This is a genomic window from Modicisalibacter sp. (genome assembly GCF_055145905.1).
This window is the reverse complement of the sequence record NZ_JBSREH010000041.1, coordinates 55895-111383: the sequence shown is the minus strand read 5'-3', so window position 1 is coordinate 111383 and position 55489 is coordinate 55895. Positions and strand designations below refer to the sequence as shown.

Below are 55489 nucleotides of genomic sequence, written 5' to 3'. Positions count from 1 at the left end.
CACTGCGGGCCACAGCGTCGGGGGCCTATTCGGTCTTGCTCCGGGTGGGGTTTACCGTGCCACGCACTGTTGCCAGGCGCGCGGTGCGCTCTTACCGCACCCTTTCACCCTTGCCGGCAGCTTGCGCTGCTTAGGCGGTCTACTCTCTGCTGCACTTTCCGTCGGCTCGCGCCGCCCAGGCGTTACCTGGCACCCTGCCCTATGGAGCCCGGACTTTCCTCCCCCGGAACGCGAACGTTCCGGCGGCGACTGTCTGGCCAGCTCCCAAGCGCGCAAGAATAGCAGCGTGCCGCGCCCCCCTCAACCGTCGGCCTTGAGCGACAAGGCCTCGTCATACCAGCCCTTTTTGCGCCCGCCCAGCACTCGCGCCACCACCGCCGCGGCCTGCTTGACCCCGACCCCCTCGGCAAGCATGGCCCCGATCAGCTCGCGCCCGCGTTCCCTTTCGGGATCGCGGTCCACCTCCGGCGCCCCCTCGAGCATCAGCACGAACTCGCCGCGGGCCTGGTTGGGATCGGCCTCCAGCGTGGCCAGCAGGTCGGCGGGCGCGCCGGCCAGGAAGGTCTCGAAGGTCTTGGTCAGCTCGCGGGCCAGCACCAGGTGGCGCTCGCCCAGCACCGCATCCAGGTCGGCCAGGGTCTCGCGGATGCGATGCGGCGACTCGTAGAACACCAGCGTTTCCCGGCGCTCCGCCAGGGCCTCGATGGCCGAGCGCCGCGCCCCGCCCCTGGCCGGCAGGAAACCGGCGAACAGGAAGCGGTCGGTGGCCACGCCCGAGGCCGACAGCGCGGCGACCAGCGCGCAGGCTCCCGGCACCGGCACCACACGCAGGCCGCGCTCGCGCAGGGTCCGGACCAGCAGAAAGCCCGGATCGGAAATCAGTGGCGTGCCCGCATCGCTGATCAGCGCCACGTCCTCGCCCGCCTCCAGGCGCGCCGTCAGCGAGGCGATGCGCTGGGCCTCGTTGTGCTCATGCAGTGAGACCAGGGGCGCCTCGATTCCCAGATGGCGTAACAGGCGGGCGGAGTGGCGCGTGTCCTCGGCGGCGATCAGGGCCACGGAGGCCAGCACGTCCCGCGCTCTCGGCGAGAGGTCCGCGAGGTTACCAATCGGGGTGGCCACCACGTACAATGTGCCTTTGATAGACTCGGTCATGGGTCGTTATCCGAACGTCGATGTCATGGTCATGAGCCAGGAAGGCGCGCATGGCTGACGACGCCAGCGGCAGGTCGACGCCGGGCCGGACTTCGCCAGACACAAGGAATCGAGACGCTATGGACAAATCGCTGCGACGCCTGTGCGGTGTCGGCCTGGTCGCCCTGCTGCTGTCGGCTTGCGCCGGCCAGTCACCGATCACCGGCAAGCCGGCCGGCGGGGCGGATCCCGCCGAACTGTTGAACCAGGCCCAGCGTCAGAGCGGTGCCGACGCCGCCAGGACCCGGCTCCGGGCTGCCGACATCCTAGCACGCCAGGGCGAAACGGCGCAGGCGCTGCAGGTCACGCGAACACTCGATGCCACCCAGCTTCCTCCGCCGGCTCGCCGCGACTGGGCCCTGCTGCAGTCGCGTCTGGGCATCACCCAGGAAGACGGCCGCAGCGTGCTCCAGGCTACCGATGTGCTCGACAGCGACATCCCGCTGTCACGCGACCAGGCGCTCACCCTGCGCTACCGCCGCGGCCAGGCGCAGGGCATGGTCGGCGAACCGCAGGCCGCCGTGGAGACCCTGATCGCCCTGCAGCGCGACGACGCCCCCTTCTCGCTCAACGACGACATCTGGCGCCAGCTGACCCGCCTGCGCGGTTCGGCCCTGCAGGACCTGACGCCCCGGGACAGCCTGACCCGTGGCTGGGTGGACCTGCTGACCCTGCAGCGCCGCAACAGCGGCGACATCGCCAGGCTATTCGCCCGCATCGACCAGTGGCGCTCGCGCTACCCGAATCATCCGGCCGCCCGTCGTCTGCCCGGTGACCTGCAGGCCCTGCGCGACCTGCGAGGCCGCGACGTGCGGCATGTCGCCGTCTTCCTCCCCGGATCCGGCCCGCTCGCCGGGGTCGCCAAGGCGATCCGTCAGGGCATCGAGACCCGCCACATGAAGGCACTCGACCAGGGCGAGCAGACGCCTCAGCTGCACTTCTACGACACCAGCCGCAGCGATCTCGAAACACTCTACGCCCAGGCCGCAATGGCCGGCGCCCAGGTGGTGCTGGGGCCGCTGGACAAGGATAAGGTCTCGCAGCTCGAGAAAAGCGGCGCCGTCCCCCTGCCTACCCTGGCGCTCAACTACGGCGTAGCGGACGCCAACCAGGCCGACGACCTCTTCGAGTACGGCCTGTCCGCCGAGGATGAGGCACGCCAGACGGCCCATCGTGCCAGCCTCGACGGCCACAAGATTGCCGGCATGCTGGTGCCCGATAACGACTGGGGCGCCCGCGTCGGTAGCGCCTTCCGTGACGCCTGGCAGCAGGAGGGCGGCCGGGTCGCCGCCGAGGTGCGCTACGACCCGCAGGGCTCGGTGTCCAATGCCGTGCAGAAGCTGCTCGACACCCGGAACCAGCACCCACAGCGCCATCTTGATGCGCTCTTTCTGCTGGCCCTGCCGCCCTACGCGCGCCAGGTACCGCCGATGCTGGAGTTCTACTACGCCGCCGACCTGCCCATCTACGCCACCTCGCATCTTTACGAGGGGCGCCCCCAGCCACGCCAGGATCATGACCTGAACGGCGTGCAGTTCGTGGAGATCCCCTGGCAGATCCCCGAGGCCGCGGTGGGCGGCGCCGATGCTCTGCCCTACCACGCCAGCTACCAGGCCCTGCACGACGGCAGCGACCCCGCCCTGTTCAAGCTGGAAGCGATGGGTGTGGATGCCTTCGAATTGGCGCGTCGCCTGCCGCTGCTGCAGGCGGCCCCGGGCGTCGAGGTGTTCGGCGCGACGGGCATGCTCAGCGCCTCGCAGGACGGGCGCATCCACCGCGAACTGCCCTGGGCCATGTTCGTCGACGGCGTGCCGCAGCCGCCGCTGGCCGTGCTCGACCCCAAAGACGCCGGCAACCTCACGCTCGGCACGGGCGATGACCCCGCCGGCGCGCCGGACGGCGAACCGAGCCCCGATACCGCTCCGGCTGACCATGTGGCGCCCTGAGCGTTCACGCGAACACACGCGGGCACGCGGCGCGCGTCTCGAGCGCGCCGCGGAAGGCTGGCTGCAGGCCCGCGGACTCGTGCCGGTGGCCCGCAACCAGCACGCCAAGGGCGGCGAGCTCGATCTGGTCATGCGGGACGGCGAGGTACTGGTGTTCGTCGAGGTACGCCATCGCGCCGATGCCCGACACGGCCATCCGCTCGAGACGATCACCGCCGGCAAGCAGCGTCGCCTGATCCAGGCGGCGCGTTTTTATCTCCAGCGCCACGGATTATCATGTCCGTGCCGCTTCGATGTGGTGGGTATCATCGGGACTCCGCCCGAGCTGGAGTACACCTGGATACGCGCGGCCTTCGAAGCGTTCTGACCGCTACCGGACCTCTGACACGACATGGATTTTCAATCGCGCATTCTCGGCCACTTCAACGCCAGCATCGACACCAAGACGTACGCCAGCGAAGTCCTGCCGCCCTTCATCGAGGTCGCCAGCCAGATGATGGTCCAGTGCCTGGTCAACGAGGGCAAGATCCTTGCCTGCGGCAACGGCGGCAGCGCGGGCGACAGTCAGCACTTTTCCTCGGAACTGCTCAACCGCTTCGAGCGCGAGCGCCCGAGCCTGCCGGCACTGGCATTGACCACCGATACCTCCACGCTGACCTCGATCGCCAACGACTACAGCTACAACGAGGTGTTTTCCAAGCAGGTGCGCGCACTCGGCCAGCCCGGCGACATCCTGCTGGCCATCTCCACCAGCGGCAACTCGGCCAATGTCGTGCAGGCCATCCAGGCGGCCCACGACCGCGACATGGCTATCGTGGCGCTCACCGGGCGCGACGGGGGCAACATGGCGTCACTGCTGGGCCAGGATGACTGCGAGATTCGTGTGCCGGCCACTTCCACGGCACGCATCCAGGAAGTCCACCTGCTGGTCATCCACTGCCTGTGCGACCTGATCGACGAACAACTTTTCGGCAGCAGCGAGTAATTACCATGAAGAAGACAAAAGCGCTTACCCCGGCTCTTCTAGCACTGGCTCTGGGCCTCGGTGGCTGCAGCGTGGTCAACGAAGTGGCCACGCCCGCCCCGCAGGGCGAGGACTACAGCACGCGCACCCCCGGCATGAAGGTCGAGGACGAGAACATCGAGTCCAAGATACATGACGCCATGGCGCGGACCGACGCCCGCCTGAGCGATGCGCGCATCGGGGTGAACAGCTACAACGGCGTGGTGCTGCTGTTCGGCCAGGTACCCAGCCAGGAACTCAAGGACAAGGCCGAAAGCATCGCCCGCGATACCCGCCAGGTACGCAAGGTCTACAACGAACTGACCGTGGCCGCCAACCTGCCCCTGGGCCAACGGCTGAAGGATGACTGGCTCGAAACCCGCGCCCAGGCCGAGATGGCCGCCAACAAGGGCATCGATTCACGCCATGTGGAGGTGATCGCGGAAAACGCCACTCTGTACCTGATGGGCATGGTGACTCGCGACGAAGCCCAGCGCATCGTCAACGAGGTCTCGAACATCAGTGGCGTGCAGCGCATCGTCAAGATTTTCGACTACCTGAACTAAGCCCGGCCACAAACGACACCGCCGCGACCCGAAGGCCGCGGCAGTGTCTTGATGGACTCGAGGTGCGCGCTCGTTACTTGATCACACGCAGCGAGGGGCGCCCCTTCTTGCGCCCGTCGTCGGACGCCGTCTCGTCCTCGTCTTCCGAAGACGCTTCCGATTCACTTCGCCCCTCGACACTTTCCAGTGTCGGGCGTGACTCCCGGGACAACGCTTCCGGCTCGCCCGTCTCGTCGGCGTCCTCTGCGCCGGGCATCACCGGCTCGTGACCGAACACCATGCCGACCCCGTTCTCGCGGGCATAGAGGGCGATCAGGGCCTCGCAGGGCACGATGACCTGCATCGGCTGACCGCCGAAACGGGCGTTGAAAGTGATGGCATCATTCGCCATGTGAAGCTCGCGTACCGCGCTCGGCGCGACGTTGAGCACGATCTGCCCGTTCTGGACGAATTGCGACGGCACCTGGACCCCGTCGTGCTCGGCATCGACGACGATGTAGGGCGTATGATCGTTGTCCAGCAACCACTCGTACAGGGCGCGGGCCAGATAGGGACGGCTAGACTGCATGCACAGACCCTCCGATGACACGGCCGCCGTGCGGCGACCGCCATGATATGAATTCAGGTGCGCATCTCGCGCTCGGTCTCGGTCAGCGATGCCTTGAAGGCCTCCCGCGAGAACAGGCGCTCCATGTAGCCCATCAACGGCTTGACCTGCTTTTCCGGCAACTCGATGCCCAGTGCCGGCAGCCGCCAGAGGAGCGGCGCCATGCAGCAGTCCACCAGCGAGAACTCCTCGCTCATGAAGTACGGCATGTCCTCGAAGATGGGGGAGATCCCGACGATGCTCTCGCGCAGCTCCTTGCGCGCACGATCGGCTTCCTTCTTGCCGCTGGTGATAATGGTCTCGACCAGCGGGCACCACTCCCGCTCGACACGATGCATCCACAGCCGGCTCTGGGCACGCGCCACCGGATAGACGGGAAGCAGCGGCGGATGCGGGAAACGCTCGTCGAGATACTCCATCATGACCTTGGACTCGTAGAGCACCAGGTCCCGATCCAGGAGCGTCGGCACGCTGTTATAGGGGTTGAGATCCGCCAGCTCGGCAGGACGGTTGTCCTCGCCGACTTCGATGATGTCGACGGCGACACCCTTCTCGGCCAGCACAATACGCACCCGATGACTGTAATGATCATCGCTGCCGGAATAGAAGGTCATGGACGACCGCTTGGCCACTACACCCATGTAACAGTTCCTCGCATCAGTTCGAGCGGTGCATGATAACACGAGAAGCCCGGCGCAAGGGCAGCCTGATCAACCCCGCACGCCCCGGATCAACCCGTCGGCCGGCTCGCGCACGGCACAATCGAAAACGCCCGGGCCACTGGCCCGGGCGTGTGTGCGGTCGCAATGCCGCGTCGTCTTAACGCTTGGAGAACTGCGGGCGACGACGTGCCTTGCGCAGACCCACTTTCTTGCGCTCGACTTCGCGCGCGTCACGAGTCACGTAGCCGGCTTCGCGCAGCGGCTTGCGGAACTCTTCATTGTAGCTGATCAGCGCGCGGGTCAGGCCGTGACGGATCGCGCCGGCCTGTGCGGAGCCGCCGCCACCGGTGACGGTGATGTAGGCATCGAACTGCTCGCCGGTCTGGGTCAGCTCGAACGGCTGGCGCACGACCATCTGGGCGGTCACGCGGCCGAAGTATTCACCCAGCTCGCGGTTGTTGACGGTGATCTTGCCGGTGCCCGGCTTGAGGAACACACGGGCCGTGGAGGTCTTGCGACGGCCGGTACCGTAATACTGCTGTGACATGGCGAAATATCCTTTAGATGTTCAGTTCTTGCGGCTGCTGCGCGGCATGCGGATGCTCGGCGCCGGCATAGACCTTGAGCTTGGAATACATGGCACGACCCAGCGGCCCCTTCGGCAGCATGCCCTTGACGGCCGCTTCGATGACCCGCTCCGGCGCGTGGTCGATCATCTGCTCGAAGTTCATGGAACGCAGACCGCCCGGATAGCCGGTATGACGGTAGTAGTTCTTCGCCTGGGCCTTGTTGCCGGTCACGCGGACCTTCTCGGCGTTGACCACGACAATGTAGTCGCCGGTGTCGACGTGCGGCGTGTATTCGGGCTTGTGCTTGCCACGCAGGCGGCGAGCGATTTCGGTGGCCAGGCGGCCGAGTGTCTTGTCCGCAGCGTCGACGACATACCAGTCGCGCTTGACGGACTGCGGCTTAGCACTGAACGTCTTCATGGATTGAATCACCAATTGATGTATTGGGTCCCACGCCGTCGGCGTTCGACCATCCCTATTTTTCTTGGTTGCCGTCTCGCAAAGGAGCCGACAACGGTCGAGCGAGCGAGCATTGTACATGCTCCGCCCGCCCAGGTTAAGAGGCGTGTCACGGTTTGTGGGGCAGCGCCAGGTACTCCCGCGACTGCATTTCCTGCAGCCGGGAGAGAGTCCGCTCGAACTCGAAGGCCAGACTGCCCTCCGGGTAGAGCGACGCCACCGGCACGGCCGCCGACATCAGCAGCTTGACGCCACGATCGTAGAACTCGTCGACCAGGTTGATGAAACGCCGGGCCTGGTCGTCACTGGCCCGGCCCATCTGCGGCACGTTGGCCACCAGCACGGTATGGAACTCGCGCGCCAGCTCGATATAGTCGTTCTGGCTGCGCGGCCCGTCGCACAGCGTCTCGAACTCGAACCACACCACGTCCTCGTGCAGTCGCTGGGCCGTCAATACGCGGTGATTGACCTCGATGGGCACCTCGGCCTCACCGTCCGCACCCGCCACGTCGCGGAAGTTGCGCGCCAGCTGACGGTCCGCCGCCTCGCCCAGCGGTGAATGAAACAGGGTGACGTGCTCGAGCGCCCGCAGGCGGTAGTCGACCCCGGAATCGACGTTGACCACCTCGCAGTGGCGCTTGACCAGATCGATGGCAGGCAGGAAGCGCGCCCGCTGCAGTCCATCCTTGTAAAGGTCGTCGGGCACGATGTTGGAGGTCGCGACCAACACTACCCCCTGGGCGAACAGCGCCTCGAGCAGATTGGCCAGAATCATCGCGTCGGTGATGTCCTTGACGAAGAACTCGTCGAAGCAGATCACCCGGGCTTCCGCGGCGAACTTGGCGGCGATCAGCGTCAGCGGGTTCTTCTCGCCCTTGTAGTGTTCGAGCTCGTTGTGCACCCGCTGCATGAAGCGATGGAAATGGGTGCGCATCTTGTCGGGAAAGGGCAGCGCCTCGTAGAAGGTATCGACCAGATAGGTCTTGCCGCGACCCACCCCGCCCCAGAAGTAGAGCCCCTGCACATCGGGCAGCGCCGGGCGGTCGGGGGCGCTTTCGCGCTTGCCGAACAGGCGGGCGACACGCGACTTGAGGCCGACGTCGTTGCCGCCCGGCGTCAGCTCGCGCCGCGGCGTGGCGACCAGGTCGTCATAGAGGCGCTGCAGATGGGCGACGGCGCGCTCCTGGGCGGCATCATGCTGAAAGCCCTCGCGCTGCAGGTCGCTGCGATAGCGTTCGATGGGCGTGCGCGCGGCGGCCTGGCGGTCACCGGCGGAAGATGGCGTGGTGGACGAGGTCATTGTCGTCGAACGGTCCTCGGCTGCGGTCAGTGAGCCCGACATTATACGCGCCGACGCCGAATCGACCATGGGCGACGCCATGCGTTGACCCGTGCGCAACCCTGCCCCGTATAATAAGTCCGTCCGGGCGCCGCGAGGCCGGGGCCGGGCCGCCACCCTCTCCGGCGTGGCAACTGCGAGCAATCAAGGGGAACGACGTGTATCAGAGCAACATCGATTGGATCCTGGCCATCGCCGGCTTCCTGGCCGGCCTGGGCGTCGGCGCGCTGGGCTACCACCTGCTCAACGCCAATGTCGCCCGCAACCAGAAGACCCGCCAGCGGCTGGCGGAAAGTGAACTGGAGTTGAGCCAGATGCGCGGCCACCTCAACGACCATCTGTCCCGCGCCGCCGACCTGGTGACGAACATCCAGCGCCAGAGCCAGGAACTCGAACGCCAACTGGCCCGCAGCGCCGAGCAGTTGAGCGATGACCCGAAGCTCAAGCGCCGCCTCGGCGGTACCCGTGCAGAAGAAGACACCGACGGCGAGGCCGCAGCGTCAGCGACGCCGCGCGATTACGCGGACGGCAGCCACGGCACCCTGTCCGAGGATTTCGGCCTGCAGCGCGACGACACCACGCGCGACAGCGAAACGCCGGTCCGCTACTGAGCGCACCGGATAGCGCCCGCTCTCCTCTTCCGGCGCCCGCCCGGTCGCCGCGACTTCCCGGCCCGGCAGGCGCCGAGCACGGCCTCAGGCCGGGTTGTCGATATCCACGAAACGATGCTCGACACCCAACTCGGCGGCCAGCCACTCGCCCAGCGCCTGCACCCCGTAACGCTCGGTGGCGTGATGACCGGCGGCGAAATAGCTGATACCCATTTCCCGCGCCATGTGGGTAGTGCGCTCGGAAATCTCGCCCGAGATGAAGGCGTCGGCCCCCGCCTCGCAGGCCTGAGCGATCATGTCCTGCGCCCCGCCGGTGCACCAGGCGACGCGCCGGATCGGCCGCTCGTGACCGGCCACCGTCATCGGCTCGCGCCCCAGTCGCCGCGCCAGATGCGCCCCCATCGCCGGTGTATCCAGCGCCTGCTCGGGCTCGCCCAGCCAGACCAGCCCTTCGCCCAGCGCCCCATCGGCACAGCCCTCGACCCGGAATCCCAGACGCTCGGCCAGGCGCGCGTTGTTGCCCAGCTCGGCATGCGCATCCAGCGGTAGATGGTAGGCCAGCAGATTGATGTCATGAGTCAGCAGCGTCGCCAGGCGCCGGCGCTTCATACCGGTCACCGCCACCGGCTCGTTCTTCCAGAAGTAGCCATGATGTACCAGCACCAGATCGGCCTGCCAGGCCACCGCCTCGTCCAGCAGGGCCTGGCAGGCGGTGACACCGCTGAGCACGCGGCCCACCGACTCGCGCCCGGCCACCTGCAGGCCGTTCTCGGTATAATCCTTGAAGCGTTCGGGCGCCAGCAGTCGGGTACAGGCGTCCACCACGCGATCACGTGCAACCATCACTCCTCCAGCATTCGATTCACGGCAGTGTTACAATCCGCCCATTGTAATGGCTGCCTCCACCGGCTTCGAGACACCCGGTGCGCGCCCCCGCATCCAAGGATTTTTCATGCGCCGCTTCGTGATGCCCCTGCTCTGGCCCGTGATCACCGGAATCCTGCTGGCCGTGGTACTGCTGGACCAGTTCCCGCAGCTGCTCGGCAAGCCCGACGCCATCACCGCCCCCGAGGCGACCTCCTCGCCCGCCGCAACGGCAACACCCGCCGCCGACACCCCGGCACGGGCCGCGCCCCAGCTGCGCGATGCCGCACCCATGAAGCGCGATGAAGGGCCGGTCAGCTACTCCACCGCCGTCGCCGAGGCCGCGCCGGCGGTAGTCAACGTCTACTCGTCACGGGTGGTCCAGCGCGAACAGCATCCACTGATGTCCGACCCCTTCTTCCGGCAGTTCTTCGGCAAGGACATGCCGCGCCGCCAGCGCCTGCTGTCCAGCCTGGGCTCGGGGGTGATCGTCAGCGATGAAGGCTATGTCCTGACCAACAATCACGTGATCCAGGGCGCCGACCAGATTCAGGTGGCCCTGCGCGACGGTCGCGAGACCCTGGCCACGCTGGTCGGCACCGACCCCGACAGCGATCTGGCCGTATTGAAGATCGACCTCAAGAAGCTGCCGGTGATTCGCTTGGCCGACTCCGAGAAGATCGCCGTGGGCGATGTCAGCCTGGCCATCGGCAACCCGTTCGGAGTCGGCCAGACGGTCACCATGGGCATCATCAGTGCCACCGGGCGCAACCACCTGGGGCTGTCCGCCTACGAGGACTTCATCCAGACCGACGCGGCGATCAACCCCGGCAATTCCGGAGGCGCGCTGGTCAATGCCCGAGGCGCCCTGGTCGGCATCAACACGGCGATCTTCTCACGCTCGGGTGGCTCGCAGGGCATCGGCTTCGCCATTCCCACCAACCTGGCGCGCGAGATTCTCCGCCAGATCATCACCCACGGCCGAGTGATTCGCGGCTGGCTGGGCATCGAGGCCCAGGAGATCACACCCAACCTGGCAACCTCGTTCGGCCTCAAGGCCGCTCAGGGGGTAGTGATTTCCAGCGTGCTGCCCAACGGGCCGGGCGACAAGGCCGGGCTGCAACCCGGTGACGTGATGACCGCCATCGATGGCAAGCCGATTCTCGACCCTCGCGTGGCCATGGCCGACATCGCCGAGATCAAGCCCGGCACCCAATTGCCGGTGACGATCATCCGCGGCGGCGAACGCCGCACGGTCACGATCGAGGTGGGAGAGCGCCCGATCCCCAGCCAGAAGGGCCAGGCGGGCTGATGCGAAGAGCGCCGCCGGCTCGGCAGCCGGCGGCGGGTGACGCCTAGTCAGTGTCGGGGATGCGGCTCTCGGCGGAGCGAGCATGGGCGGTGAGCGACTCGCCACGCGCCAGCACGGAGGCAGTCTGCCCCAGACTGGCCGCCCCTTCGGCGGAACAGTGGATCAGCGACGAGCGCTTCTGGAAGTCGTAGACTCCCAGCGGCGACGAGAAGCGCGCCGTGCCCGAGGTGGGCAGCACGTGGTTGGGCCCGGCACAGTAGTCGCCCAGGGCTTCCGCCGTGTAGCGGCCCATGAAGATGGCACCGGCATGGCGCACCTGCGCCAGCAGGGCGTCCGGCTCGGCCACCGACAGCTCGAGATGTTCCGGGGCAATGCGGTTGGTCAGCGCCAGCGCCTCGTCGCGGTCACGGCAGCGAATCAGCGCGCCGCGGGCCTGCAGCGACTGGCGGATGATCGCTTCGCGCTCCAGGGTGGGCAGCAGCCGCTCGATCGCCGCCTCGACGGCATCCAGATGGGCGTCATCCCAGCTCACCAGAATCGCCTGAGCATCCTCGTCGTGCTCGGCTTGCGAGAACAGGTCCATGGCCAGCCACTCGGGATCGGTTCCGCCATCCGAGACGACGAGAATCTCCGACGGACCGGCGATCATGTCGATACCCACCTGACCGAATACCGCTCGCTTGGCGGTAGCCACGTAGATGTTGCCGGGCCCGACGATCTTGTCGACCCGCGGCACGCTCTCGGTGCCGTAGGCCAGCGCCGCCACCGCCTGGGCGCCGCCCACGGTGAAGACCTTGTCGACCCCCGCCAGGTGCGCCGCGGCCAGCACCAGCTCGTTGAGCACCCCGTCCGGCGTGGGCACCACCATGATGATCTCGCTCACTCCGGCGACATGCGCCGGGATCGCGTTCATCAGCACCGACGACGGATAGGCCGCCTTGCCACCGGGCACATAGATACCGGCGCGATCCAGCGGCGTGATCTTCTGCCCCAGCACGGTGCCATCCGCCTCGGTGTACTGCCAGGACTCGGGCTTCTGATGCTGGTGATACAAGCGGATGCGCTCGGCGGCATGGCGCAGCGCTTCCCGCTGCGCCTCGGGCAGGCCTTCGTAGGCTGCGGCCAGGCGCTCGGCGGACAGCGTCAGCGACGCCATGTCCGCGACCGAGAGCCGGTCGAAGCGCGCGGTCAGCTCGACCAGCGCTGCATCGCCGCGGCTGCGGACATCCTGAAGGATTCCCGCGACACGCGACTGGACCTCCGCGTCGGACACCCCCTCCCAGTCCAGCAGCCCATCCAGACGCGCCTCGAAATCCGCCTCGCGGGTATCGAGCCGGGGCATGGTGAAATTCGCTGTGGCACGCTCGGCCATCGGTGACACTCCTCTTTCTCTCGCTCGGCGCAAGCCGTTCGTCAGTCGCGCACCGGTGCGCCGCGACGTGTGGCGACCGCATCGCGCAACCGTTCGATCAGCGGCTTCAGGCGTGCATGCTTCATGGTCATCGACGCCTTGTTGACCACCAGGCGCGTGCTGATGTCGGCGATCAGCTCACGGGGCTCCATGCCGTTGGCACGCAGCGTGTTGCCCGTGTCGACGATGTCGACGATCTCGTCGGCCAGATTCATCAGGGGCGCCAGCTCCATGGCCCCGTACAGCTTGATGACCTCGGCCTGAATGCCCTGCTCGGCATAGTAGCGTCGCGCCAAGTTGACGAACTTGGTCGCCACACGACGCCGTGCATGCACCGGCTCCGCCCCGGTGATGCCGGCCGTCATCAGCCGGCAGCCGGCGATCTCCAGATCCAGGGGCTCGTACAGCCCCTCGGCGCCGTGCTCGAGCAGCACATCCTTGCCCGCCACGCCGAGATCGGCGGCGCCCATCTGCACATAGGTGGGCACGTCCGTGGCACGAATCACCACCAGCTTGACGTCGTCCAGATTGGTATCGAACAGCAGCTTGCGGCTCTTGCCCAGATCCTCGGCCGGCTCGATGCCGGCGTCGGCCAGCAGCGGCAGGGTTTCCTCGAGTATGCGCCCCTTCGACAGGGCCAGAATCAATTGCTTCGACATTGCGACAACCGCGGTTGATGGGGGTGACGCTTCCGCCCCGGCGCGGGCCGGGGCGGCGTCTCAGTGCCCGGGAACGCGACGGATCCGGGCCCCCAGTAGTTGAAGTTTTTCCTCGATGCACTCGTAGCCACGGTCGATGTGATAGATGCGATCGACCAGCGTCTCGCCCTCGGCCACCATCGCCGCCACCACCAGGCTGGCCGAGGCCCGCAGGTCAGTGGCCATGACCGGCGCACCGGACAGCGTGCCGACGCCGGTGACCACCGCCGTGTTGCCCTCCAGCGCGATGTCGGCGCCCATCCGCTTGAGCTCCTGCACGTGCATGAAGCGGTTCTCGAAGATCGTCTCGACGACCCGCCCCGTGCCCTCGGCGACGCAGTTCAGGGCCACGAACTGGGCCTGCATGTCGGTGGGGAACGCCGGGTAGGGTGCGGTCCGCACGCTCACCGCCCGCGGGCGGCGCCCACGCATGTCGAGCTCGATCCAGTCGTCGGCATGACGCACCATGGCGCCGGCCTCCTCGAGCTTGGCGAGCACGGCCTCGAGGATATCGGCACGCGTATTGCGGACCCGCACATGCCCGCAGGTCGCGGCCGCCGCCACCAGAAAGGTGCCGGTCTCGATGCGGTCGGGCATCACATCGTAGTGACAGCCATGCAGCCGCGCGACGCCCTCGACGGTGATGGTGTCGGTGCCGTGGCCGCGAATCCTCGCGCCCATGGCGATCAGGCATTCGGCCAGATCGACCACTTCCGGCTCGCGGGCGGCGTTTTCCAGCACTGTGACGCCGTCGGCCAGCGTGGCCGCCATCAGCAGGTTCTCGGTGCCGGTCACGGTGACGGTGTCGAAGAAGATGGTGGCGCCCTTGAGGCGCCCCTGGGTGCGCGCCCGGATGTAGCCGCCCTCGACCCGAATGTCGGCACCCATCGCCTTGAGCCCCTGGATATGCAGGTCGACCGGACGCGTGCCGATCGCGCAGCCGCCCGGCAGGGACACGTCGGCCGCACCGAAGTGCGCCAGCAGCGGACCGAGTACCAGGATCGAGGCACGCATCTTCTTGACCAGTTCATAGGGCGCATGACTGTCGCGCACCTGAGAGCCATCCAGCTGGATGGTCATCTTCTCGCCCATCACCGGCTCGACCCCCATGTGGCCGAGCAGCTCCAGCGTGGTGGTGATGTCCTGGAGATGCGGCAGGTTGCCGATGGTGACGGGCTCGTCGGCGAGCAGCGTGGCGGCCAGGATCGGCAAGGCCGAGTTCTTGGCCCCGCTCGCCCAGACCTCGCCCTCGAGCGGCCCGTTACCGGTGATGATCAGCTTGTCCATGTGGCGGTATCACTCGGCCCGGGCGTTTTCGGGCGCCGACTGCCACTGTGTCGGCGTATAGGTCTTGATGCTCACGGCATGCAGGGCGCCACTGGCGATCTCGTCGGAGAGCGCCGAGTAGATCAGCTGCTGACGCTTGACCGGCGACAGCCCCTCGAACACGTCGCCGACGGCGATGACCTGGAAATTGCAGCCTTCTCCCTGAATGAAGAAGTCACATTCATCGATGCGGGCTTCGAGCAAAGCCTTGACGTCACTGGGTTGCATGGGTCGCGGCGACTCCTATCGGCAATGAAGCACCCGCCGGACCGGCCGGCGGGTCATGAATCTCGTGAATCGCCCATGGTAATGAAAAGCGCCCCGAATGGCGATGGCGCCGGTCCGCTCCCCGACCTACTCGACGGTCTCGAGCCGAGGCAGCAGGGTTTCGAGCCCGGCCATGGCGGTCAGTCGGGCCAAGGGCGCTGACAGGCACACGCCCGCCACCTCGAGCTGCCGCCGCCGGGCACAGCGCAGCCATTCCAGCATCACGCTGAGCGCGGCGCTGCTGGCACGGTTGACGCCGGAGAGGTCGAAGCGGACCCGGGCACCGGCGGCCTGGCCGTCGAGCCATTCCCGGCCGTGAGCGGCCAGCGCCGCCGCCACGTCGAAGTCCGCCTCGCCGCTGGCCAGCAGCGTCATGTCACGCACCTCGAGCCGCGCCCCGGCCTGCTCGAGCAACAGGGTCACCCTTGGCTCCCCTTTTCCAGCTCGTCGGTACCGACCTCCGGCGCCCAGTTGCTGATCACTGCGTCGTAGTCGCGATTCCGGTCACGCATCGCCTGATCGAACTGGTTGCGGAAGGTCAGCCCCAGGTTGATGCCGTTGACGATCACGTTGACCACCTTCCACTGGCCGTCGTTGGTGCGCCGAAGGGTGTAGTTGACCGGGTAGACCTTGCCGTCGTCGGCCACCACTTCCATGTCGACGCTGGATTGATCCTCGTAGCGCCCGGTCGTACTGCCGACCACCCGCAGGTCACGGTAATCGAAGGTCACCAATCCCTTGGCGTAGGTGTCGACCAGTGTCTGGCGGAAGGTCCTGGCGAAGCGCGACCGTTGCTCGGGCGAGGCGTTGCGGAAATAACGCCCCATCACGCTGGCGGCGATATAGTGAAAGTCCGCCACATCCTGCAGGCTACCGTCGACCAGTGCCTCGAGTTCATCGGTGTGCTGGGCATAGTAGTCCTTGCGCCCTTCAAGCTTGCCCATCAGCTGATTGATGCTGTCGCGGATCATCTGCTCGGGGTTCTGGGCCTCGGCCAGAGCGGCCTGCCCGGTCACCAGGCTGCCCGCCAGCAGCAGCACGGCCAACCAACCAAAGGACGTCAGACGCCTTGCGATCGTTTTCATCGATAACCTCCCGGGACTCAGTTCTTCACCATGTTCGAGACAAACTGCTGAATCAGCTCTTCCAGTACCAGCGCCTGCTGGGTATCGCGGATGGTGTCGCCATCCTTGAGGGTGTCCGGAGCACCGCCCAGCGACAGGCCGACATACTGTTCGCCGAGCAGGCCGGCGGTCAGGATCGCCGCGGTGCTGTCACGGGGCAGCTGCCCTTCCAGCTTGCTGTCGATGGCCATGGTGACCCGGGCGTCGTACCACTTCGGATCCAGTTCGATGCCCGTGACCTGGCCGACCTGCACGCCCGCCACGGTCACCTTGGAACGCACCTTGAGGCCGCCGATGTTGGCAAAGTTGGCATTGAGGGTGAAGGTGTCGCCCCCCACGCCGTTGCCCAGGCCACTGACGCGCAGCCCCAGGAACACCAGTCCCAGAATGCCGGCCAGCATGAACAGGCCGACGCCAAACTCCATGATCTTGCTGCGCTTCATCCGATCTCTCCAAACATCATCGCCGTCAGCACGAAATCCAGCCCCAGAATCGCCAGCGAGGAATACACCACCGTGCGCGTGGTCGCCCGCGATATGCCCTCCGAGGTGGGAATCAGGTCGTAGCCCTGGAACACGGCGATCCAGGTCACCACCATGGCGAACACCAGACTCTTGACCAGCCCGTTGCCGATATCGGCGACGAAGCCCACACTACCCTGCATGTTGCTCCAGTAGGAGCCCTCGAAGACCCCCAGCCACTCGACACCCACCAGATAGCCACCCCAGATGCCCACCACGCTGAAGCCGATGGTCAACAGCGGCAGCGACACGAAGCCAGCCCACAGCCGCGGGGCGATCACCCGTCGCAGCGGATCGACGCCGATCATCTCCATGCTGGTCAGCTGCTCGGTGGCCTTCATCAGGCCGATCTCGGCGGTCAGCGCGGACCCGGCCCGGCCGGCGAACAGCAGCGCCGAGACCACCGGCGCCAGCTCGCGCAGCAGCGACAGCGCCACCATCTGCCCCAACGCATCCTCGGCGCCGAAGTCGACCAGGATGGTGTAACCCTGCAGGGCCAGCACCATGCCGATGAATAGCCCCGACACCAGCACGATGGCCAGCGACATGACGCCGACGAAGTGCATCTGTCGCAGCCACAGGCGAATACCCTCGCGGGACGGAATGCCCAGGCACGACAGCATCAGGAACAGCCCGGCCCGCCCCAGAGCGTCGATCATGTCCAGCGTGCCGCGCCCCAGTGCCACCACCTGGCGCACCGGCGGACGCCGCGAGGCGCCGCGGCGACGTGCGTGTTCATCGCTCACGATGACGCCCTCCCGGTCATGATGTCGGTGAAATAGTCCGGGGCCGGATAGTGAAAGGGCACCGGCCCGTCCGGCTCGCCGTGGATGAATTGGCGCACACGATCGTCATCGTCGACATCCAGTGTCGCGGGCGTGCCGTGGGCCATCACCCGGCCGTCGGAAATCACGTAGACGTAGTCAGCGATCGACAGGGTTTCCTTGATATCGTGCGACACCACCACTGCCGTCAGCCCCAGCGCCTGGTTGACGGTCTTGATCAACTGCACGAGCACCCCCATCGAGATCGGGTCCTGGCCGACAAAGGGCTCATCGTAGAGGATCAGCTCGGGGTCCAGCGCGATCGCCCGGGCCAGCGCCACCCGACGCAGCATGCCACCGGACAGCTCGGAAGGCATCAGGGCCCGCGCGCCGCGCAGCCCCACGGCCTCGAGCTTCATCAGCACGATGTCGCGGATCATCGCTTCCGGCAGGTCGGTGTGCACCCGCAGTGGAAAGGCCACGTTTTCGTAGACCGACAGGTCGGAAAACAGCGCGCCGCTCTGAAAGAGCATGCCCATGCGCCGGCGCAACCGGAACAACGCGCGGCGCGGCAGCCGATGAACGTCCTCGCCGGCGATGCGCACCCGCCCCGCATCCGGGTAGAGCTGGCCGCCGATCAGCTTGAGCAGCGTGGTCTTGCCGGTGCCGCTGGGCCCCATGATGGCCGTGATCTTGCCCCGGGGGACCTGCAGATCGAGACCGCGAAAGATTTCCTTCTCGCCGCGTGAGAAATGCAGGCCTTCCACATCGACGAGCAACGAGTCATTCATCAGCACAACCTAATGGTAATGGCCGAAAATTATCGAACATTGTATCCTAACTAATATTACCGCCGCCATCCCTCTCGGACGACGCTTGCAAGCCCCACGCGCAACCCGTTTAATGGGCGACCGTTCACCCGCACCCCCTTGAATCGAACATCCACCGCTTCGACCGGCACCGACGATTACGCCATGACCACCGATCCCCAGTTCGCCTTTCGTGACAGCGCACGTCGCACCCTGCACATCGAACAGCAGGCCATCGCCGCGCTCGAAGGCAAGCTCTCGGACGACTTCGACACGGCCTGTCGCCTGATGCTGGCCTGCGAGGGGCGTGTCGTGGTCACCGGCATGGGCAAGTCCGGCCATGTCGCCCGCAAGATCGCCGCCACTCTGGCCAGCACCGGCACGCCGGCCTTCTTCGTGCACCCCGGTGAGGCCAGCCACGGCGACCTGGGCATGATCACCTCGCGTGACGTGGTGCTCGCCCTGTCGAACTCCGGCGAAACGGACGAGGTCACGGCCCTGCTGCCGCTGCTCAAGCGCATGGGCGCTCCATTGATCAGCATGACCGGTCGGCCGGGCTCCACGCTGGCCCGCTACGCCCAGGCGCATCTCGATGCCGGCGTGACTCGCGAGGCCTGCCCCCTGGACCTCGCCCCCACCGCCTCGACCACCGCCGCCCTGGCCTTGGGCGACGCCCTGGCCGTGGCCCTGCTCGAGGCGCGCGGCTTCACCGCCGAGGATTTCGCCCTGTCGCATCCCGGCGGCACCCTCGGCCGTCGCCTGCTGCTCAAGGTCGAGGACCTGATGCACACCGGCGAGCGACTGCCCTGCGTGGCGCTCGGCAGCCCGCTGCGTGACGCCCTGCTGGAAATCACCCGCAAGGGGCTGGGCTTCACCTGTGTGATCGACGCCGACGGCCGGCTCTGCGGCGTCTTCACCGACGGTGACCTGCGCCGCACCCTCGACCAGCACACCAACCTTCATGACCTGCGCGTCGAGGCGGTGATGACCCGGGGTGGCAAGCGGACTCACGGCCACGTGCTGGCCGCCGAGGCCGTCAAGCTCATGGAAGACAATCGCATCACCGCCCTGGCGGTGGTCGACGCCGACGAGCGACCGGTCGGCGCCCTGCACATGCACGATTTGCTGGCCAGCGGCGTGATCTGAACCGAACCGGCCCATCACGTCCACCGACACGAGGAGAACGCCATGGCTCTCGACCCGCGCCTCAACCATCCCCGGCTCGTGGAATGCGCTCGGCACGTCCGACTGCTGGCCCTCGACGTGGATGGCGTGATGACCGACGGGCGGCTGCACTTCCAGTCCGACGGCCAAGAGATCAAGAGCTTCAACACCCAGGACGGTCAGGGCATCAAGCTGCTGCGCCAGGCAGGCATCGAGGTCGCTCTGATCACCGGACGCACATCGCCCATGGTCAGCCGTCGCGCCGCCGCCCTGGGCATCGAGCACGTCTTCCAGGGCAACGACGCCAAGCTCGACCTGCTGCGCCAGCTGCTCGACACGCTGGGACTGACCTGGCAGCAGGCGGCCTACTGCGGCGACGACCTGCCCGACCTGGCGCCCATTCAGCGCGCCGGTCTCGGCATCAGCGTGCCCAACGCGCCGGACTACATTCGCCGCCACGCCGACTGGGTCACCGCTCGCTCCGGCGGGAACGGCGCGGTGCGCGAGATCTGCGACGGCCTGCTCGAGCTTCAGGGGCACTGGGCCTCGGTGCTCGATACCTATCTCCACGGGCAGGGCTGACGCCATGACCCTGTCGCGCCGGCGCCTTTCCACCCTGCTGCTGGGCCTGCTACTGCTCGGCCTGGGCGGCGTGCTGACGCTCATCGACCAACGCGACGTGGGCCTGCCCGGCCCGGTTCCGACGGGCGAGACCGGGGAACCGGACTACTATCTGGAAAACGCCCGCCTCACTCGCTTCGACGCCACGGGCCGAGCCTATCAGTACCTGACCACGCCGCGCATCGAGCACACCCCCGGGGACGACGTCACCCGCCTGGAGACCCCGCGGGCCCGCCTGGACGACAAGCAGGGTCGCACCTGGCTTGCCACCGCCGACAAGGGTAGGCTGGAGGCTGGCGGCAACCCGCTGGTACTCATCGGCCATGCCAGGCTCCGGGCGCCGGAAGAAGGCTGGCAGGCAACCAGTGATGTGCTCCATTACGATGCCGATACCTACCACGCCTGGAGCGACAGTCGCGCCACGCTGCGCCAGTATCGCCAACGGGTCAGCGGCGATCGGCTCGACGCCTGGATCGACACCGGCCGCATGCGCCTGAACGGCGACGTTCAAGGCTTTCATCCGCCGATCAGCCCACAGGGAGGAACCTGATGCGCCCCTATCTTGCCGGCCTCGGCCTGACCGCACTGGCCTTGTTCGCCCCCGGCGTCTCGGCCCTGGAGAGCGATGCCCGCCAGCCCATCAACGTGGCGGCGGACCGCCTTGACCTCGATGACCGTGCCGGTACCGCCGTCTACACCGGCGACGTCAACCTGACCCAGGGCAGCATGGTGCTCGAGGCCGAACGCGTCGAGATCGCGCGCAACGACCAGGGCGAGGTGACCCGGGTCACCGCCACCGGCGACACGCAGCGCGCCTATCTGGAACAGCGCCCGGCCCCCGACGACCAACTGGTGAAGGGCTGGGGCGACACCGTCATCTATCATGCCGCCGAACGCCGGGTCGAACTGATCGGCAACGCCGAGCTTCACCAGGCCCGCGACACCTTCAACGGCGCCTATGTCGAGTACTATCTCGACAGCCGCAAGGTCCAGGCCCGCTCCAAGGCGCAGGGCAGCGACGGCCAGCGGGTCCGCATGACCCTGACCCCCAAGTCGTCGCCGTGAACCCGCCGTCCTGAGGATGACCATGAAGACCCTTGTCGCCCGCCATCTCGCCAAGAGCTACAAGAACCGCCGCGTGGTCCAGGACATCAGCCTGACCATCGGCCAGGGCAGCATCGTCGGCCTGCTCGGCCCCAACGGGGCGGGCAAGACCACCTCGTTCTACATGATCGTCGGTCTGGTGCGCGCCGACGCCGGCGAGGTGACCATCGACGATCTGGACCTGAGCCGCGCCCCCATGCACCAGCGCGCCCGCGCCGGGATCGGCTACCTGCCCCAGGAGGCCTCGATCTTCCGCAAGCTCTCGGTGGCCGACAACATCATGGCCATCCTCGAGACTCGCCGGGATCTCGACAAGGCGGGGCGCAGGAAACTCCTCGAGCAACTGCTCGAGGAGTTCCATATCGATCACATTCGCGACAACACGGGCATGAGCCTGTCCGGCGGCGAGCGCCGCCGCGTGGAAATCGCTCGCTCGCTGGCCACCGAACCGGCCTTCATCCTGCTCGATGAACCCTTTGCCGGCGTCGACCCCATCTCGGTGGGCGAGATAAAGAGCATCATCCGCCAGCTGCGCGACCGCGGCATCGGCATCCTCATCACCGACCACAACGTCCGCGAGACGCTGGACATCTGCGACAAGGCCTACATCGTCGGCGACGGCCAGATCATCGCCGAAGGTAGCGCCGAGGCGATCCTGGCCAGCGAGAAGGTACGCGAAGTCTACCTGGGCCACGAATTCCGGCTCTGACCCTCCTTCCGACGAAACCCTCGACCGTTACGGCGCTTCGTGGCACGGTTATTGCTTAACTACTTGCAAGCCGTGAGGGGGCGGGATACGGTATCCCCGAATCCGTCAGCGAAGTAGGCACGTCATGGCTATGAAACCCACGTTGCAGCTCCGGGTCGGCACGCAGCTGACCATGACGCCCCAGCTGCAGCAGGCCATCCAGTTGCTGCAGCTGTCGACGCTGGACCTCCGCCAGGAAATTCAGCAGGCGCTCGAGTCCAACCCCATGCTCGAGATGGAGGAGGAGTTCGGCGAGACCGCCGTCAGCGATGCGGCCGAGGACGACTGGAACCAGGACATCCCGGATGAGCTGGCCGTCGACAGCGACTGGTCCGACACCTATCAGGACATGGCTTCCGGCAGTCGCAGCGACGAGGGGCCGGATCTCGAACGCAATGCCGCCGGGGAAAGCCTTCAGGACCACCTCACCTGGCAGCTCGCCATGGCCGACCTGAACGAGCGCGAACGCATCATCGCCGAAACCCTGATCGACGCCGTCGACGCCGACGGCTACCTGGCCGCCCCCCTAGACAGTCTCGTCGACGGGCTGCGCGCCCAGGGCCTCGAGGGGCTGCGCGCCCCAGAGGTGGAAGCGGTACTGATGCGCCTTCAGCAGTTCGAGCCCACCGGCGCCCTGGCCCGCGACCTGCGCGAATGCCTGCTTTTACAGCTCGGCGTCCTGCCCGACGACACGCCCCTGCTCCCTCAGGCCCGGCGACTGGTGCGGCAGTTCCTCGAGGCCCTGGCCGGCGACGACCGCAAGCTGCTCAAGCGCCGGCTGCGGCTCGATGACGACCAGCTCGACAGCGTGATCGCGCTGATCCGTACCCTCGATCCGCGTCCCGGCCAGGCCTTCGACGCCACCGGCAACGACTACGTGATTCCCGATCTGGTGGCACGCCACTCGCACGAAGGCTGGCGCATCGAGCTCAACCCCGAAGCCCTGCCCCGCCTGCGCATCCAGCCCGACTATGCCGCCCTGATTCGCCGCGCCGACAAGAGCGACGACAACACTTTCATGAAGCAGCACCTGCAGGAGGCGCGCTGGCTGATCAAGAGCCTCTCCAGCCGCAACGACACCCTGCTCAAGGTCGGGCGCGAGATCATGACCCGGCAACTGGACTTCCTCGACCACGGCGAGGAATCCATGAAGCCCCTGATCCTGGCCGACATCGCACAGGCGGTGGAAATGCACGAATCCACCATCTCGCGGGTGACCACCCAGAAGTTCATCCACACGCCACGCGGCGTCTTCGAGCTCAAGTACTTCTTCTCGAGCCATGTCGGCGGCGAGGGCGATGCGCATTCCAGCACCGCGATCCGCGCCCGGCTCAAGAAGCTGATCGGCGAGGAACCGCCCCGCAAGCCGCTCTCCGACAGCAAGCTGGTCGACCTGCTCGCCGCGGACGGCATCAAGGTGGCTCGCCGCACCGTCGCCAAGTATCGCGAGGCCATGGGGATCCCTTCCTCCAGCGAGCGCAAGCGACTAGCCTGAAGGGGCGCAGAAGCGTCCTGATCGACAGGGTCCGAACCATCTTCACGTCGGCCCTCTCACAGGGGTTTGCTAAGCTGCAAAAAGGGTTACAATCGAGCCACCACTCGCCGGAACAGGAGCGTGTCCATGCAAGCGAATATCACCGGCCATCATGTCGAACTGACAGATGCATTGCGTGACTACGTCAACGAGAAACTGACGCGTCTCGAGCGTCATTACGACAACATCACGACCGTTCAGGTAACCCTCTCGGTCGAGAAGGAACGCCACCAGGCTGCCTGCACCCTTCACGCCGCCGGTGCCGACTTGCATGCCGAAGCCGAGAATGGCGACATGTACGCCGCCATCGACGCTCTGGCCGACAAGCTCGATCGCCAGCTCGTCAAGCACAAGGAAAAGGCCCAGGCCCGCGCGCAAGGCGCCGGGGCCCGCTGACTCCGCCCATCATGACACTGGAAGCCATCCTGCCCCCCGAGCGCACGCTCTTCGCGGTGCCCGGGGGGAGCAAGAAGCGCGTGCTGGAATTCTTCAGCACCTTCATCGCGCAGAACACGCCGAGCCTGGACAGCCAGGAAGTCTTCAGCCGCCTGATCGGCCGCGAGCGGCTGGGCAGCACCGGGATCGGCAACGGCGTGGCGATCCCCCATGCGCGCAACCCTCACTGCAAGGCGCCGATCGCCGGCTTCCTCAAGCTGCAGGAACCCATCGACTTCGATGCCGTCGACGGCGAGCCGGTCGACCTGATCTTCGTGCTGCTGGTGCCCGAGGAAGCGGACGACACTCACCTCGCCCTGCTGGGCCAGGTGGCCGGCATCATGAACGACGCCGACATCCGCAGCCGTCTGCGTCACAGCGAAAGTCAGCGCGAGCTCTACGAGACCCTGCTCGACGCCATTCGCCGCCAGGAAGGCACATCCGGCGAGACGCTCGGCTAGTCGCGCTTCTCGTTCCACCGCCACCAGGAGAGCCGCCGCGATGCAGCTCGTGATCATCAGCGGTCGTTCCGGGTCCGGCAAGTCGATCGCCCTCCAGGCCCTCGAGGACCTGGGCTTCTATGCCATCGACAACCTGCCGGCCATGCTCCTCGACCCCCTGATCGATGAACTCCGACAGGACGACACCCGCCGCTCCAATATTGCCGTGAGCATCGATGCCCGCAACGTGCCCACCGCCCTCGAACGCTTTCCCGGGCTGCTGGAAACGCTGCGCGCCCGCGGCCTCGACTGCCAGGTGGTCTACCTGACCTCCGAGGACAAGATCCTGCTCGAGCGCTACTCGGCCACGCGGCGGCGCCACCCGCTGACCCGGGACAGCGAGATGACCCTCGCGGAAGCCGTCGAATCCGAGGAACAGGCACTGTCGGGCATCCGCGACCTCGCCGACCTCGTCATCGACACCTCGCAGCTGTCGGTGCACGAGCTGCGCGGGCGCATCGCCGAGCAGGTCGCCCATCACCGCAGCGGCCAGCTGACCCTGACCTTCGAGTCCTTCGGCTTCAAGCGCGGCGTGCCGCTCGACGCCGATATCGTCTTCGATGCCCGCTGCCTGCCCAACCCCTACTGGGACCCGCGGCTGCGCCAGTTCAACGGCCGCGACCCGGAAATCGTCGACTTCCTCGAAGGCTACCCGGAAGTCACCGCCATGCATGACGACATCCGCGCCTGGCTGGAGCGCTGGCTGCCGGCCTACCAAGCCAGCAACCGCAGCTACCTGACCGTGGCCGTCGGCTGCACCGGCGGCCAGCACCGCTCGGTCTATCTCACCGAGCGCCTCGCCGCAGTCTTCGCCGAACACTATCAGGTGCGGCTACGCCATCGGGAGCTGGGCATCAACACCGCCGTGGGGGCGTCCCGTGCCGAGCCGTGAACTGACCCTGACCAACAAGCGCGGCCTGCACGCCCGCGCCGCCACCAAGCTCGTCCAGTGCTGTCAGGGCTACGAAGCGCGGATCATCGTCCATCATCAGACCCGCTGCGGCGATGCCGCCAACATCATGTCGCTGCTGATGCTCGCCGCCCCCTGCGGCACCTGCCTGACCATCGAGGCGGAAGGCCCCCAGGCCGAGGAAGCCCTGGACGCCCTCCAGGCGCTCTTCGAGGCACGCTTCGACGAGGAGCAATGAACCGACGTCGTCGATACGCCGGGGCTGCCTGCCCCCGTTAAGGCAATGCTAAGATGGCGCCTGCCTGCCCACCCGGTCGAGGACGACAGACGCATGAGCCAGAATCCCGAACGCTTGCAGCCCCGCCTGGAACGACTCAACGAGGCACTGGAAAGCGGCGCCCTCGACCAGGCCCGGCGCATGCTCAATCGCGGCCTGGCGCCCGTCGATGTGGCCCACCTGCTGGAATCCACCCCGCCGCGAGAGCGCGAGGTCCTCTGGGAACTGGTCGACCCGGAACTGCAGGGCGAGGTGCTGCAGTATCTCAACGACGACCTACAGACCCTGTTCCTCAACCGGATGAACGCCCAGCAGCTGGTCTCGGCCACCGAGGGGCTGGACGTCGACGACCTGGCCGACCTGCTGCAGCGGCTGCCCAACACCGTCACGCTCGAGGTGCTGGCCTCGATGGAGGCGCAGGAACGCCAGCGTCTCGAGACGGTGCTCGCCTACCCGGAGGACACCGCCGGCGGGCTGATGAACACCGATGCGGTGACCATCCGCCCGGACATCACCCTCGACGTCGTGCTGCGCTACCTGCGCCGCCACGAGCGCCTGCCCGACACCACCGACAGCCTGCTGGTGGTCACCCGCGGCGACAAGCTGATCGGCAGCCTGCCGATCGAGCGCCTGCTGGTCTCGGATACCACCATGCTGGTCCGCGAACTGATGGATACCGAAGGCGTCAGCATTCCCGCCATGACGCCCGACACCGAGGTCGCCAAGCTGTTCGAGAAGTTCGACCTGGTCTCGGCGCCGGTGGTCGGCACCGACGGTCACCTGCTGGGGCGAATCACCATCGACGACGTGGTCGACGTGATCCGCGAGGATGCCGAGCACCAGGTGATGAGCATGGCCGGCCTGGACGAGGAGGAGGACACCTTCGCGCCCGCCTGGCGCACCAGCCGCCGGCGCGCGGTGTGGCTGGGCATCAACCTGCTCACCGCCTTCCTGGCCGCGGCGGTGATCGGCCTGTTCGAAGGCACCATCCAGCGCATCACCGCCCTGGCGGTGCTGATGCCGATCGTCGCCAGCATGGGCGGCATCGCCGGTTCGCAGACGCTGACCGTGCTGATCCGCGGCATCGCCCTCGGCCATGTCGGCGGCGGCAACGTCAAGTGGCTGCTCAACCGCGAACTGGTGGTGGGCCTGCTCAACGGCCTGCTGTGGGCGCTGGTCATCGCCGCCATCGCGGTGCTGTGGTTCGGCGATCCGGCCCTGGGCGGCATCATCGCGGCGGCGATCGTCATCAACCTGCTGATCGCCGCCCTGGTCGGCACCCTGCTGCCGGTGGTGCTCAAGAAGCTCAACATCGACCCGGCCCTGTCGGGCAGCGTGATTCTCACCACGGTGACCGACGTGGTGGGGTTCATGGCCTTCCTGGGCCTGGCGACGCTGTTCTATCTCTGAGCCACGAGCCACGAGCCACGAGCCACGAGCCACGAGCCACGAGCCACGAGCCACGAGCCGGCAGCATGATGCCCCTGCCCGTGGCCCGGGCCGCTCAGTCGCCGGCCACGGTCATGCCGTCGATCAGCCAGCTGCCGGTATGCACGCTGCCCCGGGTGTCGATATCGTCCCCGAGCGCCCGCAGGTTGGCGAACATGTCGCGCAGGTTGCCGGCGATGGTGAACTCCTCGACCGGGTGACGAATCTCGCCATCCTCGACCCAGAAGCCCGCCGCACCGCGCGAGTAGTCACCGGTGACCCCGTTGACGCCCTGGCCCATCAGCTCGGTGACCAGCACGCCGGTGCCCAGCTCCTTGAGCAGGGCCTCGCGCGAGACCCGTGGCGCCTCGAGACGCACGTTGCGCGCGCCGCCGGCATTGCCGGTGGTGGTCATGCCCAGCCGTCGGGCGCTGTAGGCCGAGAGCATGTAGCTGGCGACCCGGCCGTGATCGACGAAGACATTGTCACGGGTGTAGACCCCGTCGTTGTCGAAGGCGCTGCTGGCCATCGCCCCCGGTTCCCGGGGCCGCTCGACGAGCGAGAACCACTCGGGAAACAGCGGCTCGCCTAGGCTGTCGCAGAGGAAGGACGCCTGGCGGTAGAGGGCCCCGCCGGCGATCGCGCTGAGGAAGTGACCGACCAGGCCGCCGGCCATTTCCGGGGCGAACATCACCGGCATCCGCCCGGTACGCGGGCGCTGCGCGCCCAGACGGCTCACGGTACGCTCGGCGGCCCGGCGCCCCACCGTCTCGGGCGAGGCCAGGCACGCCGGATCGCGCTCGCTGGTGTAGTCGTAATCGCGCTGCATGCCCCTGTCGTCGCGGGCGATCAGCACGCAGGACAGCGAATGGCGGCTGCCGCGCTGGCTGCCGAGAAAGCCGTGGCTGTTGCCGTAGACGCGCACGCCCTCGCCGCTCGACAGGCTCGCGCCGTCGGACTGGCTGATGCCGTCCACGCCGCGCCCGGCGTTCTCGCAGGCCAGCGCCAGCTCGATCGCCTCGTCGGTGCTCAGCCGCCAGGGATGGTGCACGCCGAGATCCGGCAGCTCGCGTGCCATCAGTTCGGCATCGGCCAGCCCCGAGGCCGGATCCTCGCCGGTGTAGCGGGCGATCGCCATGGCCTTGTCCACGGCGTCGCGGATCGACGCCTCGCTGGCATCCGACGACGAGGCACTGCCCTTGCGTTGCCCCAGATAGACGGTCACGGCGAAGCCCTGATCGCGCGCCAGTTCGACGGATTCCACATCGCCCATGCGCACGTTGATTTCGATGCCCTGATCGACACTCGCGCCGACCTCGCAGGCATCCGCACCGGCGTGGCGCGCCTGCTCCAGCGCCAGCGCCACCCGCGACTCCAGAAGCGCCTGCTGCGCCTCGGCATCAAAGGCCTGAGTCATCCTGATCTCCTTGTTACCGGGGGCTGGTATACTGCCCCAACCCACCCATCGTGATGGAAATGGCATGTCTTTCGATTCGCCCGAGTCGCACGACGACTCCCCGCAACGTCCCAGCAAGACCCAGCGCAAGCGCGAGATGCAGGCGCTGCAGTCGCTGGGGGAAGAGATCATCGCGCTTCCCGAAGGCCAGCGCGCGCAACTCCCGCTTTCCGACGACCTGCTGGCCGCCGTCGAGGAAACCGGCCGCATCCGCTCCCACGAGGGACGCCGACGCCACATGCAGTACGTCGGCAAGCTGATGCGCCGCGAGGACCTCGACGCCATTCGCGCCGTGTTCGAGCGCTTCGAGCAGGAGCGCCAGCGCCGCGACCTGGCCTTCCACAGGCTCGAACGCTGGCGCGACCGCCTGATCGACGGCGACCAGGCCGAACTGGAGGCCTTCATCGCCGATTATCCCGACGTCGACCGCCAGACACTGCGTCAGTTGATCCGCAACGCCCGCAGCGAGCGTGAACGCGGCAAGCCGCCCACCAGCGCCCGCAAGTTGTTCAAGCTGATCCGCGACACGGCGGGGGTGTAAACGCACCCGGCTCTCACGCCGTGCCAGCCTCGCGCCATTGCAGAGACGTCGCCGAGCGGCGCCCGGACAAGGCGGAAATCGACGAGGCCGCGGAGTTTACCGGCCGTAAATGAGCAGGCCGAGTCGATTTCCAACGCCGTAGGGGCGCCGCACAGGCACGTCCGGCTCAGGACTGCGTGCCGCCGACGGTCAGCTCATCAAGCTTGAGTGTGGGCTGCCCCACGCCGACCGGCACGCCCTGGCCTTCCTTGCCGCAGACCCCGATGCCGGTGTCGAGCGCCATGTCGTGACCGATCATCGACACCCGGCCCATCGCCTCGGGGCCGTTGCCGATCAGCGTCGCGCCCTTCACCGGCGCGGTGATCCGGCCGTCCTCGATCAGGTAGGCCTCGCTGGCCGAGAACACGAACTTGCCGGAGGTGATGTCGACCTGACCGCCGCCGAAGCTGACCGCGTAGAGACCCCGCTTGACGCTGCCGATGATCTCCTCGGGGTCCGCCTGGCCGGCCAGCATGTAGGTGTTGGTCATGCGCGGCATGGGCATGTGGGCATAGGATTCGCGGCGCGCGTTGCCGGTGGGTGCCATGCCCATCAGCCGGGCGTTGAGCTTGTCCTGCATGTAGCCGGTGAGGATGCCGTCCTCGATCAGCGGCGTGCAGGCACCCGGGGTGCCCTCGTCGTCGATCGACAGCGAGCCGCGCCGGTCGGCCAGCGTGGCGTCGTCGACGACCGTGACCCCCGGGGCGGCGACCCGCTCGCCGAGACGCCCGGCGAAGGCGGAACTGCCCTTGCGGTTGAAGTCGCCCTCGAGGCCGTGGCCCACCGCCTCGTGCAGCAGGATGCCCGGCCAGCCGGCCCCCAGCACCACCGGCATCTGCCCGGCCGGCGCATCCACCGCCTCGAGATTGACCAGCGCCTGGCGCACGGCGTCCTTCGCGTAGCGCTCGGCCACGTTCTCGTCGCGCAGGCGGGACATCGGATAGCGACCGCCGCCGCCGGCGCTGCCGCGTTCGCGACGGCCGTCACGCATGGCGATGACGCTGACGTTGAAGCGCACCAGCGGGCGGATATCCGCGGCCAGGGTGCCGTCGCTGGCGCGCACCAGCACTACCTCGTGAACGCCGCTCAGCGAGGCACTGACCTGAACCACGCTGGGATCCGCGGCCCGCGCCACGCGATCGGCCTGCTTGAGCATGGCGATCTTGTCCTCGGGCGCCAGCCCCGAGAGCGGATCGATGCCGGCGTAACGCGTCGGTGCGGCGGCAGTGGCGATCGGCACGGGCGCGAGGCGCGTCCCGCTGCGGGCGATTCCCGAGGCCGTGCGTCCGGCTTCGGCCAGCGCCTCGGCAGTGATCTGGTTGGAGAAGGCGAAACCGGTCTTCTCGCCGGCCAGGGCACGGACACCGACCCCGCCATCGATGTTGAAACTGGCGTCCTTGACCTCGCCGTCCTCCAGTACCCAGCTCTCCTGCCAGCTGCGCTGGAAGTACAGGTCGGCGTAATCGATCCCCGGGCCCAGCGCTTCCGCCAGGCCAGGCTCGAGCGCCTGCGCGTCGAGCCCACCGGGAGCCAGCAAGATCGTCGTGGCCTCATCGAGAGGCGATTGGGACAGTTGGGTCATTCAGCGTTTTCCACAGTGATTCGCGGCGAGGTCCAGGGCCCCTGCACGCGGTAGTAAATTCGCGTGACCTGATCCAGCCAGCCACCCAGGAGCTTGTCGGCCAGATACAGCGCACCGCCCACGTAGGGCGCGCCCGCCAGCACGGCGGCCAGCGGCAGGTTCTGGCTGACCGGCACGGTGACGCCCAGCATCAGGTCCAGCCGGCGGGCCATCAGATCCACGCTGCCGTCGAGACTGAACTGCGTGGAGGCACCGTCGATCTTGACCGGCCCGCGGGTTTCCAGACGACCATCATACAGTGTGGCATCTCCACGAACGCTGTCGAAAGCCGTGCCCTGGTCGGTCACGTCGGAAAAATCCAGGCGCAGGCGGCGCAACAGGTTGTCGACATTGAGCAGACCGATCAGCCGGGCCGATGGCGAATCCAGGGTCAGGAAGCTGCCGTCGTCGAGTTCGGCATCGATATTGCCTCGCGAGCGCGCCAGGGCGAACTGCCATGGCGCACCGGGCCAGGCCAGCTGAGACTGCACCTGCGTGCGCCGCGAGCGTACCGCCACCGGCTGGCCGAGGGCCCGCAGCGCACTGCCCAGATCGCCGCCGTCGAGCGTCAGCCGCGACCGGGTCAGGCTCGCGGCATCCCCCGAGGCCTCCCACACCAGTTCACCCCGGCCGTTGATGTCACCCAGAGTCAGCGACACCGGCGCGATGCGCAGACGCCCCGGCGAGGCCTCCCAGCCGGCCGAGAAAGGGCCGAAGCGCTGCCCACCGCGGATCAGCGTGGCGATCTCGACCTGCCCCGCGGGCAGCCGGGCCACCCAGTCGGGCAGCGGCTGCGGCTCGGGCGCGGTGGCAATCTCCCGGCTCAGCTTCGCCGGCGGCACTTCGGGCATCAGGGCGTCCAGATCGAGTCGCGACAGCTGCACCGACACCGGTTTCACCCGGCGCTGATGATAGCTCGCTTGCCCGGCGACCACGCTCCCCTGGAGACCCACCGCCCAGCCTTGGGGCGACAGCGGCGTGACCCGCGCCTGGAGGTCGCCGATACAACGCCCGGCGTAGTCGAGGCAAGGCGTCTGCAGGCTCAGGCGGCGCAACCCCTTGCCGGAGGAGGTGCCATCGCCACTTGCGGGCCCGGCCCCCAGGCCCGCCAGCGCCTTCTGCCACGCCGTCAAGGGCAGCCGCGGAGTGCGCCAGTCGACCGTCCAGCCACGATCGCCCGGCCACGTCGGCAGCGTGGCGGGCCACTGCTCCAGCCACGCCTGCCCCTGCCCCACATCGGGCCCCAGCGCCCGCCAGCGCAGGCGCAGTCGATTCCTCAGAGTCACGTCGACCCGCCGCGGGTCCGGTGCCGCCTCGAGATGCAGCGGTACCTGCGCCGCCGCCGTCTTGCCGAAGGGCGCCGGCAACTTGATGGCCAGCCCCTGCAGGTCACTGTCCAGGGTCAGCCGGGGCGATGCACCGCTCAGGTCGAGCTGCGCCGAGTAGGGAAAGTAACCCTCCAGCAGCCCGCTCAGGCTACCGACACCGCCCCAGGACAACAGGCCCCGCGCCAGCGCACGCCCCTCGAAGGTCACACCGGCGCCACCGACATCGAAGGTCGCCAGCAGCGGCCCCTGGAAAGCGCGCGCCCCGAGCTGACCGGTCAGGGTGTCGGTATCGTCGGCATGCCGGTAACGCAGCCGGCCGTTGACATTGCCCAGCACCAGCCCGGACTGCGGCAGCCGCAGTGACGGCGCATCGACCTGCGCCCCGACATCCACCGTCACCGGCGGATCGCCTTTCCCCGGCGAGTCCAGCGGCACCTCGACCTGCAGATCACCGGCAACACGTCCGTCGCCACGCCAGTCGGCGAAGTCGTCGAGCCCGTCGATCGGCGCCGCCGCCAGGAACTGCAGCAGGGCCTGCACGGGGCCGTTCACGGGACCGTCGACGCGCAGCCGCTTGTCGGCCATCGTGACCTTCGCCCCCTCGCTGACCAGCCCCCGCGTCTCGGCATGATCGACCCGCGCCTGCAGCGTGTCATCGACCATGCGCAGATGCCCGCTGACCGCTTCCAGCGCCGGCCATTCAGGGTCGTAGGGCAGCCGGCCCTGCTCGATGTCGAGATCCAGCGTCAGGCGCGTGCGCGTTCCCAGGTCATCGCCGACATCCTCGTTGCCGTCATCGGCCATCGCCTCCTTGTCGAGCCGTTGCTCGACATGCAGGCTGCCGCGGGGCACTCGCCCGCGGATACCACCGGTCAAAAAGTCACGCAGGTCGGTATCGAACAGCTCGAGAGGCAGCCACTCGCCCAGCGGCGTCTTCACGGCATCGACGTCGCGCATCGCCAGGTCCAGCGTGAAGCGTCCTGGCCGACGATCGGCATTGTTGCCGGGCAGACGCAGCGAGAAGCCGCCATCCACCGGCGCCTCGCGCCAGCGCACATGGAGGTTCCGGCCGGTGACCAGCGGCTGGCGCTCGGCCAGCGACCAGTCGACCCGCCCGCCGGCGGCGTCCAGCACCAGCGGGTCGGGAAAGATCTCGGGAAAGTCGAGCGTCATGCCCTGGCCGCCCGAGAAGTCGACATGCCCCTGCTCGCCGTCGGCCACCACCCAGGCGTCCAGCGGGCCGCCTCCCGGCACGTTCTGCCAGGGCTCCACCGCCGCCTCCTGCAGTGCCGCCTCCACCTGCCAGGCGCCGTCCTGCCGGCCGACCTGCAGCCCCTGCACCCGGCCCCGGGGCTGCAGCGCGTCCAGCGCCCGCTGGGCGGCATCCGGCAGCGGCAAGCGGCGGCCCAGCGACGCCAGTGCCTCCAGCGAGAACGGCGTGCTGCGCAGCCACCAGCCCCGGTCATCTCCGCGCAGCGCGAGACGCGACGGCAGAACGGTCGCCGACTGATCGGCATCGCGCAGCGACAGGGCATTCACCCAGGCCTGCCAGCCCTCGCCCGAGGGCGCACGGCGCCACTGGGCACGGGCGCCGATATCCTCGAGCACCACCGGGCCGTCGTCGCTGTCCAGGCTGAGCGAGGGTACCGAGACCCGCAGGCGGGCATCGGCGATGCGCGCCTTCTGCCAGCGCGCCCAGAGCGAGGCCTGCCCGGAGACGCGATCCAGACGCACGGCGTTGCCGTGGGAGAGCAGCTGCCCGAGGCGGTCGAGACTGCCCAGATCCATGCGCGCCTGAAGGGCGGCATCGAAGTCCTCGAGCCCGTCGGCACCGGGCTGGACCTCCATCACCACCGACAGCGAGCGCGTTTTCTGGCCTTCCACGAACCACTGGCCCTCGACATGCACGCGCGAGCCCTGGCCGGCCACCAGCAGGCGGGGCGCCGTCAGGGTCAGCTCGCCGTCGCGGCCGTGGAGCACCACCCGCACGTCCTCGACGCTCAGGCGCTGACGCAGCAGCAGACCCAGCCACCGGTCGAGCCCCCCGGCCGTGAAATTCCCGGAGGCGGCGCCACCACTCGCGACACCCGGCCAGCGCCAGCCCCCCGCGTCGTCCTGATAAAGATGCACGGTAACCGCGCCCAGCCGGGCGCGGGCGAACACCGGCTGCCCGTGAAGCAGGCTGGACAGGGTATCGAGACGCAGGGCGGCGTTGCCAACCTCCAGCAGGGGGCGCGTCTCGCCATTCGGTCCGTCCCGGCTGACGATCCGCAGCCCGCGGGCCGTCACGCCGGGATCCAGGCGCTGCAGCCGCCCCTGCAGGTCATCCACCGTCAGCGTGGCGTCGAGCGACTGCTCCACGGCAGTCGCCAGGCGCTGCCCGTCGAGCCGGCCCAGCATCCAGCGGGCCCCGCTCACCACCAGGGCGGCGACGACCAGCGCCACGGCCAGCGCGGTCAGGACCCATCGCAGCGTCACGCGGCTCGAACTCATGGGCTCACATCAGCACGATGTCGTACTGCTCCTGGGAGTAATGGCCCTCGACCTGGAAGCGAATCGTCTTGCCGATGAAGATCTCCAGGTCGGCGACCGCCGCCGACTCCTCGTCGAGCAGCCGATCCACCACCGCCTGGGAGGCCAGCACCATGTAGGTCTCGGGGCTGTAGGCGCGTTCCTCGCGCAGGATCTCGCGGAAGATCTCGTAGCACACCGTCTCCGGCGTCTTCAGCGTGCCGCGCCCCTGGCAGGTCGGGCACGGCTCGCACAGCGTCTGCTCGAGGCTCTCGCGGGTGCGCTTGCGGGTCAGCTGCACCAGGCCCAGCTCGGTCACGCCGGTCAGCTTGTTCTTGGCGTGGTCGCGCTCCAGCGACTTCTCGAGCACGCGCAGTACCTGGCGCTGGTGCTCGCTGTCCTCCATGTCGATGAAGTCGATGATGATGATGCCGCCGAGGTTGCGCAGGCGCAGCTGGCGGGCGATGGTGGTCGCCGCCTCGAGGTTGGTCTTGAAGATGGTCTCCTCGAGGTTGCGATGCCCCACGTAGCCGCCGGTGTTGACGTCGATGGTGGTCATCGCCTCAGTCTGGTCGATCACCAGATAGCCGCCGGACTTGAGCTGGACCTTGCGCCCGAGCGCCTTCTGGATCTCGTCCTCGACGCTGAACAGGTCGAAGATCGGGCGCTCGCCGGGATAGTACTCGATGCGCTCGACCATGCCCGGCATGAACTCCTCGGCGAACTCCACCAGGCGGTGGTAGTTCTCGCGGGAATCGATGCGCACCTTCTCGATGTCGTCGCGCATCACGTCGCGCAGGGTGCGGATGAACAGCGGCAGGTCGTCGTAGATGCAGCTGGGCGCGAGCGCGCTGCCCTTGCGCTGCTCGACCTTGCGCCACAGGCGCAGCAGGAACTGCATGTCGGTGACCAGCTCCTCCTCGCCCACGCCCTCGGCGGCGGTGCGAATGATGAAGCCGCCGCAAACCGGCGTGTCGATGCCCGCCAGGCAGGTGTCGACCAGGCCGCGCAGGCGTTCGCGCTCGCCGTCGTCCTCGATGCGCTGGGAGACCCCGGTATGCGGCGAGTCGGGCATGTAGACCAGATAGCGCGACGGCACCGACAGGTGCGTGGTCAGGCGCGCGCCCTTCGAGCCGATCGGGTCCTTGGTGACCTGCACCACCAGCGGCTGCCCCTGGTGCAGCAGCTGGCTGATCGAGACCTGCTCGTCGGCCGGCGTGTTGGGCGGCATCACCTCGTTGGCATGGATGAAGGCCGCGCGTTCCAGGCCGATGTCGATGAAGGCCGCCTGCATGCCCGGCAGCACCCGGGCCACCTTGCCCTTGTAGATGTTGCCGACGATGCCCCGGCGCCGACTGCGCTCGATGAAGGCTTCCTGCAGGACCCCGTTCTCCACCACCGCCACGCGGGTCTCCATCGGGGTCAGATTGATCAGTACCTCACCGCTCATGCGCCGGTCCTTGTGCTGAAAACTTCCTGAACGATTATGACACAGCCTCGCCCGCCGCCGGCCACAGCGCAATCCCCTGAGAATGCAGCAGCTCGGCGGTCTCGAACAGCGGCAGGCCGACCACCGCCGAGTGGCTGCCCTCGATGCGCTCGACGAACACCGCCGCCCGCCCCTGGATGGCATAGCCGCCGGCCTTGTCGACCGGCTCCCCGGTCGCCCAGTAGGCGTCGATCTCCCCGGCCGAGACGCGACGCATGACCACGCGCGTCGTCACGCAGGTCTCGAGCAGCCCCGCCGGGCCGACGACCGCCACCGCGGTCAGCACCGCGTGGGCACGACCGGACAGGGCCGAGAGCATCTCGGCGGCGTGGGCGCGATCGCGCGGCTTGCCGAGGATCCGCCCGTCCAGCACCACGGCGGTATCCGAGCCGAGCGTCGGCAGCGCCGTGCCCTGCGCTCCGGCCTCGGCCTTCTCGCGCGCCAGGCGCCGCACATAGGTCTCGGCCGGCTCGTCGGGCCGCGGGGTTTCGTCGATGTCGACGGGGGCGACCTCGACGGCGATGCCGATCGAGGCCAGCAGGTCACAGCGGCGTGGCGAGGCCGACGCCAGGCGCAGAACCGGGGACATGGCGCCCTCCTGATGTCAGTCGGTGAACATGGCGACGCACTCGCCGCCTTTAGGGATCAACTCACGCCGATACGGCGGCGCAGCATCTGCAGCAGGGTGAACAGCCACGGCCAGAGGATGCCGCCGATCAGCGCCGGCAGCAGGAAGGCCAGGTTGATGGCGAAGGGCCCGAAGATGGTGCGCAGCCACTGCTCGACCAGCTGGGCGATGCCCAGCAGCACGAACACCAGCACCGCCTGCTGGATCAGCGCATAGGCGCGCATGCGCGAATACAGCAGCAACGCCAGGTAGGCCAGCAGCGACAGCACCAGCGCATTCTGGCCGAGCGGCGCCCCCTCGACCAGATCGATCAGCAGGCCCAGCACGAAGCCATGGAAGACCCCGACCCGCTGGGGCGCCACCAGGCACCAGTAGATCAGCATCAGCCCCAGCCAGTCGGGCCGCCAGATCAGCCAGGCGTCGGGCAGCGGCATGGCCTGCAGGCACAGGGCCAGGCCCAGGGTCACCCAGGTCATCAGCAGGCTGCGCAGCGAGCCGATCATGGCGCCTCCTCGGCGGCACCGGCGGCCACGCTCAGGGCGGCCCGTCGCGCCACGTCGCTGATCCCGGCCGCGGGCGTGCGCCGGGGCGGAAAGAGCATCAGGAAGTGCCGCGAGCGTTCGGGCTGGGCCACCGGCTCGGCCTCGACCCGGGCGAAGGGGGCGCCGGGGTCATGCACCACCAGGGTCACGCGGGCCACCGGATAGCCTTCGGGAAAGCGCCCGCCCAGGCCCGAGGTCACCAGCAGATCGCCCTCGCGGATATCCGCCGTGTCCGGCACATGGAGCACATCCAGGGTGTCATAGCTGCCGGTCCCCTGGACGATGAAGCGCAGCCCGTTGCGCGTCACGCGCACCGGCACCGCATGGCTGGCATCGGCCACCATCAGCACCCGGCTGGTGTAGGCGGACACGGCGATCACCTGGCCGATCAGCCCCGAGGCATCGGTCACCGGCTGGCCGACATAGACGCCGTCGGTGCGCCCGCGATCGAGCACCATCTGATGGGTGAAGGGATCGGAGTCCAGCGACAGCAGCTCGGCGGTGATGTAGGGGACCCGGCGGTGCTGGGCGGCGTTGAGCAGCTCGCGAAGTCGGGCGTTCTCGGCGGACAGGCTGGCCATGCGCTGCACGCGATGGGAGAGGGTGAGCAGCTGCCGGCGCAGCCGACGATTCTCGTCGATCAGGACCCGCTGGTCGGAAACCGCCAGCGCCCCCCAGGAGAGTGCCTCGCTGGGCAGGCTGGCCAGCCACTGCACCGGCGTGACCACGGTGGACAGGTGCGCCCGCAGCTCCGCCACGCGCGGCAGGCGATGCTCGGCGAACATCAGCGCGAAGGCGATGAAGGCACACAGCAGCATGCGATAGCCGGGGGCGGAACCCTGCGAGAACAGCGGTTTGATAGCACGACTCCCTGCGAGCTGGCCGATGACCGGAACACGGTGGACCCGTGACGGCACGCCGCGCGTGCCGTCGGGTTCAGTCGCTGGACAGCAGTTCGAAGGTGTGCTGGTCGATCATTTCCAGCGCCTTGCCGCCGCCCCGGGCCACGCAGGTCAGCGGGTCCTCGGCGACGATCACCGGCAGGCCGGTTTCCTCGGCGATCAGCTTGTCGATGTCGCGCAGCAGCGCGCCGCCGCCGGTCAGCACCAGGCCGCGCTCGGCGATGTCGGCGGCCAGCTCGGGGGGCGACTGCTCCAGCGCGCTCTTGACCGCGGTGACGATGGATGACAGCGGGTCCTGCAGCGCATCGAGGATCTCGTGGGAATTGAGGGTGAAGCTGCGCGGAATGCCCTCGGCCAGATTGCGGCCGCGCACGTCGATCTCGCGCAGCTCGCCGCCCGGATAGGCACAGCCGATCTCCTCCTTGATGCGCTCCGCCGTGGCCTCGCCGATCAGGCTGCCGTAATGGCGACGCACATAGGCGATGATCGCCTCGTCGAAGCGATCGCCGCCGACCCGGATCGACTCGGAATAGACCACACCGTTGAGGGAGATGATGGCGATCTCGGAGGTCCCGCCGCCGACGTCGACGACCATCGAGCCCTGGGCCTCCTCGACCGGCAGCCCGGCGCCGATCGCCGCGGCCATGGGCTCCTCGATCAGGAACACCTCGCGGGCCCCGGCCCCTTCGGCGGACTCCTTGATGGCGCGGCGCTCGACCTGGGTCGACATGCAGGGCACGCAGACCAGCACACGCGGGCTCGGCGTCAGGAAGGTGCTCTGGTGGACCTTGCGGATGAAGTGCTGAAGCATCTGCTCGGTGACGGTGAAGTCGGCGATCACGCCGTCCTTCATCGGCCGGATCGCCGTGATGTTGCCCGGGGTACGGCCCAGCATGCGCTTGGCATCGACGCCCACGGCAGCCACGCTGCGCATGTTGCCCGACTGGCGAATCGCCACCACCGAGGGCTCATCGAGGACGATGCCGCGGCCGCGAACGTAAATCAGCGTATTGGCGGTCCCCAGATCGATCGACAGATCGCTGGAGAACAGCCCCCTCAAACGTTTAAACATGGAAGTCTTTCACCTAGTCCAGACCGGAACCCTGTGCGGACGCAAACGGTATCATCGCGGGGGCAGAGCGGCAAGCGAGATGCCCGGGTCCCGGAGTTGTGGTACCGTTTCGCCTATTTTCCGAACCGAACTGAACCGGAGCCGGACTGAATCCGGAACCGAACCGTCGGTCGTCGCCCGCCCCGGCGCCGATCGATCCGCATTGGCATCGCATAGTTGAAGGAAGCCGACGTTATGGCGCTTGAACCCGAAGACGTGCGGCGGGCCGCCCACCTCGCCCGCCTGGGCCTGGACGACCGGGAAGCCGCGCGCTACGTGGATGACCTGAGCCGTATCCTGGAGATGGTCGACCGCCTGCAGGCCGTCGACACCCAGGGCGTGGCCCCGCTGGCCCACCCGCTGGACGCCACCCAGCGCCTGCGGGCCGACGAGGTCACCGAGTCCGACCAGCGCGAGCGCTTCCAGCGCTGCGCGCCGGCCGTCGAGAACGGCCTCTACCTGGTTCCCCGCGTCGTCGAGTGACGCCGCGCCCCGTTCGCCGGACATGCTTTCCACGGAGCCCGACGCCCCATGCATGACAAGACCCTGACCGAACTGGCCGCGGCCCTGGCCGCCGGCGAGTTCTCCAGCCGCGAGCTGACCGAATTCCTGCTCGCGCGCATCGACCGCCTCGATGGCGAGCTCAACAGCTTCATCACCGTAACGGCAGACGCCGCGCTCGAGGCGGCGGACCGTGCCGACCAGACCCGCGCCACCGGCCAGGCCGGGCCGCTGACCGGCCTGCCGCTCGCCCTCAAGGACATCTTCTGCACCCGGGGCGTGCGCACCAGCTGCGGCTCGAGGATGCTCGACAACTTCGTCTCGCCCTACGACGCCACCGTGGTCGAGAAGCTCGCCGCCGCCGGCAGCGTCAGCCTCGGCAAGACCAACATGGACGAGTTCGCCATGGGCTCATCCAACGAGAACAGCTTCTATGGCCCGGTGAAGAACCCCTGGGACCTCGCCGCGGTCCCCGGCGGCAGTTCCGGCGGCAGTGCCGCGGCGGTCGCCGCCGGCCTGGTGCCGGCGGCGCTGGGCACCGACACCGGCGGTTCGATCCGCCAGCCCGCCGCCTTCTGCGGCATCACCGGCCTCAAGCCCACCTACGGGCGCGTCTCGCGCTACGGCATGGTGGCCTACGCCTCGAGCCTCGACCAGGGCGGCCCCATGGCCCGCACCGCCGAGGACTGCGCCCTGCTGCTCGGCGCCATCGCCGGCCATGACCTGCGCGACTCGACCAGCGTGGCGCGCGGCGTGCCCGACTACCGCGAGGAACTCGAAACCTCGCTGTCGGGGCTCAAGATCGGCCTGCCCCGGGAATACTTCGGCGACGGCCTCGCCCCCGAGGTCGAGGCCGCGGTGCGTGACGCCATCAAGGTCTACGAGTCGCTGGGCGCCGAGGTGCGCGAGGTCAGCCTGCCGCATACCGAGCTGGCGATCCCCGCCTATTACGTGATCGCCCCCGCGGAAGCCTCCTCGAACCTGTCGCGCTACGACGGGGTGCGCTTCGGCCACCGCTGCGAGAACCCGACCGACCTCGTCGATCTCTACAAGCGCAGCCGCGCGGAGGGCTTCGGCGAGGAGGTCAAGCGGCGCATCCTGATCGGTACCCACACCCTCTCCGAGGGATTCTTCGACGCCTACTACAAGAAGGCCCAGCAGGTCCGCCGGCTGATCCGTCAGGACTTCCTCGACGCCTTCGAGGACGTCGACGTGCTGATGGGCCCGGCCTCGCCCACGCCCGCCTTCGACCTCGGCGCCAAGAAGGACCCGGTGTCGATGTACCTGCAGGACATCTACACCATCGCCATCAACCTGGCCGGCATCCCGGGCATCAGCGTTCCCGCCGGCTTCGTGCAGGAGCGTCCCGTGGGCCTGCAGATCCTCGGCCCGCACTTCGCCGAATCGCGGCTGCTCAACGTCGCCCACCGCTTCCAGCAAGCCACCGACTGGCACCGCCGCCAGCCCGCCTTCGGTAAGGAGAACGCCTGATGCAATGGGAAGCCGTGATCGGCCTGGAAGTTCACGTCCAGCTCGCCACCCAGTCGAAGATCTTCTCCGGGGCCTCGACCGCCTTCGGCGCCGAGCCCAACACCCAGGCCTGCGCCGTCGACCTGGGCCTGCCCGGTGTGCTGCCGGTGCTCAACGAGGGCGCGGTGGCGATGGCCGTCAAGTTCGGCCTGGGCATCAATGCCGAGATTCCCGAGACCTCGGTGTTCGATCGCAAGAACTACTTCTACCCCGACCTGCCCAAGGGCTACCAGACCAGCCAGATGTACCAGCCGATCGTCGGCCCCGGCGAGGTCGAGATCACCCTGGACGACGGCACCACCAAGCGCATCCGCGTGCACCACGCCCACCTCGAGGAGGACGCCGGCAAGTCGCTGCACGAGGACTTCCACGGCATGACCGGGATCGACCTCAACCGCGCCGGCACGCCGCTGCTGGAGATCGTCTCCGAGCCGGACCTGCGCTCCGCCAGGGAGGCCGCCGCCTACCTCAAGGCGATCCATGCCATCGTCACCTACCTGGGCATCAGTGACGGCAACATGGCCGAGGGCTCGATGCGCTGCGACGTCAACGTCTCGGTGCGCCCCAAGGGCCAGGAGACGTTGGGTACCCGTGCCGAGATCAAGAACGTCAACTCATTCCGCTTCGTGGAAAAGGCCATCGCTCACGAGATCGAGCGCCAGGTCGAGCTGATCGAGGACGGCGGCACGGTGGTCCAGGAGACACGCCTCTACGACCCCGAGGCCGACGAGACGCGCAGCATGCGTACCAAGGAGGAAGCCAACGACTACCGTTACTTCCCCTGCCCCGACCTGCTGCCGGTGGTGCTCGACCAGGCCTACGTCGACCACCTGCGTGCGACGCTGCCGGAACTGCCCGCCGAGAAGCGCGCCCGCTTTCAGGACGAACTGGGCCTGTCGGCCTACGATGCCAGCGTGCTGGCCTCGAGCCGCGCCATGGCCGAGTACTTCGAGGCGGTCAAGGACGTCTGCGGTGACGCCAAGCTGGCCGCCAACTGGGTCCAGGTCGAGCTCGCCGGGCGCCTCAACAAGGAAGGCCTGGACATCGCCGACAGCCCGGTCACGGCCGAGCAGCTCGGCGGCCTGGTCGCCCGCGTCAAGGACGAGACCATCAACGGCAAGGCCGCCAAGCAGGTCTTCGCCGCGCTGTGGGACGGCGAGGGCGAGAGCGCGGATGCCATCATCGAGGCCCGCGGCCTCAAGCAGGTCACCGACACCGGCGCCATCGAGGCGATGATCGACCAGGTCATCGCCGACAGCCCGGTGCAGGTCGCCCAGTACCGCGAAGCCGCCCCCGAGAAGCGCGGCAAGATGATCGGCTACTTCGTCGGCCAGGTCATGAAGGCCTCGCGGGGCACCGCCAACCCGCAGCAGGTCAACGCCCTGCTCAAGGACAAGCTCGACAACGCCTGACGACGCCGGCCGGCGGGCTCGCCCGCCGGCCGTCCTGACAAGGAGTTCCCGAATGGCAGACGACGTCGGCGCGCGCCTGCGTGCCCTGCGCACCCTGCGCGGCATCTCCCAGCGGGAGCTGGCCAAGCGCTGCGGCGTCACCCACTCCAGCCTGTCGCTGATCGAGCAGGGCAAGGTCAGCCCCTCGGTGAGTTCGCTGAAGAAGATCCTCGACGCCATCCCCATCAGCGTCGGCGACTTCTTCACGCTGGACCTGGAAAACCGCGACCAGGTCTTCTATTCCCCCGACGAGCTGCCCGATATCGGCAGCGGCGACGTCTGCTACCGGCTGATCGGCGCCAACCGCCCGTCCCGGGCGCTGTCGTTCATGATCGAGACCTACCCGCCCGGCGCCGACACCGGTCGCGAGATGATCGTTCACCGCGGCGAGGAAGCCGGCGTGGTGCTGGAAGGCGAGATCGAGATCACCATCGGCCTCGACACTCGCGTGCTGGGCCCCGGCGAGGCCTACTACTTCAATACCGGCCTGCCCCACCGTTTCCGCAATATCGGCGACCGCGACTGCCGGCTGGTCAGCTGCGCCACCCCCGCCCGGGCCTTCTGAGCAGCCGCCCCCAGCCCGCCGCAATCTCAGCGTGCCAGCACGCGGCGCAACGCATCATAGGCCGGCTTGGGCCGCAGCGCCGGGTCGAAGATCAGGCCGTTGCCCAGCCCGTCCGGATTCCACCAGTCCTGCAGCGACGAGTAGCGATCGGTGAAGCCCCAGGTGGAAAACGCCGAGAAGGCCGGAATGTCCCGGGCCAGCGCCAGCATCGAGGCGTAATACGCGGCCTGTTGCTGCAGACGCGCGGGCGAGGCGTCGTCGTGCAGGTTGACGTCCATCTCCGAGATGCGCACCGCAAGCCCCAGGTCGATGAACCGCCGGACGTTGTCGCGAAAGGCCGCGGCAGTGACCGGCCGATAGTCGTCGGTCAGGTCCTCGTGGAGCTGGAAGCCGATGCCATCCAGCGGCACGCCGTCGGCCAGCAGGCCCCGGGCCAGCCGATAGAGCGCATCCGACTTGGCGTTGCGTTCCTCGCAGGCGAATTCGTTGATGTAGAGCGCCGCGTCGGGATCGGCGCGATGCGCCGCCCGCAGGGCGAAGGCGATGTAGTCGGCCCCCATCGCCCGATACCAGGGCGAGTCGCGGCGCAGCCCGGGGCCGAACGGCTCGAGCGGTTCGTTGACCACGTCCCAGCCGGCGACGCGCCCCTTGTAGCGCCCCACCACGGTGGCGATGTGGTCGGCCAGAATCTCGCGCAGCTCACCGTCGCTGTAGTCACCCCGGCTCAGCCAGCGCGGCAGCGCCTCGCCCCAGGCCAGGGTGTGGCCGTGCACCGCCATGCCATTGTGTTCGGCGAAGTCGACGATGGCATCGGCCTCGGCGAAGGCGTAGCGCCCGGGCCGGGGGTGGATGAACTGGAACTTCATGGCGTTCTCGGGCGTGACCATGCTGAACTCGCGGGCCAGCACTCGCGCATAGCCGGGATCGCCGAGCAGCGGGTTCGTCGCTACCGCCGTGCCGATCGCCAGGTGCGGCGCGTTGCGCGCGGCCAGTGCCCGCAATCCGTCCGGCGCGGGCGGCGTGCTCACCAGGGTGGCGGGCGCCACCGCGACCCGTGACGCCTCGCCGAGCGGGCGAAGGCGCAGATTCTCCAGCGTGAAGGCATGGCCGACGCCGGTGTCGAGCCCCGGCCACAGCCGCGTTCGCGCCAGCACCGGCGGGACCGGAATCGCGATCGGGGGCTCGCCGTTCGCGCTCAGCGTCAGTCGCTCGCCCCGGCGTACCAGGGCCAGGGTGACCGACTCCGCCGGGCGCCAGGCCCGGGTGTAGGTCTCGCGCTCGCCCGACACGTGCTGCACGCTCAGGCGCAGCGTATCGCCCTGCACCGCCAGAGTCAGCGCCTCGCCGGGCTGGCGCCACTCGTCCTGGATCACCGGCAAGCGCCCGTAGAGCGTCAGCCGTGCCTGCGGCGGGCCGTCCGTGCCCAGGCGCAGGCGGGCCGTCAGCGCGAAATCCCCCCTCAGGGTCAGCACCGGACCGCGCAGGTTGATCGGCGGGTTGGCGGTCGGCGGTGTGTCGGCCATGTCCGCCGGCGGCACGATGGCCCGACCCAGCCCGCTGACCTGCACGCCGTCACCCCCGACCACCGCGCCGTCGAGATGCGACCAGTCGTACGCCAGCAGGTCGATGCCGGCACCGTCATCGGCCGCGGCGGCACGCTTCATGGGGCCCGACGCCACGGCCCCCGGCACCAGCCCCGCCACGATCATCAGTCCCAGAACCGCCGCCAGCCCGATGATATTGCGCATGCACTCGCCTCCCGGTCAACGCTGCCTATCAGGGTAGCGAGCCGCGCCCCGGGCGGCGTCTGAAACACGCTCGGCAAAAGGCCGCAGTCGTCTCCAGGGCCAGGCCGGGGCGCTTCAGGGCGCGAGCGTCATCCATACCGTCTTCAGCTCGGAATACTCCGCCAGCGAGTGGTGCGACTTGTCGCGGCCGTTGCCCGACTGCTTGACGCCGCCGAAGGGCACCGTCATGTCGCCCCCCGCCCAGTTGTTGACGAACACCTGGCCCGACTGCAGCCGCCGGGCGACACGCATGATGCGGTCGATATCCTGACTCCAGAGCCCGGCGGCCAGCCCGTACTCGCTGTCGTTGGCCAGGTGCACGGCCTGGTCCTCGCTGTCGAAGCCGAACACCGCCAGCACCGGGCCGAACACCTCCTCGCGGCCGATCGCCATCGCCGGGGTCACGCCATCGAACACCGTCGGCGGAATGAACAGCCCGGCCCCCTCCAGCGGCTCGCCGCCGCGGCGCAGTACCGCGCCCTCCGCCACGCCGCGGCGGATGTAGTCGAGCACCCGCTCGTACTGGGTACGATCGACGATCGCGCCCATGAAGCTGGCCGGATCGAGCGGGTCGCCGGGCTGCATGGTCTCGGCCGCCGCCAGCAGCTTGTCGACGAACGCCTCGCGGATCGCATTGTCGACCAGCAGCCTGGATCCGGCGATGCACACCTCGCCCTGGTTGTGGAAGATCGCCTCGGCGGCGTGGCGGGCCACGGCGTCGAGATCCCGGCAGTCGGCGAACACCAGGTTGGGACTCTTGCCGCCGCACTCGAGATACACCCGCTTCAGGTTGGACTGGCCGGCATACTGCATCAGCTGCTTGCCCACCGCGGTAGAGCCGGTGAAGGCCAGGCAGTCGACGCCCATGGACAGCGCCAGCGCCTTGCCCACGGTATGGCCGAAGCCGGGCAGCACCTGGAACACGCCATCGGGCAGGCCGGCTTCCTTCGCCAGCCGGGCGAGACGCAGCGCGGACAGCGGCGACTTCTCGGAAGGCTTGAGGATCACGCTGTTGCCGGCGGCCAGCGCCGGGCCGATCTTCCAGGCGGTCATCATCAGCGGGAAGTTCCACGGCACGATGGCCACCACCACGCCGAGCGGCTCGCGCAGCACCAGACCCAGGCTCTCCTCGCCGGTGGGCGCAACCTCGCCGTAGACCTTGTCGATCGACTCGGCATTGTAGCGAATGCAGTTGATCGCCCCGCTCAGGTCGCCCAGCGAGCTGGTGATCGGCTTGCCCATGTCCAGGGTATCGATCAGCGCCAGCTCGTTCTTGTGGGCCTCCATCAGTTCGGCCAGGCGCAGCAGAATGCGCTTGCGTTCGGCCGGTGCCGCCCGGGCCCAGTCTCCGCGTTCCACGGCGGCCCGGGCATGGCGCACCGCGGCCTCGGCCTCCGGGGCATCGCAGGCGGCCACTTCGGCGAGCATCTCGCCGGTGGCGGGATTGACGGTGGCGAAGCGCTCGGCGCCGGCCGCCTCGACGAAGGTATCCCCGAGCCAGGCGCGGGTCTCGAAGGTCAACTCGCCGGCCAGGCGTTGCCAGTCGGCATGGGTAAACGGATGACTCATGACACTCTCCCGACGGAAGGTCCTTGATCGGTGGCGCTCAGCCGTCGCGCCGCCTCGTCCAGCGCGCGACGGGCCCGCGCCACCAGTTCATCGATCTGGTCGCGGGTGATGACCAGCGGCGGCGAGATGATCAGGGTGTCACCCACCGAGCGCATCACCAGCCCCGCCTCGAGGCTCAGGTCGCGGCACAGGTTGCCGGCGGCCAGCGCCTTGTCGAAGCGCCGGCCGCTCGCCTTGTCGGCGACCAGCTCCAGCGCGCCGATCAGCCCCAGGCTGCGCGCCTCACCCACCAGCGGATGCGTGGCGAGACTCGCCCAGCGCTCGGCCAGATAGGGGCCGAGGTCGTCGCGCACCCGTTCGACGACGCATTCGGTCTCGAGCAGCTCGAGATTCTTGAGTGCCACCGCCGCGCAGACCGGATGCCCCGAATAGGTAAAGCCGTGGAAGAACTCGCCGCCGGCCTCGATCAGCGTCTCGGCCACCCGGTCGCCCACCAGCACGCCACCGATCGGCAGATAGCCCGAGGACAGCCCCTTGGCGATCGGCATCAGGTCGGGTTCCAGGCCGTAGTGCTGACTGCCGAACCATTCGCCGAGCCGGCCGAAGCCGCAGATCACCTCGTCGACCACCAGCAGGATGTCGTATCGGGCGAGCACGGCCTTGATCGCCGGCCAGTAGCTCTCAGGGGGAATGATCGCCCCGCCGGCGCCCTGCACCGGCTCGGCAATGAAGGCGGCGACGTTCTCCTCGCCGACCTCAAGGATCTTCGCTTCCAGCGCCGCGGCGCACTCGCGACCAAAGGCCTCCGGCGTGCACTCACGCCCTTCGCCGAACTGCCCCTCGCCAAACCAATAGGGCTGGGGCACATGCACGATCCCCGGCACGCCGGGCCCACCCTGCCCCTGCATCGGCGCCATGCCGCCCAGGCTCATGCCCGCCACGGTGGAACCGTGATAGGCGTTCTCGCGGGCGATCACCATCTGCTTGTGCGGCCTTCCCTTGAGTGCCCAGTAGTGGCGCACCATGCGTAGCGCGGTGTCGTTGGCCTCGGAGCCCGAGCCGGTGAAGAACACCCGGTTGATGTGGGCCGGCGCCAGCGTGCAGAGCCTCTCGGCCAGCCGTACCGCCGGCGGATGGGTAGTCTTGAAGAAGCTGTTGTAGTAGGGCAGCTCGCGCAGCTGCTCGGCGGCGGCCTCAGCCAGCTCATGACGGCCGTAGCCGAGATTGACGCACCATAGGCCGGCCATGCCATCGAGGATCCGCCGCCCTTCGCTGTCGTGAATGTAGACGCCCTCGGCCCGCGTGATGACGCGGCTGCCCTCCTCGCCGAGCGCCTTGTGGTCGGTGAAGGGGTGCAGGTAGTGCGCCCGATCGAGAGCCTGCCATTCGCGTGTCGCCGGGTCCATGTCACACGCCCCTCGCTTGCGGGAAAGATGTTGTTATATTTTCAACATAACGACTGGAGAGCGAGAATGCCAATCCCGAGGCTCCCCGCCTCACCTTTCTTCAAAACCAGGTGATTCCTTCGCGCTCTGTCGTAACACCCGATTCCCCGCCCGACCTTTCCGTAAAGGATTTGACAACACTTCGCCGCAACGAAAAGATGAAGCCTGAGCCACTCTCCCGAGCAGCAGAGGAAACCGATCATGTCGTCCGCCACCGACCCGGCCGAGGCGCGCGCCTTCCTTGAACAGCATCCGGACATCGAGACGGTGGACCTGCTGATCAGCGACATGAACGGCGTGCTGCGTGGCAAGCGCATCCCGCGGGACAACCTGCGCAAGGCCTATCGTCACGGCATCAACCTGCCGGCGTCGATCTTCGCGCTCGACATCAACGGCAACACCATCGAGGAAACCGGGCTGGGCCTGGCGTCCGGCGACAGCGACCGGGTCTGCCGGCCGATTCCCGGCACGCTGATGACCACACCCTGGCTGCGCGACGGCCGCCAGGCCCAGCTGCTGATGACCATGGAGGAGCGCGACGGCTCGCCCTTCTTTGCCGACCCGCGCCAGCTGCTGCGCCGGCAACTGGCACGCTTTCGCGAACAGGGACTGACACCGGTGGTCGCCCTGGAACTGGAGTTCTACCTGGTCGATAGACGCCGCGACGATGGCGGCCTGGCCCGGCCGCCGCTGTCGCCCGGCACCGGCGAGCGCGCCACCCAGAGCCAGCTCTACTCGATCAATGAACTGGACGACTACGCCGACTTCCTGGAGGAAATCCAGCAGGCCGCCCAGGCGCAGGGGCTGCCGCTGGACACCGCGCTGAAGGAGTGCGCCCCCGGGCAGTTCGAGATCAATCTGCTGCACAGTAACGACGCCCTGTTCGCCGCCGACAGCGCGGTGCTGCTCAAGCGCCTGATCCGGGGGGTCGCCCTCAACCACGGCTTCGAGGCCACCTTCATGGCCAAGCCCTACGGCGACGAAGCCGGCAGCGGCGCTCATGTGCATGTCAGCCTCGTCGACGATACCGGGCACAATGTGTTCGCCAGCGACGACGAGACGCCGCTGGGCACGGCGCTGCTGCGTCATGCTGTGGGTGGCCTGCTGGAATTGATGCCGGCCTCGATGGCGCTCTTCGCCCCCAACCTCAACGCCTTCCGCCGCTTCCAGCCCGGGCTCTACGTGCCCATGGCGCCCGCCTGGGGCTATGACAACCGCTCGGTCGCGGTACGCATCCCCTCCGGTCCCAATAGTGCCCGGCGTCTGGAGCACCGGGTCGCCGGAGCCGACGTCAACCCCTACCTGCTGGTGGCGACCCTGCTCGCCTCGATCCAGCACGGCCTGGAGCACCGCTGCGAACCGGGCGGGCCCATCGAGGGCAACGCCTACGAACAACTCCCGCCGACGCTCACCAACAGCTGGCAGAAGGCTCTCGACCTGCTGGGGGCCTGCGCACCGCTGGCCGAGCGTCTGGGTCGCGAGTTTCTACACGTCTACCTGGCCAATCGCCAGGCCGAGCGCGACGAAGCCATGCGCACGGTCAGTCCGCTGGAATACGAGTGGTATCTGAGGAACGTTTGATACTGGCAGGCGACGCCCGCCGGCCTGGCGGGCGCCACTCAGGAGAGACTCGCTACCTCAGCCGGCCGAATCGACCACCTCGGCCTTCCACTGCGGGTGCCCATCGATCAGCGGCACCTGCTGGCGTTCGGGCGCCTCGTCCAGGCGCGTGCGGTAGGACTGGCCGTCGACGCGGTACTCGACGTCATAGCCGACCACCTTTTCCTGAGTATCGTTGACCTCATGACAGCGCCGTTCGGTCGTGGTGTAGGTATCGCCCTGCTGCATGCGCCCCTGCACCTCGCGACCGGCGAAGCCGCCCGCCACGGCCCCGGCGGCGGTCATCAGCTTCTTGCCGGTGCCGCCGCCGACCTGGTTGCCCAACACACCGCCGACGATGGCACCGACGGCCGTACCGGCGATGCGGTTGGCGTCCTTCACCGGACGGCGGTGGGTCACCGCCACGTCCTTGCAGACCTGGCGCGGTGACGCGACGCTCTCGGTCACCTTGTCGACCTGGGTCACCTGGGCGAAACGCGGCCCCTGATCGGCCCCCTGGATCTGATAGGCACCGAAGGCCAGGCCGCCCAGGCCGAGTACCGACAGCGTGGTACCGATGATGATGGATTTGTTCATGTCGCCTCCTTTGCATATGGGCTGACGTCATTGTCATGGCCGTGACGCCCACTCCTTGCAGGAGCGGAACTCACGACAACCGATCAGGCGTCTGCGGAAGGCGATGTGCGCACGGCACCGGGCTCGACGGTGCCGCCGCGACAAGACAGGTAAAGCGTACCTCGAAACCGGTTATCGAACAACGTTTTCTTACTTGCCGGCCGCGGCCTCAACGACCCAGTGCATCACGCATCCGGTAGTACCAGGCACCCAGGCGGGTGAGCGGTACCCGCAGCATGCGCCCGCCGGGGAACGGCAGGTGCGGAATCCCGGCGAAGGCGTCGAAGCGCTCGCCGTGCCCGGCCATGACCTCGGCGATCAGGCGCCCGGCCAGATGGGAGCAGGTCACGCCATGCCCGGAGTAGCCCTGGGCGTAGTAGACGTTGGCGTTGAGACGTCCGAACTGGGGCAGGCGATTCATGGTCAGCAGGAAGGTCCCGCCCCAGGCGTAGTCGATCGCCACGCCCCGGAGCTGCGGGAAGGTCGTCTCCAGCTTGGGCCGGATCGCGCCCTCGATGCTGGCCGGGTCCTGGCCACCGTAGTTCACGCCGCCGCCGTAGATCAGCCGCCGGTCGGCCGACAGCCGATAGTAGTCGAGCAGGTAGTTGCCATCCTCGACGGCCCGGTCGGTGGGCAGGATCTCGCGGGCACTAGCCTCGTCGAGCGGCGCGGTGGCGACCACCTGGGTACTGGCGGGCATCGACCTGCCCTCCAGCGGCGGTAGCAGCCCCGTCATGTAGGCGTTGCCGGCCAGCACCACCCGATCGGCGACGACCCTGCCCTGCGGTGTGTGCAGACGCACCGGCTCGCCGTGCTCGATGCGCGTCACCGGCGTGTGCTCGTGGATCACCCCGCCCAGCGACTCCAGCGCCGCCGCCTCGCCGAGCACCAGGTTGAGCGGATGCAGGTGGCCGCCGGAATGGTCCAGCAGCGCGCCCACGTAGCGCTCACTGCCGATCTCGCGCCGGTAGGCCCTGCCCTCGAGCAGCTCGAGCCGATCGTTGCCGTAGCGCTCCCAGAGCGCCTGGTGCTCGACCAGCGCCTGGAACTGCCGGGCGTTGCAGGCCGCGAACAGGTTGCCCTCCTTGAGATCGCAGGCGATGCCGTAGTGCGCGATGCGCTCGCGGATGATGCGGTTGCCCTCGAAGGCCATGTCGCCCAGCGCGCGGGCCGTGTCGGCGCCGTAGCGCGACTCGATGACATCCATGTCGCGGCTGTAGCTGTTGACGATCTGCCCGCCGTTGCGCCCCGAGGCGCCGAAGCCGACCCGGGTCGCCTCGAGCACCACCACGCGCCGCCCCTGCTCGGCCAGGTGCAGGGCGGCGGAGATCCCGGTGAAGCCGGCCCCCACCACGCAGACATCGCAGCGGGTCTCGCCCGCCAGCGCCGGGCGCTCGGGAGCGGGATTGGCGGAAGCGGCGTAGTAGGACGCGACGTGGTCGGTAGCGGCGGATGCCGGCATGGCAAGTCTCCAGAAAGCACAGGATGAGTGATGGCGAAACGCGAACGGGCGTGACGCCTTCAGCGACTCAACGCCTCGGACCAGAGCTGCTGAAGCCACTGCAGCTGCTTGCCCTGGACCGACGGGGCGAAGTGCAGGGCCTGCCGCGCCTCGGTATCGGGCATCACCGGGGGCCGGCGCAGCACGTCGTCGACCTGCTCGAGCGCCGCCGCATTGGGCGTGGTGTAGTAGTTGTAATTGGCCAGCCGGGCGGCCACCGCCGGCTTCAGCATGTAACGCACGAAGGCCCGCGCGGCCTCGGGGTGCGGCGCCCGGGCGGGGATCGCCATGACGTCGACCCAGCGCTGCGAGCCCTCGCGGGGGATGAAGAAGCCGATCTTGCCATAGACGTCGGGGTTTTCCGCCTGCTTCGAGGCCAGGTCGCCATTGTAGGCGATCCCCGCCTGGATCACGCCGCGCGCGAGTTGCTCGATGGTCGCCGTGGCATCGACGAAGCCCACGAAGTTGTCGCGATGGCGGGTCTCGATCACCTGCCTGGCGGCCTTCTTCCAGGGCTCCTGACCGACACAGTCGAAGCCCTCGCCGAGGTAGGCGCAGGCCGTGCCGAAGGTGAACTGGGCATCGCCCTTGAGCAGCGCGAACGGCTGGTCGGGGTTGACCTCGGGATCGTAGAGCAGCGACCAGCTCGGCTCGGGGTCCGGCCAGATCTCGGTGTTGTAGACGATGCCGGTGGTGCCCCACAGGTAGGGCACGGTATAGCGCCCCTCGGGATCATAGGCCGGCTTGCGGAACTCCTCGAGGATCGCCTCGCGGCCGGCCAGACTCTGCCCTTCCGGAGCCAGCGGCTGTACCAGCCCGGCCTGGATCAGCCGCGGCATGAAGTAGCCGGAGGGCACGATCACGTCATACTGCGAATCGCCGCCGGCGTTGAGCTTGGCGAACAGCTCGGCGTTGGAGTTGTAGTAGTTCTGCACCACCTCGATGCCGGTTTCCTGCTCGAAGTCGGCGATGATCGCGGGGTCCATGTAGTCCGACCAGTTGAACAGGTTGAGCTGCTGCCCGGCCGCCATCGCCGGCAGCGTCATGCCCAGCAGCCCCATCCCCAGCAATCCCTTCCAGCCGTAACCTTGCATGCCTGTCTCCTTGTATTGTTATACGTTGCGTCACACCCGCAGCAGCAGGTGTTCGCGTTCCCAGGAACTGATTACCCCGAAATACGCCGAGTGCTCGGCCCGCTTGACCGCCAGATAACTGTTGGTAAAGCGTTCACCGAGCAGGTCCGACAATGGCCCGCATTCGCGCAGCGCGGCCAGTGCCGGGCCGATGTCGTCGGGCAGCTTGTGGCCGGCCGACCAGGCCGAGCCGACCATCGGCGGGCGCGGGTCGATCTGGGCGAGCATGCCCAGATAGCCGCAGGCCAGCGAGGCGGCCATCGCCAGATAGGGGTTGGCGTCGGCGCCGCCCAGCCGATTCTCGACGCGGGTCGCCTCGGCCGCCCCCACCGGCACACGCAGCCCCACCGTACGATTGTCGAAGCCCCACTCGATGTTGATCGGTGCCGAACCGCTGCTCTCGCTGCGCATCAGCCGGCGGTAGGAGTTGACGTTGGGGGCGAAGAACGGCATGGCCGCCGGCAGGTATTCCTGCAGCCCGCCGATGTAATGATGGAACAGCCGGCTGGGCTCGTCGCCCTCGCCGGCGAACAGGTTCCGGCCGCTCTCGATCGCCACCAGGCTCTGGTGGATGTGCATGGAACTGCCCGGCTCGTTGGCCATCGGCTTGGCCATGAAGGTGGCATACATGCCGTGGCGCAGCGCCACCTCGCGCAGGGTACGCTTGAAGATCACCACCTGGTCGGCCAGCGTGAGCGGGTCGCCGTGCTGGAAGTTGACCTCCATCTGGCCGGCGCCTTCCTCGTGGATCAGCGTATCCAGGTCCAGATTCATGGCTTCGCAGTAGTCGTACATCTCCTCGAACAGCGGGTCGAACTCGTTGACCGCATCGATCGAGAACGACTGGCGACTGCTCTCCTGACGGCCGCTGCGACCGATCGGCGGCTCCAGCGGGTAGTCGGAGTCGGTGTTGGTCTTGACCAGATAGAACTCCACCTCGGGGGCCACCACCGGCCGCCAGCCACGGGCCGCGTAGAGCCCCAGCACGCGCTTGAGCACGCTGCGCGGCGACAGCTCCACCGGCTCGCCGGTCAGGTAGTAGCAGTCATGGATGATCTGCGCGGTGGGGTCGTCGGCCCAGGGCACCAGATAGACGGCACCGGGATCGGGTACCAGCTCCATGTCCCGCTCGGCGGGGTTCCAGAAGCGGATGTCCTCGTCGTCCGGGTAGCCGCCGGTGACGGTCTGGATGAAGATCGAGTCGGGCAGACGCGGCCGCCCGCCGTTGAGGTACTTGCCGGCGGGCATGATCTTGCCCTTGAGAATCCCGGTCAGGTCGCTGACCAGGCACTCCACTTCGGTGATGCCATGCGCATGGAACCATTCACTGAGTTCATGGCCGTTACGCTCGCTCATCGGAATATCCTTGCTCGAAAGGCCGGTACCGGCCGCGACGACCCGGGTCGCCGCGGCGGGACACGTCAGCGGGATTGCACTTCGGTCCACAGCTGGTTGAAGGTCTGCAGCTTGTCGCCCTCGAGGCTCGGCGTGAAGTGCAGCTTGTCGATGTCGCTCTCGGCGGGCGTCACCGGCGGCTCGGTCAGCACCTTGTCGAGGTAGGGCGTGGCGGCCGCATTGGGGCTCGAATAGTAGTTGTAGTTGGACAGCTGGGCGCCGATCTCGGGATCGAGGATGAAGTTGATGAACTTGTGGGCCAGGTCCGGGTGCGGGGCCTGGGCCGGGATCATCATCGAGTCGACCCAGAGCTCGGTCCCCTCGTCGGGAATCATGAACTTGATGTTCTTGAAGGTGTCCGGGTTCTCTTCCTTGTAGAAGAGATAGTCGCCGTTGTAGGAGAGCGAGACGTGGGTCACCCCGCGGGCGAGCTGCTGCAGCGCCGGAGTGCCGTCGACGAAGCCGCTGAAGTTGCCGCGCTGCTTGGTCTTGAGCAGCAGCCTGGCGCTCTCCTTCCAGGCGTCGAGGTCGGTGCAGTCGTAGCCGTGGCCCAGGTAGGCGCAGGCGGCGCCCATGCTCACCTGACCGTCGCCCATCATGGCGAACGGATAGCTGGGGTTGACCTCGGGATCGAACAGCAGCGACCAGCTCCTGGGCGCGTCGGGGAAGGTCTCGGCGTTGTAGACGATGCCGGTGACACCGTACTGGTAGGCGGCGGTGTAGTCGCTGCCCGGGTCGTAGGCCGTGTCGCGGAACTTGTCCATGATGTTGTCGAAGTTGGGAAGCTTCGACTTGTCGAGCTTCTGCACCATGCCGGTCTGGATCAGCCGCGGCACATAGTAGTTGGAGGGCACGATGATGTCGTACTGGGAGACGCCGCCGGCCTTGAGCTTGGCGAACATCTCGGGCAGCGAGTTGAAGTAGTTCTGCACCACCTCGACGTCGTACTTGTCCTCGAAGGCCTGGATGATCGCCGGGTCCATGTACTGCGTCCAGTTGAACAGGTACAGCTTCTCCGACGCCGCCTGGGCGCCGCCGGCCAGCAGGAGACCGCCCAGGGCGGTCACGAGACGCGTCTTGATTGTTGTCATGGTGTCGCTCTCTCCTCGGGTTTCAGGGTCAGCGGACGCTCAGCGGCGCCGCGGTCGGTTGAACAGCAGGCTGACCAGCGCCGCCAGCAGCACGGCGCCGATCATCAGCGAGGCGATGGCGTTGATCTCCGGCGTCACGCCCTTCTTGATCGCTCCCCAGATGTAGATCGGCAGCGTGGCGCTTTCCGGGCCGGCGGTGAAGAAGCTGATCACGAAGTCATCGATCGACAGCGTGAACGACAGGAAGAATGCCGAGATCAGCGCCGGCTTGAGCGTGGGGATCAGGAAATGCAGGGCCCGCTTGAACGGCGAGGCGTAGAGGTCCTTGGCCGCCTCGAACAGCGT

Annotated in this window: 56 protein-coding genes and 1 other RNA gene (2 of these 57 cut by a window edge); 23 read left to right on the top strand and 34 right to left on the bottom strand. The window is 67.9% G+C overall.

Annotated elements, in window-relative coordinates; genetic code table 11:
* Positions 1–265: RNase P RNA component class A (gene rnpB, locus ACTCB7_RS12655), an RNA gene on the bottom strand (it extends 92 nt beyond the left edge of the window).
* Between the two features lie 35 nt (positions 266–300).
* Positions 301–1155 carry a 16S rRNA (cytidine(1402)-2'-O)-methyltransferase gene (gene rsmI / locus ACTCB7_RS12650; protein WP_463006947.1) on the bottom strand — a complete coding sequence of 285 codons (855 nt, stop codon included), beginning with the start codon at positions 1153–1155 and terminating at the stop codon, positions 301–303.
* 119 nt (positions 1156–1274) lie between these two features.
* Between rsmI and ACTCB7_RS12645 the strand changes: the two genes are divergently transcribed.
* The 4 genes from ACTCB7_RS12645 to ACTCB7_RS12630 are packed head-to-tail and all read left to right on the top strand — an operon-like array spanning position 1275 to position 4709.
* The gene (locus tag ACTCB7_RS12645; protein ID WP_463006946.1) at positions 1275–3140 is read left to right on the top strand and encodes a penicillin-binding protein activator; all 1866 of its coding nucleotides are present in this window, start codon (positions 1275–1277) and stop codon (positions 3138–3140) included.
* Complete coding sequence (locus ACTCB7_RS12640; RefSeq protein ID WP_463006945.1) at positions 3127–3507, top strand: YraN family protein; 381 nt, start codon at positions 3127–3129, stop codon at positions 3505–3507. The genes ACTCB7_RS12645 and ACTCB7_RS12640 overlap by 14 nt, the downstream gene beginning before the upstream one ends.
* Positions 3508–3531: 24 nt before the next feature.
* Positions 3532–4125 (top strand): phosphoheptose isomerase, encoded by a 594-nt coding sequence (locus ACTCB7_RS12635; protein WP_463006944.1) that lies wholly within the window; start codon positions 3532–3534, stop codon positions 4123–4125.
* 5 nt (positions 4126–4130) lie between these two features.
* On the top strand, positions 4131–4709 hold the full coding sequence (locus ACTCB7_RS12630; protein ID WP_463006943.1) for a BON domain-containing protein: 579 nt from the start codon (positions 4131–4133) through the stop codon (positions 4707–4709).
* A gap of 73 nt (positions 4710–4782) precedes the next feature.
* On the opposite strand, the gene ACTCB7_RS12625 is transcribed toward ACTCB7_RS12630, so the two are convergent.
* From ACTCB7_RS12625 to zapE, 5 genes are all read right to left on the bottom strand, one after another.
* Positions 4783–5277 (bottom strand): ClpXP protease specificity-enhancing factor, encoded by a 495-nt coding sequence (locus ACTCB7_RS12625; RefSeq protein WP_463006942.1) that lies wholly within the window; start codon positions 5275–5277, stop codon positions 4783–4785.
* Between the two features lie 53 nt (positions 5278–5330).
* On the bottom strand, positions 5331–5957 hold the full coding sequence (gene sspA, locus ACTCB7_RS12620) for a stringent starvation protein SspA (RefSeq protein ID WP_463006941.1): 627 nt from the start codon (positions 5955–5957) through the stop codon (positions 5331–5333).
* A 178-nt stretch (positions 5958–6135) separates the two neighbouring features.
* Positions 6136–6525 (bottom strand): 30S ribosomal protein S9, encoded by a 390-nt coding sequence (gene rpsI, locus ACTCB7_RS12615; protein ID WP_163649865.1) that lies wholly within the window; start codon positions 6523–6525, stop codon positions 6136–6138.
* A 13-nt stretch (positions 6526–6538) separates the two neighbouring features.
* Entirely contained in the window at positions 6539–6967 is a 429-nt protein-coding gene (rplM, locus tag ACTCB7_RS12610; RefSeq protein WP_463006940.1) for a 50S ribosomal protein L13, read from the bottom strand.
* 148 nt (positions 6968–7115) lie between these two features.
* On the bottom strand, positions 7116–8306 hold the full coding sequence (zapE, locus tag ACTCB7_RS12605) for a cell division protein ZapE (protein ID WP_463006939.1): 1191 nt from the start codon (positions 8304–8306) through the stop codon (positions 7116–7118).
* A 197-nt stretch (positions 8307–8503) separates the two neighbouring features.
* Here zapE and ACTCB7_RS12600 point away from each other — a divergent pair, with 197 nt between their 5' ends.
* Positions 8504–8956: a Z-ring associated ZapG family protein gene (locus tag ACTCB7_RS12600; RefSeq protein ID WP_463006938.1), complete on the top strand. Its 453-nt coding sequence runs from the start codon at positions 8504–8506 to the stop codon at positions 8954–8956.
* An 84-nt stretch (positions 8957–9040) separates the two neighbouring features.
* On the opposite strand, the gene ACTCB7_RS12595 is transcribed toward ACTCB7_RS12600, so the two are convergent.
* On the bottom strand, positions 9041–9799 hold the full coding sequence (locus ACTCB7_RS12595) for a Nif3-like dinuclear metal center hexameric protein (protein ID WP_463006937.1): 759 nt from the start codon (positions 9797–9799) through the stop codon (positions 9041–9043).
* 109 nt (positions 9800–9908) lie between these two features.
* Between ACTCB7_RS12595 and ACTCB7_RS12590 the strand changes: the two genes are divergently transcribed.
* Positions 9909–11132 carry a S1C family serine protease gene (locus ACTCB7_RS12590; protein WP_463006936.1) on the top strand — a complete coding sequence of 408 codons (1224 nt, stop codon included), beginning with the start codon at positions 9909–9911 and terminating at the stop codon, positions 11130–11132.
* Between the two features lie 43 nt (positions 11133–11175).
* Here the strand turns inward: ACTCB7_RS12590 and hisD are convergent, their stop codons facing one another.
* The 9 genes from hisD to ACTCB7_RS12545 all read right to left on the bottom strand — a co-directional run bounded on the left by hisD (position 11176) and on the right by ACTCB7_RS12545 (position 18034).
* Positions 11176–12504, bottom strand: coding sequence for a histidinol dehydrogenase (gene hisD / locus ACTCB7_RS12585; RefSeq protein WP_463006935.1), 1329 nt, complete (start codon positions 12502–12504; stop codon positions 11176–11178).
* Between the two features lie 41 nt (positions 12505–12545).
* Entirely contained in the window at positions 12546–13202 is a 657-nt protein-coding gene (gene hisG, locus ACTCB7_RS12580) for an ATP phosphoribosyltransferase (RefSeq protein ID WP_463006934.1), read from the bottom strand.
* 60 nt (positions 13203–13262) lie between these two features.
* The gene (gene murA, locus ACTCB7_RS12575) at positions 13263–14528 is read right to left on the bottom strand and encodes a UDP-N-acetylglucosamine 1-carboxyvinyltransferase (protein WP_463006933.1); all 1266 of its coding nucleotides are present in this window, start codon (positions 14526–14528) and stop codon (positions 13263–13265) included.
* A 9-nt stretch (positions 14529–14537) separates the two neighbouring features.
* A complete protein-coding gene (locus ACTCB7_RS12570) occupies positions 14538–14795 on the bottom strand; it encodes a BolA family protein (RefSeq protein WP_224415162.1) in 258 nt (85 codons plus the stop codon).
* Positions 14796–14921: 126 nt separating this feature from the next.
* Positions 14922–15257, bottom strand: a complete 336-nt coding sequence (locus ACTCB7_RS12565) for an STAS domain-containing protein (RefSeq protein WP_224415163.1) — start codon at positions 15255–15257, stop codon at positions 14922–14924.
* Positions 15254–15919 carry an MlaC/ttg2D family ABC transporter substrate-binding protein gene (locus ACTCB7_RS12560; protein ID WP_463006932.1) on the bottom strand — a complete coding sequence of 222 codons (666 nt, stop codon included), beginning with the start codon at positions 15917–15919 and terminating at the stop codon, positions 15254–15256. The genes ACTCB7_RS12565 and ACTCB7_RS12560 overlap by 4 nt, the downstream gene beginning before the upstream one ends.
* A gap of 17 nt (positions 15920–15936) precedes the next feature.
* On the bottom strand, positions 15937–16401 hold the full coding sequence (mlaD, locus tag ACTCB7_RS12555; protein ID WP_463006931.1) for an outer membrane lipid asymmetry maintenance protein MlaD: 465 nt from the start codon (positions 16399–16401) through the stop codon (positions 15937–15939).
* Positions 16398–17177: a lipid asymmetry maintenance ABC transporter permease subunit MlaE gene (gene mlaE, locus ACTCB7_RS12550; protein ID WP_463006961.1), complete on the bottom strand. Its 780-nt coding sequence runs from the start codon at positions 17175–17177 to the stop codon at positions 16398–16400. Before mlaE ends, mlaD begins: the two co-directional genes overlap by 4 nt.
* A 44-nt stretch (positions 17178–17221) precedes the next feature.
* Complete coding sequence (locus ACTCB7_RS12545) at positions 17222–18034, bottom strand: ABC transporter ATP-binding protein (protein WP_463006930.1); 813 nt, start codon at positions 18032–18034, stop codon at positions 17222–17224.
* 183 nt (positions 18035–18217) lie between these two features.
* Between ACTCB7_RS12545 and ACTCB7_RS12540 the strand changes: the two genes are divergently transcribed.
* From ACTCB7_RS12540 to mgtE, 11 genes are all read left to right on the top strand, one after another.
* Positions 18218–19198 (top strand): KpsF/GutQ family sugar-phosphate isomerase, encoded by a 981-nt coding sequence (locus tag ACTCB7_RS12540; RefSeq protein ID WP_463006929.1) that lies wholly within the window; start codon positions 18218–18220, stop codon positions 19196–19198.
* A 42-nt stretch (positions 19199–19240) separates the two neighbouring features.
* On the top strand, positions 19241–19798 hold the full coding sequence (locus ACTCB7_RS12535) for a KdsC family phosphatase (protein WP_463006928.1): 558 nt from the start codon (positions 19241–19243) through the stop codon (positions 19796–19798).
* 4 nt (positions 19799–19802) lie between these two features.
* Positions 19803–20387 carry an LPS export ABC transporter periplasmic protein LptC gene (gene lptC, locus ACTCB7_RS12530; protein WP_463006927.1) on the top strand — a complete coding sequence of 195 codons (585 nt, stop codon included), beginning with the start codon at positions 19803–19805 and terminating at the stop codon, positions 20385–20387.
* The gene (lptA, locus tag ACTCB7_RS12525) at positions 20387–20902 is read left to right on the top strand and encodes a lipopolysaccharide transport periplasmic protein LptA (protein WP_463006926.1); all 516 of its coding nucleotides are present in this window, start codon (positions 20387–20389) and stop codon (positions 20900–20902) included. The genes lptC and lptA overlap by 1 nt, the downstream gene beginning before the upstream one ends.
* A 22-nt stretch (positions 20903–20924) precedes the next feature.
* Complete coding sequence (gene lptB, locus ACTCB7_RS12520) at positions 20925–21650, top strand: LPS export ABC transporter ATP-binding protein (protein WP_463006925.1); 726 nt, start codon at positions 20925–20927, stop codon at positions 21648–21650.
* A gap of 124 nt (positions 21651–21774) precedes the next feature.
* Positions 21775–23184 carry an RNA polymerase factor sigma-54 gene (locus ACTCB7_RS12515; RefSeq protein WP_463006924.1) on the top strand — a complete coding sequence of 470 codons (1410 nt, stop codon included), beginning with the start codon at positions 21775–21777 and terminating at the stop codon, positions 23182–23184.
* Positions 23185–23310: 126 nt separating this feature from the next.
* Positions 23311–23619, top strand: coding sequence for a ribosome hibernation-promoting factor, HPF/YfiA family (gene hpf / locus ACTCB7_RS12510; RefSeq protein WP_224415170.1), 309 nt, complete (start codon positions 23311–23313; stop codon positions 23617–23619).
* An 11-nt stretch (positions 23620–23630) separates the two neighbouring features.
* The gene (gene ptsN / locus ACTCB7_RS12505) at positions 23631–24119 is read left to right on the top strand and encodes a PTS IIA-like nitrogen regulatory protein PtsN (protein ID WP_224415171.1); all 489 of its coding nucleotides are present in this window, start codon (positions 23631–23633) and stop codon (positions 24117–24119) included.
* Between the two features lie 40 nt (positions 24120–24159).
* Entirely contained in the window at positions 24160–25050 is an 891-nt protein-coding gene (gene rapZ, locus ACTCB7_RS12500) for an RNase adapter RapZ (protein ID WP_463006923.1), read from the top strand.
* Entirely contained in the window at positions 25037–25306 is a 270-nt protein-coding gene (locus tag ACTCB7_RS12495; RefSeq protein WP_224415173.1) for an HPr family phosphocarrier protein, read from the top strand. The genes rapZ and ACTCB7_RS12495 overlap by 14 nt, the downstream gene beginning before the upstream one ends.
* A 93-nt stretch (positions 25307–25399) precedes the next feature.
* Entirely contained in the window at positions 25400–26755 is a 1356-nt protein-coding gene (gene mgtE / locus ACTCB7_RS12490) for a magnesium transporter (protein ID WP_463006922.1), read from the top strand.
* 94 nt (positions 26756–26849) lie between these two features.
* On the opposite strand, the gene pmbA is transcribed toward mgtE, so the two are convergent.
* Positions 26850–28190 (bottom strand): metalloprotease PmbA, encoded by a 1341-nt coding sequence (pmbA, locus tag ACTCB7_RS12485; protein WP_463006921.1) that lies wholly within the window; start codon positions 28188–28190, stop codon positions 26850–26852.
* 64 nt (positions 28191–28254) lie between these two features.
* On the opposite strand from pmbA, the gene yjgA reads away from it, so the two are divergent.
* Positions 28255–28770, top strand: coding sequence for a ribosome biogenesis factor YjgA (yjgA, locus tag ACTCB7_RS12480; protein WP_463006920.1), 516 nt, complete (start codon positions 28255–28257; stop codon positions 28768–28770).
* Positions 28771–28936: 166 nt separating this feature from the next.
* On the opposite strand, the gene tldD is transcribed toward yjgA, so the two are convergent.
* From tldD to ACTCB7_RS12445, 7 genes are all read right to left on the bottom strand, one after another.
* Complete coding sequence (tldD, locus tag ACTCB7_RS12475) at positions 28937–30391, bottom strand: metalloprotease TldD (RefSeq protein ID WP_463006919.1); 1455 nt, start codon at positions 30389–30391, stop codon at positions 28937–28939.
* Positions 30388–34236 carry a YhdP family protein gene (locus ACTCB7_RS12470; RefSeq protein WP_463006918.1) on the bottom strand — a complete coding sequence of 1283 codons (3849 nt, stop codon included), beginning with the start codon at positions 34234–34236 and terminating at the stop codon, positions 30388–30390. Before ACTCB7_RS12470 ends, tldD begins: the two co-directional genes overlap by 4 nt.
* A gap of 19 nt (positions 34237–34255) precedes the next feature.
* Positions 34256–35719: a ribonuclease G gene (gene rng / locus ACTCB7_RS12465; RefSeq protein ID WP_463006917.1), complete on the bottom strand. Its 1464-nt coding sequence runs from the start codon at positions 35717–35719 to the stop codon at positions 34256–34258.
* A 34-nt stretch (positions 35720–35753) separates the two neighbouring features.
* The gene (locus ACTCB7_RS12460; RefSeq protein ID WP_463006916.1) at positions 35754–36347 is read right to left on the bottom strand and encodes a Maf family protein; all 594 of its coding nucleotides are present in this window, start codon (positions 36345–36347) and stop codon (positions 35754–35756) included.
* A gap of 56 nt (positions 36348–36403) precedes the next feature.
* Positions 36404–36889, bottom strand: coding sequence for a rod shape-determining protein MreD (gene mreD / locus ACTCB7_RS12455; protein WP_463006915.1), 486 nt, complete (start codon positions 36887–36889; stop codon positions 36404–36406).
* Entirely contained in the window at positions 36886–37788 is a 903-nt protein-coding gene (gene mreC, locus ACTCB7_RS12450; RefSeq protein ID WP_463006960.1) for a rod shape-determining protein MreC, read from the bottom strand. The genes mreD and mreC overlap by 4 nt, the downstream gene beginning before the upstream one ends.
* A 76-nt stretch (positions 37789–37864) precedes the next feature.
* Positions 37865–38902: a rod shape-determining protein gene (locus ACTCB7_RS12445; RefSeq protein WP_463006914.1), complete on the bottom strand. Its 1038-nt coding sequence runs from the start codon at positions 38900–38902 to the stop codon at positions 37865–37867.
* A 234-nt stretch (positions 38903–39136) separates the two neighbouring features.
* Between ACTCB7_RS12445 and gatC the strand changes: the two genes are divergently transcribed.
* From gatC to ACTCB7_RS12425, 4 genes are read left to right on the top strand one after another with little or no spacing between them, the layout of a single operon-like run.
* Complete coding sequence (gene gatC, locus ACTCB7_RS12440; protein WP_463006913.1) at positions 39137–39424, top strand: Asp-tRNA(Asn)/Glu-tRNA(Gln) amidotransferase subunit GatC; 288 nt, start codon at positions 39137–39139, stop codon at positions 39422–39424.
* A gap of 48 nt (positions 39425–39472) precedes the next feature.
* Entirely contained in the window at positions 39473–40933 is a 1461-nt protein-coding gene (gene gatA, locus ACTCB7_RS12435) for an Asp-tRNA(Asn)/Glu-tRNA(Gln) amidotransferase subunit GatA (RefSeq protein ID WP_463006912.1), read from the top strand.
* Positions 40933–42384, top strand: coding sequence for an Asp-tRNA(Asn)/Glu-tRNA(Gln) amidotransferase subunit GatB (gatB, locus tag ACTCB7_RS12430; protein WP_463006911.1), 1452 nt, complete (start codon positions 40933–40935; stop codon positions 42382–42384). The genes gatA and gatB overlap by 1 nt, the downstream gene beginning before the upstream one ends.
* A gap of 52 nt (positions 42385–42436) precedes the next feature.
* Entirely contained in the window at positions 42437–42988 is a 552-nt protein-coding gene (locus ACTCB7_RS12425) for a cupin domain-containing protein (protein WP_463006910.1), read from the top strand.
* 26 nt (positions 42989–43014) lie between these two features.
* Here the strand turns inward: ACTCB7_RS12425 and ACTCB7_RS12420 are convergent, their stop codons facing one another.
* From ACTCB7_RS12420 to ACTCB7_RS12410, 3 genes are all read right to left on the bottom strand, one after another.
* A complete protein-coding gene (locus tag ACTCB7_RS12420; protein WP_463006909.1) occupies positions 43015–44736 on the bottom strand; it encodes an endo-1,4-beta-xylanase in 1722 nt (573 codons plus the stop codon).
* 114 nt (positions 44737–44850) lie between these two features.
* Positions 44851–46344, bottom strand: a complete 1494-nt coding sequence (locus tag ACTCB7_RS12415; RefSeq protein ID WP_463006908.1) for an aldehyde dehydrogenase — start codon at positions 46342–46344, stop codon at positions 44851–44853.
* Positions 46341–47750, bottom strand: coding sequence for an aspartate aminotransferase family protein (locus ACTCB7_RS12410; protein ID WP_463006907.1), 1410 nt, complete (start codon positions 47748–47750; stop codon positions 46341–46343). The genes ACTCB7_RS12415 and ACTCB7_RS12410 overlap by 4 nt, the downstream gene beginning before the upstream one ends.
* Before the next feature lie 240 nt (positions 47751–47990).
* On the opposite strand from ACTCB7_RS12410, the gene ACTCB7_RS12405 reads away from it, so the two are divergent.
* The gene (locus ACTCB7_RS12405) at positions 47991–49370 is read left to right on the top strand and encodes a glutamine synthetase family protein (protein ID WP_224415186.1); all 1380 of its coding nucleotides are present in this window, start codon (positions 47991–47993) and stop codon (positions 49368–49370) included.
* 57 nt (positions 49371–49427) lie between these two features.
* Here the strand turns inward: ACTCB7_RS12405 and ACTCB7_RS12400 are convergent, their stop codons facing one another.
* The 6 genes from ACTCB7_RS12400 to ACTCB7_RS12375 all read right to left on the bottom strand — a co-directional run.
* The gene (locus ACTCB7_RS12400) at positions 49428–49985 is read right to left on the bottom strand and encodes a glycine zipper 2TM domain-containing protein (protein ID WP_224415187.1); all 558 of its coding nucleotides are present in this window, start codon (positions 49983–49985) and stop codon (positions 49428–49430) included.
* 208 nt (positions 49986–50193) lie between these two features.
* On the bottom strand, positions 50194–51486 hold the full coding sequence (locus ACTCB7_RS12395; protein WP_463006906.1) for an NAD(P)/FAD-dependent oxidoreductase: 1293 nt from the start codon (positions 51484–51486) through the stop codon (positions 50194–50196).
* A 59-nt stretch (positions 51487–51545) separates the two neighbouring features.
* Positions 51546–52619, bottom strand: coding sequence for a polyamine ABC transporter substrate-binding protein (locus ACTCB7_RS12390; protein WP_463006905.1), 1074 nt, complete (start codon positions 52617–52619; stop codon positions 51546–51548).
* A 30-nt stretch (positions 52620–52649) separates the two neighbouring features.
* On the bottom strand, positions 52650–54014 hold the full coding sequence (locus ACTCB7_RS12385; protein ID WP_163649910.1) for a glutamine synthetase family protein: 1365 nt from the start codon (positions 54012–54014) through the stop codon (positions 52650–52652).
* Between the two features lie 65 nt (positions 54015–54079).
* Positions 54080–55144: an ABC transporter substrate-binding protein gene (locus ACTCB7_RS12380; protein WP_463006904.1), complete on the bottom strand. Its 1065-nt coding sequence runs from the start codon at positions 55142–55144 to the stop codon at positions 54080–54082.
* Between the two features lie 39 nt (positions 55145–55183).
* Positions 55184–55489 carry the 3' end of an ABC transporter permease gene (locus ACTCB7_RS12375; RefSeq protein WP_163649912.1) on the bottom strand. Its footprint extends 492 nt past the window's final position, so only the last 306 of its 798 coding nucleotides appear in the window; the start codon falls outside the window, past its right edge — the gene reads right to left on this strand; the stop codon is at positions 55184–55186.

Bases quoted from the DNA above. Each gene is read 5' to 3' on its own strand.
- rsmI (WP_463006947.1), bottom strand. From the start codon at position 1,155: ATGACCGAGTCTATCAAAGGCACATTGTACGTGGTGGCCACCCCGATT.
- ACTCB7_RS12645 (WP_463006946.1), top strand. From the start codon at position 1,275: ATGGACAAATCGCTGCGACGCCTGTGCGGTGTCGGCCTGGTCGCCCTG.
- ACTCB7_RS12640 (WP_463006945.1), top strand. From the start codon at position 3,127: ATGTGGCGCCCTGAGCGTTCACGCGAACACACGCGGGCACGCGGCGCG.
- ACTCB7_RS12635 (WP_463006944.1), top strand. From the start codon at position 3,532: ATGGATTTTCAATCGCGCATTCTCGGCCACTTCAACGCCAGCATCGAC.
- ACTCB7_RS12630 (WP_463006943.1), top strand. From the start codon at position 4,131: ATGAAGAAGACAAAAGCGCTTACCCCGGCTCTTCTAGCACTGGCTCTG.
- ACTCB7_RS12625 (WP_463006942.1), bottom strand. From the start codon at position 5,277: ATGCAGTCTAGCCGTCCCTATCTGGCCCGCGCCCTGTACGAGTGGTTG.
- sspA (WP_463006941.1), bottom strand. From the start codon at position 5,957: ATGGGTGTAGTGGCCAAGCGGTCGTCCATGACCTTCTATTCCGGCAGC.
- rpsI (WP_163649865.1), bottom strand. From the start codon at position 6,525: ATGTCACAGCAGTATTACGGTACCGGCCGTCGCAAGACCTCCACGGCC.
- rplM (WP_463006940.1), bottom strand. From the start codon at position 6,967: ATGAAGACGTTCAGTGCTAAGCCGCAGTCCGTCAAGCGCGACTGGTAT.
- zapE (WP_463006939.1), bottom strand. From the start codon at position 8,306: ATGACCTCGTCCACCACGCCATCTTCCGCCGGTGACCGCCAGGCCGCC.
- ACTCB7_RS12595 (WP_463006937.1), bottom strand. From the start codon at position 9,799: ATGGTTGCACGTGATCGCGTGGTGGACGCCTGTACCCGACTGCTGGCG.
- ACTCB7_RS12590 (WP_463006936.1), top strand. From the start codon at position 9,909: ATGCGCCGCTTCGTGATGCCCCTGCTCTGGCCCGTGATCACCGGAATC.
- hisD (WP_463006935.1), bottom strand. From the start codon at position 12,504: ATGGCCGAGCGTGCCACAGCGAATTTCACCATGCCCCGGCTCGATACC.
- hisG (WP_463006934.1), bottom strand. From the start codon at position 13,202: ATGTCGAAGCAATTGATTCTGGCCCTGTCGAAGGGGCGCATACTCGAG.
- murA (WP_463006933.1), bottom strand. From the start codon at position 14,528: ATGGACAAGCTGATCATCACCGGTAACGGGCCGCTCGAGGGCGAGGTC.
- ACTCB7_RS12570 (WP_224415162.1), bottom strand. From the start codon at position 14,795: ATGCAACCCAGTGACGTCAAGGCTTTGCTCGAAGCCCGCATCGATGAA.
- ACTCB7_RS12560 (WP_463006932.1), bottom strand. From the start codon at position 15,919: ATGAAAACGATCGCAAGGCGTCTGACGTCCTTTGGTTGGTTGGCCGTG.
- mlaD (WP_463006931.1), bottom strand. From the start codon at position 16,401: ATGAAGCGCAGCAAGATCATGGAGTTTGGCGTCGGCCTGTTCATGCTG.
- ACTCB7_RS12545 (WP_463006930.1), bottom strand. From the start codon at position 18,034: ATGAATGACTCGTTGCTCGTCGATGTGGAAGGCCTGCATTTCTCACGC.
- ACTCB7_RS12540 (WP_463006929.1), top strand. From the start codon at position 18,218: ATGACCACCGATCCCCAGTTCGCCTTTCGTGACAGCGCACGTCGCACC.
- ACTCB7_RS12535 (WP_463006928.1), top strand. From the start codon at position 19,241: ATGGCTCTCGACCCGCGCCTCAACCATCCCCGGCTCGTGGAATGCGCT.
- lptC (WP_463006927.1), top strand. From the start codon at position 19,803: ATGACCCTGTCGCGCCGGCGCCTTTCCACCCTGCTGCTGGGCCTGCTA.
- lptA (WP_463006926.1), top strand. From the start codon at position 20,387: ATGCGCCCCTATCTTGCCGGCCTCGGCCTGACCGCACTGGCCTTGTTC.
- lptB (WP_463006925.1), top strand. From the start codon at position 20,925: ATGAAGACCCTTGTCGCCCGCCATCTCGCCAAGAGCTACAAGAACCGC.
- ACTCB7_RS12515 (WP_463006924.1), top strand. From the start codon at position 21,775: ATGGCTATGAAACCCACGTTGCAGCTCCGGGTCGGCACGCAGCTGACC.
- hpf (WP_224415170.1), top strand. From the start codon at position 23,311: ATGCAAGCGAATATCACCGGCCATCATGTCGAACTGACAGATGCATTG.
- ptsN (WP_224415171.1), top strand. From the start codon at position 23,631: ATGACACTGGAAGCCATCCTGCCCCCCGAGCGCACGCTCTTCGCGGTG.
- rapZ (WP_463006923.1), top strand. From the start codon at position 24,160: ATGCAGCTCGTGATCATCAGCGGTCGTTCCGGGTCCGGCAAGTCGATC.
- mgtE (WP_463006922.1), top strand. From the start codon at position 25,400: ATGAGCCAGAATCCCGAACGCTTGCAGCCCCGCCTGGAACGACTCAAC.
- pmbA (WP_463006921.1), bottom strand. From the start codon at position 28,190: ATGACTCAGGCCTTTGATGCCGAGGCGCAGCAGGCGCTTCTGGAGTCG.
- yjgA (WP_463006920.1), top strand. From the start codon at position 28,255: ATGTCTTTCGATTCGCCCGAGTCGCACGACGACTCCCCGCAACGTCCC.
- tldD (WP_463006919.1), bottom strand. From the start codon at position 30,391: ATGACCCAACTGTCCCAATCGCCTCTCGATGAGGCCACGACGATCTTG.
- rng (WP_463006917.1), bottom strand. From the start codon at position 35,719: ATGAGCGGTGAGGTACTGATCAATCTGACCCCGATGGAGACCCGCGTG.
- ACTCB7_RS12460 (WP_463006916.1), bottom strand. From the start codon at position 36,347: ATGTCCCCGGTTCTGCGCCTGGCGTCGGCCTCGCCACGCCGCTGTGAC.
- mreD (WP_463006915.1), bottom strand. From the start codon at position 36,889: ATGATCGGCTCGCTGCGCAGCCTGCTGATGACCTGGGTGACCCTGGGC.
- ACTCB7_RS12445 (WP_463006914.1), bottom strand. From the start codon at position 38,902: ATGTTTAAACGTTTGAGGGGGCTGTTCTCCAGCGATCTGTCGATCGAT.
- gatC (WP_463006913.1), top strand. From the start codon at position 39,137: ATGGCGCTTGAACCCGAAGACGTGCGGCGGGCCGCCCACCTCGCCCGC.
- gatA (WP_463006912.1), top strand. From the start codon at position 39,473: ATGCATGACAAGACCCTGACCGAACTGGCCGCGGCCCTGGCCGCCGGC.
- gatB (WP_463006911.1), top strand. From the start codon at position 40,933: ATGCAATGGGAAGCCGTGATCGGCCTGGAAGTTCACGTCCAGCTCGCC.
- ACTCB7_RS12425 (WP_463006910.1), top strand. From the start codon at position 42,437: ATGGCAGACGACGTCGGCGCGCGCCTGCGTGCCCTGCGCACCCTGCGC.
- ACTCB7_RS12420 (WP_463006909.1), bottom strand. From the start codon at position 44,736: ATGCGCAATATCATCGGGCTGGCGGCGGTTCTGGGACTGATGATCGTG.
- ACTCB7_RS12415 (WP_463006908.1), bottom strand. From the start codon at position 46,344: ATGAGTCATCCGTTTACCCATGCCGACTGGCAACGCCTGGCCGGCGAG.
- ACTCB7_RS12410 (WP_463006907.1), bottom strand. From the start codon at position 47,750: ATGGACCCGGCGACACGCGAATGGCAGGCTCTCGATCGGGCGCACTAC.
- ACTCB7_RS12405 (WP_224415186.1), top strand. From the start codon at position 47,991: ATGTCGTCCGCCACCGACCCGGCCGAGGCGCGCGCCTTCCTTGAACAG.
- ACTCB7_RS12400 (WP_224415187.1), bottom strand. From the start codon at position 49,985: ATGAACAAATCCATCATCATCGGTACCACGCTGTCGGTACTCGGCCTG.
- ACTCB7_RS12395 (WP_463006906.1), bottom strand. From the start codon at position 51,486: ATGCCGGCATCCGCCGCTACCGACCACGTCGCGTCCTACTACGCCGCT.
- ACTCB7_RS12390 (WP_463006905.1), bottom strand. From the start codon at position 52,619: ATGCAAGGTTACGGCTGGAAGGGATTGCTGGGGATGGGGCTGCTGGGC.
- ACTCB7_RS12385 (WP_163649910.1), bottom strand. From the start codon at position 54,014: ATGAGCGAGCGTAACGGCCATGAACTCAGTGAATGGTTCCATGCGCAT.
- ACTCB7_RS12380 (WP_463006904.1), bottom strand. From the start codon at position 55,144: ATGACAACAATCAAGACGCGTCTCGTGACCGCCCTGGGCGGTCTCCTG.